A 54,921-nucleotide genomic window follows, 5' to 3' on the forward strand; every position below is an offset into this window, starting at 1 on the left:
GCTGTCGCGCAGCAGCCTGCCGAGGCGCGCGCCGTCGGCCGCCAGCCGTGCGCGTGTCTGCGCCTGCCAGGCGGCATCGGCCAGTGCGACGCGCGCCACATGGCGCGCGGGGCCGCCGAGTGTCCACGGGCCGAGCAGTTCGGCCAGTTGCATGCGCACTGCCGCCGGGGCGAAGACGAAGCCAACCCGCGCCCCTGCCAAGCCGAAGAACTTGCCCAGCGAGCGCAGCACGACCAAGCCGTCTGCGCCGGTTTCCGGCACCAGGCTGGCTTGCGGGGTGGTATCGATGAAAGCCTCGTCCACCACCAGCCAGCCGCCGCGCCGTGCGAGCCGGGTGTGCCAGTCCAGCAGCCGGGCACGCTCGAACAGCAGGCCGGTCGGGTTGTTGGGCTGCACCAGCACGACGACGTCGCTGCCGTCGACCGCGGCTTCGGCCGCATCGACGCAGCCGTCGAACCCGCGCGGTTCCCGCCCGCGCCAGGCGTGGGCGTGTTCGGCGTAGCCCGGTGCCAGCAGGCTGACGCGTTTGCCTTGCAGCACGGCGGGCAGGGCCTGGATCGCCGGCTGCGAGCCGGCTACCGGCAGCAGCCCGGCGCTGCCGTAGTAGCCGGTCGCGGCCGTTTCCAGGCCGTCGTCGTCCTCGGGCAGGCGGTGCCAGGCCGACAGCGGGACGGAGGGCGCGGGGTAGGCCAGAGGGTTGATGCCGGTGGACAGGTCCAGCCAGTCGTCCAGCGCGATGCCGTATTGCAGCGCGGCGCGGCGCAGGCGTCCGCCGTGCTCAAGCATGGGGCAGGCCCGCGAGATGGATGCCGATGGCGAGGGTGGCGGCGGTGGTCAGCCACAGCAGCATGCCGCGCCGTACCAGCGTGATGGCCGCACGGATGGCGCGGGCATCCGGCGGCGGGCCTTCGCCCAGCGGCGGGCGCTGTTCCAACTGGCCGTGGTAGACCGCCGCGCCGCCCAGGGCGACGCCGATCGCGCCCGCGCCGGCGGCTATCACCGGGCCAGCGTTGGGGCTGTCCCAGGCGGGGGCTTGCGTGCGCCAGCAGGTGAGGGCGCGTCGGGTGTCGCCGAGCACGGCGTAGGTCAATGCGGTGAGGCGCGCCGGCACGGCGTTGAGCAGATCGTCGAGGCGCGCCGCCGCCCAGCCGAAGTGCAAGTAGCGCGGCGTGCGGTAGCCCCACATCGCATCCAGCGTGTTCGCCAGCCGGAACAGCAGCACGCCCGCGCCGCCGCCCAGCAGAAACCAGAACAGCGCGCCGAATACCGCGTCGTTGCCGTTTTCGAGCACCGACTCCGTGCCCGCGCGGGCGACGCCAGCGGCGTCCAGCGCGCGCGTGTCGCGGCTGACGATCCAGCCGACGCGCCGGCGCGCTTCGTCGAGGTCGCCGGCATCGAGCGGCGTGGCGATGGCCTCGGCGTGCTCGACCAGACTCTGCCCGCCGAGGGCGAAATACAGCAGCGCAATGTCGACCGGCCAGTGCGCCAGCGGGTGCAGGCCGCGCGCCCACAGCGCCAGCGCCACCCAAGGCAGCACGGCGATCGCCCACGCCACCAGCCCGGCGAGGCGGTGTTCGCCGAGGCGGCGGCGTACCGCGGCTTCGACGGCGCGCGCCCAGTGCCCGAAGCCCACCAGCGGATGAAAGCGGTGCACCTCGCCGAACAGGCGGTCGGCCAGCAGGCCGGCCGCCATTTTCAGTGCGAGAACGATCGGGAGCGAAAGCAGCATCGGTGGCAGCGAATGGGGCACGGGCAGGGCAAAGGCAAGGGGCAGGGACACGGCAAGGCGGGTGGCGGGTGGGCAGCGGGGCGATCCGCCATGCCTGCGCAGGCAGGACGGGCAGGTGCCGGATTGTGGCTCGATCAGCGGTTCCGCGCGGCAGGGAAGGCCCGTGATGCGCACGATCGCCGGCATCGGCGATAATCCCGTCCCCCGACTTCTGCCTCTCGACCCGAGGCCCCGGATTCTACGCCATGTCCCCTCCGATCACGCTGATGGTGCAGGGCACCACTTCCGATGCCGGCAAGAGCACGCTGGTCGCCGGGCTGGCGCGCGTGCTGCGCCGGCGCGGCCTTGCCGTGGCGCCGTTCAAGCCGCAGAACATGGCGCTCAACTCCGCCGTCACCGTCGATGGCGGCGAGATCGGCCGCGCCCAGGCGCTGCAGGCCCTCGCTGCCGGCGTCGCGCCGCATACCGACTTCAACCCCGTGCTGCTGAAGCCCTCCAGCGACATCGGCGCGCAGGTCATCATCCACGGCCGTGCGGTCGCCAACCTGTCGGCGCGCGACTACCACGCCTACAAGCCCACCGCGATGGCGGCGGTGATGCAGAGCTGGGGCCGCCTGTGCGCGCGCTACGAAGCCGTGCTGGTGGAGGGCGCGGGCAGCCCGGCAGAGATCAATCTGCGCGACCGCGACATCGCCAACATGGGCTTTGCCGAGGCGGCGGACGTGCCGGTCGTGCTGGTGGCCGACATCGACCGCGGCGGCGTGTTCGCCCACCTGGTCGGCACCCTCGAGCTGCTGTCGTCGTCCGAGCGGGCGCGGGTGCGGGGTTTCATCATCAACCGCTTCAGGGGCGACATCGGCCTGCTGCAGTCCGGCCTCGACTGGCTGGAGGCGCGCACCGGGCGCAAGGTGTTCGGCGTGCTGCCCTACCTGCACGGGCTGTTCCTCGATGCCGAGGATGCGCTGGCCGACGCGGCTGCCGACGTGCGCGCGGACGAGGCGGGCGGGGGTGTGCTGCGCGTGGTGGCGCCGGTGTATCCGCGCATTTCCAACCATACCGACCTCGACGCGCTGCGCCTGCATCCGCAGGTGGATTTCCGCTGGGTGGGGCCGGGGCAGGCGATTCCGCCGGCCGACCTGATCGTGTTGCCCGGTTCCAAGAGCGTGCAGGCCGACCTGGGCTGGTTGCGCGCGCAGGGCTGGGAGGGGGCGATCCGCCGCCACCTGCGCTATGGCGGCAAGGTGGCCGGCATCTGCGGCGGTTTCCAGATGCTGGGCCGGCAGTTGTCCGATCCGCTCGGGTTGGAGGGCCGGCCGGCGGCGGTGCCGGGGCTGGGCTGGCTGGACATGGAGACGGAACTGGCGGCGCACAAGCAGCTTGCCAATGCCGCCGGGCGGCTCGACGCCGCACTCGGCGGCGGGGCGGAGGTGCCGGTGCGCGGCTACGAGATCCACATGGGTGTGTCATCCGGCCCCGCGCTGCTGCGCCCGGCGTTATGGCTGGCGCCGGGGCGGGGCGATGGCCCGCGTGCCGACGGCGCGGTGTCGGAAGACGGCCAGATACTCGGCACCTATCTGCACGGCCTGTTCGACGCGCCCGAGGCGCTTGCCGCGCTGCTCGCCTGGGCCGGGCTGAGCGGTGCGCAGCAGGCCGACCTGGGGGCCCGCCGCGAAGCCGATCTCGATCGCCTGGCCGATGCGGTCGAGGCCGCCTGCGACATCGACGCCCTGTTCGGCCATGCGCTGCCGAAGCGAACATCCTGACGAGCACAGACCATGAGTTCCACTCCCGCGCGCCCGCATGGCGCCGAATCCTCCCCGCTCGGACGTCCGGTCGCCTATCGCGACACCTACGCGCCCGAGCTGCTGTTTCCCATCGAACGCCAGTTGAAGCGCGACGAACTGGGGCTGAGGCCCGGTGCGCTGCCCTTCGTCGGCGAAGACCTGTGGAACGCCTACGAGCTGTCCTGGCTCGACCCGCGCGGCAAGCCGATGGTGGCGCTGGCCCGTTTCCGCGTGCCGGCGTCCTCGCCGCGGCTGATCGAGTCGAAGTCGCTCAAGCTCTATCTCAATGCCTTCAACCAGCAGCGCTGCGCCGCTGCGGACGAAGTGCAGGCGACCATCGCGCGCGACCTTTCCGCCGCGGCCGGGGCCGGTGTGGAGGTGGACATCGAGCCGCTGGCGCTGCGCCCGCAGCGGATTTCGGCCTATCCGGATGGCGTCTGCCTCGACGGCCTGGAGATCGACATCGACCGCTATCAGCCCGATCCCGCGCTGCTGCGCGCCGGCGGCGGGGAGGTCAGCGAGACCTTGTATTCCCACTTGCTGAAATCTAACTGCCTGGTCACCGGCCAGCCCGACTGGGGAATGCTGGTGGTGCGCTACACCGGGCCGGCGATCGAGCGTGAGGGGCTGTTGCGCTACATCGTTTCCTTCCGCGAGCACAACGAGTTCCACGAGCAGTGCGTCGAGCGCGTGTTCTGCGACCTGACGGCACGCTGCAAGCCGCGCGAACTGGCCGTGTGGGCGCGCTACACGCGCCGCGGCGGGCTCGACATCAACCCGTTCCGCGCCAGCCGCGAGGGCCTGGAGGCGGATGCCGGGATGGAGGTGCGACAGTAGGGCACAGGGGGCTGGCGGAGCTTTCTTGATGTGTGTTAAATCCATGACTTGATTGGGAAATTTCCTTGCGGAAACGGCGTTTTCAGCGGGCTATCCGGGTAGGAAAAGGCCAGGTGCTGGGTTAACATCGAGCCGCTCCTGAAGGGGCCAACACATCAACGAGGTAAGAAATATGAAATTGTTCGTCGCTGCCGCGCTTGCCGCGGGTCTTCTTTCGAGCGCTCCGGCCTTCGCCAGTGCCGACTTGGCCAAAGCCAAGAATTGTATGGCCTGTCATTCGGTGGAGAAGAAGCTGGTCGGGCCGTCCTACAAGGACGTCGCGGCCAAGTACGCAGGCCAGGGCGATGCCGCCGCCAAGCTGGTGACCAAGGTGCAGAAGGGGGGCGTGGGCAACTGGGGCCAGATCCCGATGCCGCCCAACCCGCAGGTCAACGAAGCGGATGCCAAGGCGCTGGTGGAGTGGATCCTGGGGCAGAAGTAAGCCGCCACGGCCAGGCACCGTCCGGCGCGGGCGGTGCGCAGCGCAATGCAGGCCGGCAGTGATGCCGGCCTTCGGCGTTTACGGGGCCTGTGTGCCGTCTCAGTGGACAGGGAACAGCCGTGCGGGCTGGCGCAGCCATTCCAGGGCTTCGTGGGCCGGTGCCGGACGCGCGAAGTAGTAGCCCTGCATGACATCGCAGCCGAGCAGTTGCAGGGCTTCGGCCTGTTCCGGCTGTTCCACGCCCTCGGCCACGATGTCGAGGGCGAAGCCGCGCGCGATGCCGGTGATGGCCGAGATGATCGGATTGGTGGTCGGGCCGTCGAGATCGCGCACGAAGCTGCGGTCGATCTTCAGCGTGCTGACCGGGAATTTCTGCAGGTAGGCGAGTGCCGAGTAGCCGGTGCCGAAGTCGTCGATGGCGACGCTGAGGCCGGCGCTGCGCAACTGCCGCACCTTGGCGGCGACGTCGGCCGTATCGTTCATCATCAGGCTTTCGGTGATTTCCAGTTCCATCTGCCCGGGCGGCAGCGCGTGGCGCGCGAGGCACTCGGTGATCGAGGAGACGATGTCGCGCTTGTCGAAGTCGAGCGGGGACATGTTCACCGACATGCGCAGCCCGACGTGGCCCTCCTGGCGCCAGCTCGCCAGCTGCGTGCAGGCTTCTTCGAGCACCCAGCGGCTGATCTCGCCGATGAGGCCGAGTTCTTCCGCGACCTGTATGAAGGCATTCGGGGACAGGTGGCCGAGCGCCGGATGGCGCCACCGCAACAATGCTTCCATGCCGACGATCTGGCGGCGGGCGATGCTGACCTGGGGCTGGTAGTGCAGTTCGAACTCGCCGCGCAGGAGGGCGTTGCGCAGGTCGTTTTCGAGCGTGATGCGTTCGCGGTGGTGGGTGTTCAGCTCCGGGTCGAAGAAGCGGAAGGCGTTCTTGCCCGAGCGCTTGACCTGGTACATGGCGATGTCGGCATGGCGCGTGAGGTCTTCCGCGGTATCGCCGTCGCGCGGGAAAAGCGCGATGCCGACGCTGACCGTGGCGCGGTATTCGTCCTGGCTGAGCGTGATCGGCGCGGCGAGGGCGTCGAGGATCTTGGTGGCGATGACCTCGGCGTCTTCCGGGACGTTGAGGTCGGGCAGCAGGATCGTGAACTCGTCGCCGCCGAGCCGGGCCAGCGTGTCGCCCCGGCGCAGCGTGGCCGACAGGCGCGCAGCGATGGCGCGCAGCAGGGCGTCGCCCTCGGCGTGGCCATAGGTGTCGTTGACCAGCTTGAAGCGGTCGATGTCGATGAACATCACCGCCAGGGCGCCGGTCCGCCGCTGCGCCTGCGCGATTGCCAGTTCGAGGCGGTCCTTGAACAGCACGCGGTTCGGCAGGTGGGTGAGCTGGTCGTGATAGGCCTGGAAGGTGATGATCTCCTCGGCGCGCTTGCGCTCGGAGATGTCGCGTGCGACGCCGTACAGGCCCGCGTTGCGGGCGCTGCCCGACTGGGTCAGCATCGGCAGGCCGGTGAGCGACACGGTGATGCCATCGTCGTCGAGCCCGCCGCCGCGATTGCGGCGCAGGCGCAGTTCGACATTGAAGCTCTCGCCCGGCAGGTTGCTGGGCTGGGTGAGCAGGCTGCAGACCCGGTCGACGTCCTCGGGCATGATCAAGGTCGTGAACGGGCGCCGCATCAGGGCGCTGCGCTCGAACCCGAGCAGCGGCTTGATGCGCGGGTTGATGTAGCTGAAGCGGCCCTCGGCATCGAGCGTGAAGATCAGGTCGGGGGAGCTTTCGACGAGGTAGCGGTGCAGCCGCTCGGAGGCCTTCAGGCGCTGGCTCATCGCGCGGTTGGCCTTCTCGAGCGCGCTCTTGTGCAGGGCGCCTTCGACCGCCCGCTGCAACTGCGCCACGTGGTAGGGCTTGCGCACGTAGTCGTCCGCGCCGCGGCGCAGGGCGCCGATCGCGGCGTCGATCGCATCCTCGCCGCTGATGATGATCACGGCCTCGTCCCGGCGGCGCTCGACCAGCCAGTCGAGCAGGGCGAGGCCGGAGGCGTCCGGCAAGCGGTAATCGAGCAGCACGAGGTCGTAGTGCTGCTGCTCGAGCTGGACGATGGCCTCGGCGATGCTCCCCGTTTCGTCGAAGCTGCGCCCGGGGTGGGCGAGGACGTGAGGAAAGGTCCGCCGCAATGCGGGATCGTCATCGACGATCAGGATGCGGAAATCGGGCTCCGTAGGGCTGGCGCTTTTCGGGGGCTGGAAAGGTTTATCGCCCGGAATCGACATGAGTCGGCAAAAATATGTCTAAATGTTATTTGTTGCACCATGATGCAACACTCAGGCCGATTCTTCCAGCGGAAGAAAGATCTGGAAGCTCGTACCACTGCCCGGCTGGCTACGGCAGAGGATCGTGGCACCCCATTGCGACAGGATTTCGCGCACGACGGCGAGGCCGACGCCCTGGTGGTCGCCGCCTTTCTTGCTTGCCCGGGGCGAGAACAGATCGACCGCGCGTTCCGGCGGCAGGCCGGGGCCATTGTCGACGAGGCGGATCTCCAGGCTGGCGCGGCCGTCGACGGTGACCTGCGACGACACCGACACCACTAGGCGCTCGCCGGGCAGCAGGGCCTCGGAAGCATTGCGGAACAGGTTCAGCAGCACCTGCTTGAGCGCAGAGGCCGGAATCGCCGCGGGCGGAAGCTTCTTCGCTGCGCGCAGTTCCAACTGGATGCCGCGTTCGCTGAATAGCGTGTCGCCGTAGATCGAGCGCATGTCGAGCAGCAGTTCGGGTACCCGGCAGTGCGGGACCTCGACGGTTTCGCGCGGAAGGTCGCCCGCGGTGCGCAGCAGGTTGTCGATGCGGTCCAGCTCGGCGTTGAGCTGCACCATCTCGTCCTGCAGCGGGGCGTCTTCGGGGCGCTGGATGCCGAGCATCTCCAGCCGGCTCTTGATCACCGTCAGCGGGTTGGCGGCTTCGTGGACGATCTTGCGGACATGGTCACGGAAACGCTGGTGAAGCGCCGCCTCGCGCGTGGCGATCTCTTTGCGCTGGTGCAGCGCCGCACGCAGTGAACGTACGGCGGCGCCGAGCAGCGCGGCGTAGCGCCAGCGCAGCTCGCTGCCGAGTTCGCCGGCGTGATTCACGCCGATCAAGGCCACCACGGCCTGTCCGTTGCTGGTGAGCGGCAGGCAGCAGAAACCCTTGTAGCCCAGCCAGCGGGCGGCCTGCCAGTCGATCAGGCTGCGGCCGATGCGGTTGCCGTGAAGGGCGAAATCGGTCGCGTGTTCGCTGCGGGCGCACAGCGCGATGACGCTGGTGTCGTCGTCGAGGCGCAGATGCAGTTCGTCGATGAGTGCAGGCACCGTTCCTTCCTGCGCCGGCAGCATGGGCCGCAGCCGCCCTTCGCCGTCCTCCGCCAGCAGCGTCGGCACGGCGTGCAGGCCGAACAGCGGGCAGGCGATGGCGAGGCGGTCCTCGACCTGCTCGGGGTCGAGATCGACGAAGGCGGCAGTCAGCAGCCCGAGCATGCCGGCGCTGCGGTAGGGGTCGTCGATCACCGCCGCCGGCAGGCGCGCTTCCGCGCCCGGCGGCAGCGGCGGCGAGGCCGGATAGGCGGCATGCCCGGACACGATGTAGGCGACGTCGGTGCGCATGCTGGTCAGCACGCCTTCGCTCAGCCCGGAGAGGCGGGCCGTTTCGGGCAGGTGCTCCTGCCATTGCGGGGCAGCGAGGCGTTCGGCGGCAACGACGATGGACAGCAGCGGGTGCGCGCCCGTGAGCTGTTCCTCCAGCACCGGACCGAGTTCGAGCGCGTCGCCGAGGCTGGCGGGCAGCCCGCAGTCGCGGACCAGCGCCGACAGGGAGCGCGCATTGCGCACATGTTTCGCGGACGGCGTCGCGTCGCCGGGTTCCCGCGCCTGCTCGAAGCCGCGCCATAGCCCGGCGAGATAGGCTTCGTCGGGGCGTGCGTAGTGCGTCTCGATCGCCAGGTGCAGCGCGCATTCGGCCCGCAGCAGGGCGAGGTCGGGAGATGCGCCGCCGTGTGCGTTCGAATGCCCCAGTCCGAGCAGCCAGGCTCGCAGCAGATCGGTGCCGATGCGTTCCAGGCGCCGCCGCAAGATGCTGTTCAGCCCGTCCGCGAGTTCGCCCCCGGCCAGCGGCTGGGCGAGCAGCAGTGCAAGGCTCAGCGCGGGGTCGCGGGCGACGACGAGGGCAACTTCCGGCCAGTTGGGCGAGCTCGCCGCCAGCAGGCGCAGGATCGTCACGGCGCCGCTGGTCCGGGGCTGGAATTCGAGGTTGCTGAAGGGAGCAGGAAGCATGAGCTGGCACGCTCGCTGTTCGGAGAGGGATGACCGATTCTAGCGGGCTGTTTTCGTTCTGCGCGTGACCGAGTTTGCAGTCGGCGGTGGGGCCGGGCCTATGCCTGCAGGCTGTCGGCGAAGCCGAGGCCGGTCAGCAGGGCATGGTTCACGCGGTCGCAGGGCAAGTGCAGCGCGGCGACCGCGCTGACCAGGCCGGCACCGTCGAAACCCTCGCAGTGCTGCGCCAGCCGCAGGAAAGGGGCGAACTCGCCCTGGCCATGCACCAGGGCATCGGTGATGCTGACCGGCAGGTTCATTTCGTCGAGCACCGACTGTATCGAGGTGCCGAGCAGCAGCGGCAGTAGCGAGAAGGCGCCGGTGATGAAGAGGTTGTCGCGCTCGCCGGCGTCGAAGTAGCTGGCGCCGATCTCTTCCATGAAGCGGCCGCGGGCGATCGCGGTCTGCATCATGGCCGGTGCGCTCGGGTCGCGGCTGGCGGTGACGAGCAGCAGCGACAGCCACTTGTTGAGTGCGGTGTAGCCGAGAATGCTGACCGCGTGGCGGAAGGACTGGATTTCGCACATCAGGCCGAAGCCGGCCGAGTTGATGTAGCGCAGCAGCTTGTAGGACAGCGCCACATCCTGCTTCAGGACGGTCTCGATGTCGCGGATTTCGGCGTTGTTGCGCACCAGGTTCAGCAGGCGGACGATCTGTGCGTGGCTGGGCGACAGCTCTTTGGCGGGCGGGTTGCCGTGCAGGAAGAACCAGCCCGAGGCGCCGTCGAAGCCCGCCCCGATCGCCTGGCGGAAAGCGCCCGCTTCGGACAGGCCCCAGGCCAGCTTGAGCCCGGGCGCGCTGGCCGGCGAGGCGACGCGGCGCGCGTCCATCAGTACGAAGCGCCAGTCGATGCCGGCCGGCAGCGCGGTGCCGGGCGTATACCAGGTCAGGTTCATGGGCCGGCCGGCCTCCTGCAACTGGCCCATCAACGCCTGGGTGTGCGGATGGGCGAGCGTCTGGGCTGGTATCTCGATCGACGCGTTGGGCGGAATCCGCCAGTTCATCAGCTCCGGTGTCGGCACCAGCCGCCCGAGGCTGACGAAGACCGGATGGTGTGCGGGCCAGGCCTCGGCCTGCGCGTTCAGCGCCTCGACGACGGCGCCGATGCTGGGACCGTGGGCGATGATGCGGTTGGCGGTGATCGCGCGGTTCTTGTTGACCACGGGTTCGCGGGTCAGCAGGGTGGTCTGGCTCATTGCGGCTCCGGTGGGCGGATCAGGTCGCCGTGTTGGCGAAGGTGAAGGCGTCGGCGAAGAAGGCGTCCTCGGGCAGCCCGCGTTCGCCGCAGAAGCTGGCGCGTGCCGCGTCGATCATCGCGGGCGCGCCACAGGCGTAGACTTCGTGGCCCGACAGGTCGGCGAAGTCGTCCAGCACCGCCTGGTGCACCAGGCCGCGGCGGCCGTCCCAGGCGTCGCCGGGCGCTTCGTCCGACAGCACCGGGATGTAGCGCAGGCCGGGCAGGGCGCTTTCCCAGCTGCGCGCGAGTTCGTCGAGATACAGGCCGGCGCGGTCGCGCGCGCCCCAGTACAGCGTGATCGGGCGTTGCAGGCCGGTCTCGATCGCATGCTCGACGATGCCCTTGATCGGCGCGAAGCCGGTGCCGCCGGCAAGCATCACGATCGGGCGCTGTGTTTCTTCGCGCAGCCAGAAGCTGCCCAAAGGGCCCTCGAGGCGCAGGATATCCTTTTCCTTCATGCCCTCGAAGACTTGGGTGGTGAAGCGGCCGCCGTCGATGCGGCGCACGTGCAGTTCGATGTGGCCGGCGTCGTGCGGCGCGTTGGCGATCGAGAAGCTGCGGCGCTGGCCGTCGGCGAGCAGGATATCCACATACTGGCCGGCATTGAAGCGGAAGGCCTCGCTGGCGGGCAGCTTGAGGTCCAGCAGCATCACGTCGCCGGCGAGCCGCTGCAGCTTCTGCACGCGGCTGGGCAGCTTCCTGACCGGGATGTCGCCGGCACGGGTGACGTTGCGTGCTTCCAGGACGAGGTCGGACAGCGGTCTGGCACAGCAGAACAGCGCGTAGCCGTCGGCTTGGTCGGCGGCGCTCAGCGCGCCGGCGGAGAACGTGCCGTGATCCACCGTGCCCTGCACGACCCTGCCCTTGCAGGCGCCACAGGCGCCGTCGCGGCAACTGTGCGGCAGCAGCAGGCCGGCGCCGAGTGCCGCTTCGAGTACGGTCTGGTCGTCGGCCGCGTCGAATGCGTGGCCGCCGGGCTGGAGCGAAATCCGGTAGGTCATGGTGCGTGTGATAATGGCGAAATGAAAAGAGTCCTGATCGTCGGCAGCGGCGATGTTGCCGCCCGCTGCCTGCCTTGGCTGACGCGTCGCTTCCGTGTCTTTGCGCTGGTACGCCGCACCGATGCCGCCGCCGCGCTGCGTGCGGCAGGCGCGGTGCCGGTACGGGGCGATCTCGATGACCGCCGCAGCCTGCTGCGGCTGGCCGGGCTGGCCGACACGGTACTGTACTTTGCGCCGCCCCCCGCGCAGGGGGCCGGAGATGCCCGAATGAAGCGCTTCCTGGCTGCGTCCGGAGCCGGCCGAAGTCTACCACAGGGGCTGGTATACATAAGCACGACAGGGGTTTACGGCGACTGTGGCGGTGCCTTCGTCGGCGAGACCAGGCCCTGTCGCGCGCATACCGCGCGTGCGCTGCGGCGGGTCGATGCCGAGCGCCGGGTGCGCGACTTCGGGCGCCGCAGCGGCGTGCGTGTCAGCGTGCTGCGCGCGCCGGGCATCTATGCCGCCGACCGCCTGCCGCTCGATCGCCTGCGGCGTGGCGATCCGGTGCTTGCCGCAGGGGACGACGTCTTCACCAACCACATCCATGCCGAGGATCTGGCACGGCTGGCCTGTATGGCGATGTTCCGTGCGCCCGCCGGGCGCGTGTATAACGCCAGCGACGATTCCGGCCTGAAGATGGGCGATTATTTCGACGTCGTCGCCGACGCGCTGGCGCTGCCGCGTCCCCCGCGGTTGTCGCGCGAGGAAATCGTCCGGCACCTGTCGCCGCTGACGCTGTCCTTCATGAGCGAATCCCGCCGGCTCGACAATCGCCGCTTCAAGCGGGAACTGCGTACCGCGCTGCGCTATCCGACGGTCGCGGACGGGCTGCGCGCTCTGGCCGGCGGCGGCAACTGAGATCGCACGCCGCGCGGCGGCTGCGCCCCAGGTTCGTTTCCACCTTTCCCTTTTACCGAGACTTCACCGACATGCTGACCATCAAGGCCTTGCACATCATTTTCGTCGTGAGCTGGTTCGCCGGCCTGTTCTATCTTCCGCGCCTGTTCGTCAATCACGCCATGGCCGAGGATGCCGCCACGCGGGAACGCCTGGCGATGATGGAAATGAAGCTCTACCGCTTCATGACGCCGCTGGGCATCCTCGCCGTGGCGCTGGGCCTGTGGCTGTGGTTCGGCTACGGTTTCGTCGGCGGCTGGCTGCATGCCAAGACCCTGCTCGTCGTCTTCCTGATCGTCTACCACCTCTACTGTGGCCAGCTGCTGCGCGCTTTCGCGGAAGGGCGCAATACCCGCAGCCACGTGTGGTTCCGCGTGTTCAACGAGATCCCGGTCCTCGTCCTGGTTGCGGTGACCTTCCTCGTCGTGCTCAAGCCGTTCTGAGCACGCGCAGGCATGTCCGCCCGGCGCGCGAGATTGCGGCACCCGCGCCGGGCGGCTATGCTCGGCGGCGTGAAATCCTGAAGCACCCCCTGAAGTGCAGCGAGGAAAAACATGAGCCTGCCCCAGCCCGAGATCCCGTTCGGGCCAGACGATTACCTGGCCTGGGAAAGTGCACAGCCCTCCCGCAGCGAGTACGTGGACGGCGAAGTGTTCGCCATGAGCGGCGCTTCCGATGCGCATGGCACTGCGGCAGGCAATCTGTTCGTTGGCTTGCATGCTCACCTGCGCGGCAAGCCCTGCAAGGTCTTCATTTCCGACATGAAGGTCCGCGTCAACGCCGTCAACAGCTTCTACTACCCCGACATCCTCGTCACCTGCGATCCGCACGACCGCCTGCCCGAGGCAAGCCATGTCAAGCACCATCCGCTGCTGGTCGTCGAGGTGCTGTCGCCGACCACAGAAGCCTACGACCGCGGCGACAAGTTTGCCGCCTATCGCACGCTGGAGTCGCTGCAAGAGTACGTGCTGGTTTCGGTCGAACAGCGCCGTGCCGAGGTCTTCCGCCGCGACGATAGCGGACACTGGGTGCTGTACCCGTTCGCAGCGGATGAAGAGCTGGAGTTGGCAAGCGTCGATTTTCGCTGCCCGGTGGCCGAAGTGTTCGAGGGGGTGGAGGGCGCATAGGCCCGCATTGCCGGCTACGTCGTTCAGGCAGGCCGGCGCTCCTCCAGGATCTTGAAGAACACCGTTTCCAGCGACACTGCCGGCTTCACCGTTACCAGCCGGCCCCCGGCGGTTTGCAGCCGGGAAAGGAAGGCGGGCAGGGCAGGTTCGTCCAGCTCCTGCTCGTATTCGCCATCGCGGATCGCCGCATGCTCGCCATCGAGCGGTGCATTGGCCTGGTAACGGATGATGAAGCGGTCGGCGCGTTCGCTGACCAGGTCGCGCGGCGAGCGCGTGGTCAGCAGTTCGCCCTGGTGGATGAAACCGAAGCGGTCGGCGATGCGCTCGACGTCGTGCAGCACGTGCGAGGTGAAAAAGATCGCGCCGCCGTCGCGCTTGTAGTCGGCCAGGATGTCCACCACGTCCTTGCGCCCCACCGGGTCCAGGCCCGACAGCGGCTCGTCCAGCACCAGCAGGCGCGGTTCGACGACCAGCGCATGGGCCAGCGCCACCCGTTGCACGTTGCCCTTCGACAACTCGCGGATGCGGCGTTTCGCGTTCTGCGCCACCGAGAAGCGCTCCAGCCACTGCATGCACCACGCTTCGGCGTCCGCGCGGCGGATGTCGTACATGTCCAGCGCCATGCGCAGGATTTCCAGCGGCGTGAACTGCTCGTACAGCGCGGGCGATTCCGGCACGTAGGCGACGCCCCTGCGCGACGCCGCCTCGCGCGCCGATACGCCGTACAGCCTCACCTCGCCTTCGTAGTCGTTGATGACGTCGAGCATCACCTTGATCGTGGTCGACTTGCCGGCGCCGTTGGGGCCGACGAAGCCGAAGACTTCGCCTTCGGTGACGTCGAAGCTGACGCCGCGCAGCGCCTGCACGGTCTTGCCGCGCGAGTGGAAAGTCTTGCTGACGGAGTGGAATTCGAGGGCGGAAGTCATGGGCGGTCCTTGTGCTGCGGGGGCGCTTACTTGGTACTGGTGTGGTCTGGAATGTGTTTTCGGGCGTAGTGCTGGATCGCCTCATAGCACTGCTTCAATTCGGGAACCAAGTCCCGGGCTTTGGTGAGCGCGGCAGCAAGCTCGGCAGGATCCTCCACGTATTCATGCACGAGACGGTTGCGCAGCATCCGCATTGCCAGCCACGCGTCTGCGTCGCTCACGAATCCCAGCTTCTCGGCCCGATTCAGATTGTCCAGCACGGTGCCGTTGCGTTCGCCGATGGCAGTCAGGAAGGCCGGCAGCAGTTTGTCCATCGTCGTATCCTGCATGCGGGAAAACTTGCCGACGAAGGATTCCAGCCGGTCGATGCCTTCCGGCGTGGTGGTGATGCCTTCCGCCCAATCCGCATCGATCGCATCGCTGACGAACAGACGGTCCACGACCCCCTGCAAATGAAAAGCTTCACGCCCAACAAGTTCCAGAAGCTGCCACAGGCGCCGATGTTCGCCGATCAAATCCGTTCTCCATGCTCGATTGCTTCACGGTCGATGGGGCGTAGCGGCATGCTTCGGCGATGGACCACGATGTCGATACGCTGTTCGCCGAGCGCGCGCTGCAGCGCGGCATAGAATTTCAGCTCCTGCTCCAGCACTTCGCTTGCATCCCCGTCCAGTTCGACGAAAAGATCGATGTCGCCGCCCTTGGCGTCGGCTTGCGTGCGGGAACCGAACAGGCGGACATCGGCAGTCGGCCCCAGCGTGCTTGCCGCAGCATCCCGGATCAGAAGGCGTTGTTCGGTGCTGAGTCTCATCCTGGCGGGCCTTGGAGATCGAATGACTGCCGTATTGTAGGGACTTATCCGTCACGCGCCATCCGCTTTGGGGCGGCATCGATGCCGATCGATTCGACCCTTGCCCTGTCCTTGGCGGATCGCGCGCTCGCAGGCAGGGTCCGCTACGGCCGCTCCAGCCCGGCGATCTTCAACTCCCGCAGCCGGAAGCGCCCATCGGCGAACTCATAGCCGATGCGCAGCGGATCGTCCGGGAAAGCGTCCAGTTCGCCGCTGTCGATCAGCGCCTGCGGATTGGTCAGCGCGTGGCCGAAGCGCGCCTCGTAGCGCTGCTGGGCCATGCGCAGCGCGATCAGGCCCTGCAGGCGGGCGATGCGCTTGTCGAGCATGCCCTGCAGCTTGGGATCGTTCGTCTGGGCGCGCTCGCGCTGCAGGAATTCCAGCGCTGCGCTGTCGTCCTTCAACTCGCCCGCGGCCAGCATGATGGCGAACTTGCGAAAGCCGGCCGCGTTGTCGGTGGCGCGCTCGGCGGCGGTCTCCAGCGCGGTGCGCGCGCCGTCGGCATCGTGCAGGAAGAAATACTGGTTGAAGCCGTAGAAGAAAGGCGGCACTTCGTCCCAGAAGCGGCAATCGGTCGCGCGCCTGAGCAAGTCGTTGCCTTCGGCCACCGCGCCGCCCCAGGTCAGCAGCGCATTGCCCTGGTAGTAGTTGTCCTCGTGGCAGGGATTCAACTGCGCCACCACGCGCCGCGCACGGATGGCGAAAGAAGCATTGGCTTCCGCCGCCTCCGGCGCGTCACTGGCGGTGGCGACGGCGCGGATCGACTCGAAGTTCGCCGCCAGGAAGCGGTCGCCGCCGGTCAGCAGCACCTGCACTGGCGCCGACAGCACCACGCGGTCGAACACCTCGGCCGGCGGCGCGGAGCTGACCGGCGGGCGAGCCGCCCAGATCGCGGCAAACAGGCCGAAGCCGGCCACCGCGACTGCCAGCGGAGTCAGGTTCCGCCGGTCCATCATGCGAACTTCTTGCGGTTCAACGCCCACACCGACAGGCCCAGCAGCGCCGCTGCATAGGCCAGCGCCGAGACCACGCGCAGCGCCCAATCCTCTGGCAGGAACTGCCACTGGCCGTAGAGCGAGATCATCCGCACGTCCAGCGCGGCCAGATCGGGCAGCAGATAGCCGAGCAGGCTCAGCGACGACTGGTAGCCGTCGGCATTGCCGACCAGCGTGCTGTCGCGCGTCAGCAGCGCGACGATGGCCGAATACGAGCGTGCCACCAGCATGAAGCCGAGGGTGCCGATGAGCACGAAGCTGGGTGTGGTGGTAGTGACGGCGATCAGGGTGCCGATGGCGAGTACGACGAGCAGATCGAGGGCGATGAAGCCGAGGGTGACGAGATAGGGCAGGCCGAGGTCGGGTGGGGTGGATTGGGTATAGCTACTACCGATAAATGTGGTTAAACCGCTGAGTAGTGCTGCTAAGGCCACCAGTAGGATCAACAGCAGTCCAAAGATGGCGGTGAAGCGGGCGAGTAGGAAACGGCAACGCGGGCGAGGATAGGTCAGTGAAATTAGGAACAGTTTCCGGTCGAATTCGCGTGATAGCAGTTCCTGCAGCAGCAGCACCGCGACTACCGGTAGTGCTAGGCGGAGCACTGTCAGGCCAAGGTCCAGTGTCACGGTAGCGGGCTGGCGGGCGCTGAATTGAGCTGTTATCAGCACAATGGTGACCAAGGCGATGCAAAGCCAGAGGGAAAGGGGGAGAAAGCGGGCGCTAAGGGTGAGGCGGCAGGCTGCGCGGAAGTCCGAAGGGAAGCTCATTGAAAACTCAAAATGATGATTTTCGGATCGTGTACTCTTAAGCCGAATAAATTAAATGGATTTTCCGGGGTAATAAAAATATTCTAAAAACGGAAGCCGCTGTGACAGAAGTCTACAGCGGCTTTAAGAGAATCAAGATTAAGCGGATTTGAAAAAATTAAACTTATTTACGCTGTGATCTTGCTGCCCTACTAAATTTGTTCACTTGCTGTTGTTGCGGCTTGGTTGGCACTGCATGCTTGACCAGGATATACCGGTACGACAGTGCCTGCCAATGTGGTCGCGGTCGCCATAGCTGCTCCGCTGGCAGTCACCCGTTCAGTTCCGGTGCACTCGGTTACATCTCCTGTATCGGGGTCGGGAACACCGCACCCTTCTGGGGTCGGCCGATCCACCTGCCGTGCAACTGTTCGCCCACCAAGGTGGCACGCACTGATGGCAACACGTGTTGCGGAGCAGTCCACGCCAGCATTTACTCCTGTTGATAGATTAATGGTTACATTTTCATTGAGCAGGCCACATTGGTCGATTGTAACGGGGCCGGATCCTGAGAGTGGTACAGTTCCCGTAGCAACTTGTGCGAAAGTCAGACCTGATGTCATCAAGCCAATCAGCAGAATAGAAAGCTTTTTCATTTGGTATCTCCAGATTCCAGATCAGCGTAGCGATGAGATGATTGCAGTGATACCGTTCTTGGCATCAGCCACTGCGGAAGTGTCGTTGGCCTTTGCTCGATACTCGTTAAACTGCGGAATCGCAATCGCAGCCAAAATACCAATGATCGCCACCACGATCATCAATTCGATCAGCGTGAAGCCCTTCTGTATCTTTTTCATTTGCGTTGCTCCTTGGAGGTACGGCGGCGTATCCGCTTGCCTGGTACTAAGCGAAAGGCATGCCAGGGGAGAAGCGCAGGTTTTCGTGAATTAATGCCGCAGGATTGACAGCAAAGCGTGTGCGGAAGTGACAATCCCGCAGAGGAATTGTCGACTTTGGACAATCCGGGCTCGGGCGTCATGTCGGCTGCGGCGTCTGAGTGGCTGTGCAGGGCCGAGGCCGAATGCGCAGGAAGCTGCGAAGCGCCAGGGAGCGCTGTTGACTGATCCGCAGCCGGTATTTCCCGCTCCTGCGGAGGCAGACCGGCCGTCAGGGTGCAGCGCAAGGCATGGATGAAGGATGGGGGCTGTGCAGGAAGCCGTCGTTTTCTTCCGGCGGCGGGCAGCGGCGGTGGCTCAGGCCGAGGTGCGGGTTGTCTGGGGCTGCTTGGGATGCAACCCGGTGCGGGAGGAAAGGCGCCAGGGGGTGGTGCCGGTTTCGGGGAGATGCGATGGGTGAAGCGGAGGGTGAGTTGGCGCGAGATTCCGCGCCGCAGAGGCGGTGCAGGCCGGTCAGACCCAATCCTCATGGATCAGCCGGGGAACCCTGCAGAATTCGCAAGTGTTGTTCGTGACCAGTATGCAGCCGCTTGAAATGGCATGGCCTGCTATGGCTGCATCGTTGGGGCCGATGGGTGTCCCTGCCTGTGATAGCGTTCTTTTCACTTCCGTGGCGGCGTCCACCGCGTGTCTGTCCCAGGGCAGGATCTCATCCAGCCGAAGCACGAACGCGTCGACCAGCGTCTTGTGGCGCGGGGAGGCTTTTCTGCCGATTTGGCCATAGCGCATTTCTGCATAGGTGATCGCCGAGATCACCACGCGGTGATTTTGCGCGCTGATGGCCGCCAGGCGCTGCAGAACGGATGCGGGCATCTCGCGCATGATGAACGAACAGATGCTCGTGTCGAGCATGTAGGTCTTCACAGCTCGAACCGGCCTTCATCATCCACTATCTCCGTTCGCTCTTGGAGGAAATCTGCGTCGGCCTTGGAGAGCAAGGCAAGGGATTCCCATCCTGGGCGAGCGGGGCGCAAGGTGATCACATCGCCCTCGCGGCGAATTTCCAGTTCGCGTACGCCGTCGTAAGCCATGTCCACTGGCAGACGTATGGCCTGATTCTTGCCGTTCTTGAAAAGGGATACGGTTCGCATCGTCATCTCCATGCATATGCAAAGCATATGTCTATGATTATGGGCAGAGCAAACTTCATGCGCAAGGAACCGGCGTGGCTGGGCAGAGCGGCCATCCGTCAGGCGGGCGCCGTCCATTCCCGGCAGATTTTCCCGGTCTGCTCGATGGCCAATGGTTCGTTGGTCAGGCCGCAGTGTGTGGTGCCGTCGTCGGTGCGAAAGTGAGCGCATTGCCGGCAGATGCCGAAGGCGTGCTGGCCGTTGAGGCGCTGCAGGGCGACGAGGATGTCGCGCAGCGTATTGGCGAGTGCGGCGCCGCCGGCTTGCATGTCGAGCGCGCCTTGCACGCGTTCCGCCCAACTGTCCTGCAGCACCGCCATGCCGGCGGGGGTCAGCTTCAGGTGGATGCGTTTGCCGTGATGCGCGTCCGCCTGTTTGACGAGCAGCGCCTTGCGTTCGAGCACGGCCAGGGTTTGCGACACGGTGCCGCGGGTGATGCCGAAATAGTCGGCGATGGCGATCGGCAGGTCGCTGTAGCGGTTGGCCTGCGCCAGGTATTGCAGTACCTGGAGATGGATCGGCAGCAGTCCGTGGCGCGCGGCGTCTTCGCGCAGGGATTGCTGGAGCAGCGCGCCCAGGCGTTCGAGGTACAGGGTGGCGATGGTCATGGCCGTAATGTATCGCCTCGATGCATTTCTTGACCAGTGAGGCGAGGGTGTCTATGCTTTAAATGCATCGAGTCGATGCATGTTTGTGCCCAGAAACCCCAGGAGAGTCATCATGAGCAAGGCTTTGTTCTTCCACGCCGGTTGCCCAGTCTGCGTTTCCGCCGAACAGCAGTTTGCCGCTGCGCTCGATCCCGCGCGCTATGCGGTCGAAGTCGTGCATCTGGGTGAGCAGAAATCCCGCATCGCCGAAGCCGAACGCCTTGGCGTCAAATCAGTGCCGGCCCTGGTCATCGACGGCCAGCCTTTCCACATCAACTTCGGCGCTGCGCTGGCCGATCTGAAGTAGGTGGATGCTCGGGAGGTCCGCTTCCGTATTGCGGCGGGCTGTGCTCAGCGTTTTCGTTTTCCTGTCGCCCCTTGCTTGCGCTGTCGCTGTGCGCCTGTGGAGGCCAGGGGGTGGCCGTATTGCTGGAAGACCGCGCGCGCATCTTCCTGCGCGCGTTCCAGCGTGCAGATGGACGGGTCGTCGTCGTGGCCGCTGAAGAAGCCGTCTTCCTGCGCGGCCATGACCAGCCCGATGGCGGCCTCTTCGCTTTGTTCGTAGCGCTCGTAGAGCAGTGTGGCGACTTCGTCCAGGTGTCGTTCGTAGCTCATCGGCATGGTGTTTCGCTTCCTAGCGCAGGGTGACGAGTTCTTCGGCGCTGGTGGGGTGGATGGCGATGGTGTGGTCGAAGTCGGCCTTGCATGCGCCCATTTTGACCGCGACGGCAAAGCCCTGCAGCATCTCGTCGGCGCCGTCGCCGATCACGTGGAGGCCGACGATGCGTTCTTCGTCGCCAGCGCATACGAGCTTCATGGCCGTCTTGGGGCGGTGCTCGGTGAGCGCGTGGTACATGGCGGTGAAGCGGGTGGTGTAGGTCTTGACCTGGCCGAAGCGCTTGCGGGCTTCGTCTTCGGTGAGGCCGACGGTGCCGATGGGGGGATGGCTGAAGACCACGGTCGGGATGCAGTCGTAGTCGAGCCGGCTGTCGGGCTGGTCGAGGAACAGGCGCGCGGCCAGCTTGCGTCCGGCGGCGATGGCCACGGGCGTGAGTTCGGCCTGGCCGGTGATGTCGCCGATGGCGTAGATGCCGGGCACGGCGGTGTTCTGGAAGGCGTCGGTGTGGATGACGCCCTTGTCGTCGGCGGCGAGGCCGGCGGCGGCAAGGTTCAGGCGGCCGGTGTTGGGGCGCCGGCCGGTGGCCCATACCAGTGCGTCGGCTTCGAAGGCCTTGCCGTCGCCGCAGTCGATGCGCAGCGCACCGTCGGCCTGGCGGCTGACGGCCCGGGGCTGGGCGCCGAAGTTCAGGCGCACGCCGTCGGCCTGCATCTGTTCGGCGAGTTCGTCGCGCAGCATGGCGTCGAAGGGGCGCAGCAGTTGCGGGCCGCGCACCAGCATGTCGACTTCGGTGCCGAGGCCGTTGAACACGCCGGCCAGTTCCACCGCGATGTATCCGGCGCCGACGACGGCGACGCGCCGCGGCTGTCGTTCGAGGGCGAAGAATCCGTCCGAGTCGATGCCCAGCGCGGCGCCTTCGAGGTCCGGCACGGCCGGGCGGCCGCCGGTGGCGATGACGATGTGCGGCGCGCTGTAGCGCTGGCCGTCGACTTCGATGGTATGGGCGTCGACGAAGCGGGCGAAGCCTTCGACGACGTCGACGCCGGCCTTGTCCAGCATGTTGGCGTAGATGCCGTTGAGGCGGGCGATGTAGGCGTCGCGCCGGGCCTTGAGCGTGCTCCAGTCGAAGCCGGCCGCGGGCGTGTCGAAACCATAGCCGGGGGCGTCGCGCATGGCCTGGGCGATGCCGGATGCGTACCACATCACTTTCTTGGGCACGCAGCCCACGTTGACGCAGGTGCCGCCGAGGCGTGCGGCCTCGACCAGCAGCACGCGGGCGCCGTACTCTGCCGCTCGCCGCGCGGTGGCCACGCCGCCGCTGCCGCCGCCGATTGCGATGTAGTCGTATTCCTTCATGTCGGCCTCCTGTCTTCGGGGGTGTCGGTGGTTGTCGGGTCGTATCCGGCCCGGCCTGGCAGGCCAAGGGCGGCTTCCGCAAGTTCGGCGCGGGTGTTGATGTTGCGGAAGGCGGCTGCCTCGTCGTCGAAGGATACTTCTACCACGTTCAGCGTGCCGTACCAGCGTGCGACTCCGCGCCCGCCGCCGGCGAGGAAGCTGCCGAGGTGGCCGGCGAGCTCGCGGCGGCACAGGCAGAACACCGGGTGCGCTTGCTCGAAGGTGCGTGCGACGGCGAGCTGGGCAGCGGTGGCATGCAACGCGTTGGCAAGGCGTTCGACGAGGTCGGCCGGCAGGAAGGGGGAGTCGCAGGGCACGGTGGCGACCAGCGGATGGCGGGCGCGCAGCAGCGCGGCATGAAGCCCGGCGAGCGGTCCGGCGAAGCCGCCGATGTCGTCGCTGAACACGGGATGGCCGAAAGCCCGCCAGGTGTCGAGGTTCTGGTTGGCGTTGACGATCAGTTCGTCGACCTGCGGCGCCAGGCGTTCGAGCGCATGGGCCGCCATCGGCCGGCCGGCCAGTTCGGCCAAGCCCTTGTCGATGCCGCCCATGCGGCTGCCCTGTCCGCCGGCGAGCAGGACGCCGGTGATGCGTCGACTGGCGGGGCGCGGGGTGCGGAGCGCGGGAGGGGCGTCGTTCATGGGCGGGGGTTCTTGCGGGCGGGCCGCGCCCGCTGGCGGGACGGCGAGGGAAACCGAGGCTGCCGATTGTAGCGGGTTGCAGGCCGTGCCCGGGCGTCTTGCCGCCGGGCTTCGCCGTTCGTGCGGCTCAGGCCGAATGCAGCAGGCCGCCGGCAAGCCTGCGGATGGCGTGCAGGGCGTGGGGCGGCGGGCCGCTCAGCCAGTTGCGCGCTTCGTCTGCCGGCAGGGGTTGGGCGAACAGGTAGCCCTGCGCGGCATCGCAGCCGTGTTCGGAGAGGAAGCGCAGTTGCGATTGGGTCTCGACGCCTTCCGCCACGACGCGCATGTCCAGGCCGTGGGCGAGCGCGATCGCGCCGCGCACGATGGCGGCATCGTTGCCGTTGTCGTCGATGCCATTGACGAAGCGCTGGTCGATCTTGAGTTCCGAGATGGAGAGGCGCTGCAGCAGCGCGAGCGACGAGTGGCCTGTGCCGAAATCGTCCAGGGCGATGCTGAAGCCCAGGCCGTGGATGTCCTGCAGCAGGTCGGCGGCGAGTCCGGCGTCGCGCATTGCGGTCGATTCGGTCAGTTCCACCTTCAGCAGCGAGGGGGCGAGTCCGCTGTCGGCGAGGCCCTTGCGCAAGGTGTCGACGATGCTCGTGTCCGCGCACTGCCGTGCCGAAAGGTTGATCGCCACCGGCACCGTCGCCAGCCCTTCGCGGCTCCAGCGGGCGAGCTGCTCCATCGCTTCGATGATGGCCCAGTCGCCCAGACCGTGGATGATGCCGGAGGCTTCGGCGGCCGGAATGAAGGCTTCCGGCTGCACCAGGCCGCTGCCCGGGCGGTGCCAGCGGATGAGGGATTCGAGGCCGGTGAGGTTGCCGCTGGCGAGGTTGATCTGGGGCTGGTAGAAGACTTCGAATTCGCCTTTGACGAGCCCGTGGCGGAGTGCGCTTTCGAGGCTCAGGCGGTCGTGCGACCAGGTGTCCAGCTCGGGGGAGTGGAAGGTATAGCGCCTGCCGCCTGCGATCTTGCCGCGATACATGGCCTTGTCGGCCATCGCCAGCAGCGTTTCGGCGTCGGCGCTGTCGTCCGGGCCCACGCTGATGCCGATGCTGCACGATAAATGCAAGCCGCTGCCTTCGCCGTCGAAGCCGCGGTCGAGCAGGTTCAGCAGCTTGCGCGCTACGGCGACGACGGCGGTGCGATCGGTCAGGTTGTCCATCAGGACGATGAATTCGCCATGCCCCGAACGCGCAACGGTGTCGCCCGCGCGGACCGAGGCCCGCAGGCGCTCGGCCGCGTCCCTGAATACGGCGTCGTCGGGGCCTTGGCGGCCGCCGGCCTGTCCGGGCTGGCGGTCGAGGTCGACGAGCAGCAGTGCCAGCAGGCTGCCCCGGCGCTGCGCGTTGGCCAGCGCCTGGCACAGGCGGTCGAGCAGCAGGGCGCGGTTGGGCAGGCCGGTGATCGGGTCGTGGGCGGCGCCGTGCTGCAGATGGGCGGCGGGAGCAAGGGTGCCGGCGATGTCGCTGAAGACCAGCGACGCGCCTTCGCCAACCTCGCCAGCCGGGGTTGCCGTCAGTTGCAGGACATGGTGGCGGCCGTCGGGCGCGTGCCATTCAACGGGATCGGGCAGGCGAACGGCCTGCCCGCTCTTGATGCAGGCAAGGGCGGCTTCCACGATCTGCGGCGCCTGGTCGGTAAAGCCGCGCATCAGCGGTCCGGCCAGATTGTCCCGTATCGTGTGGCGCGCCAGTCCGGTCAGGCGTTCAGCCATCGGATTGGCGAGCGTGATGCGCGTGCCGCCGTCGATGGTGAATACGGCATCGGCGGCCGGGCGCTGCGAGGTGCCGGCCGCGCGCCGGATGCCGCCGGGCTTGAGTCGATGAATCCCCGACCAGAGCGCGCCGCCGAGCAGCAGGCCGGCCAGCCCCGTGGCCGGAAGCTCCCACCATTGCAGTGCATGCGCTGCCACATCGCTGGCGAGCGCCGGCAGTGTCGACAGGCCGGATGCCGCTGCCGTGGCCCGGGCGCCGTGGCGTTCGATGAACTTGGGCTGTCGGCGACGGCTCATGGAGGGACGTTGGGAATGGAGGGAGGGTATGGATCAGCTTTCGATGATAGCTTGAGGAACCCTTTCGGAAGTAGGGTGAATGCCTCGCCGCAGCGGCTTTTCGGCGTTCTTCCGTGTCGTATCGCACGCTGGCGGGGCGGCCGGGTGCGATCCGTCCGGGGAACTGGCGGGGAGCGGTACAATGCGGGCCGTTTCCCGCATGGAGCCTGCAATGGCCGAAGCTTTCTTTTCTCCCTGCCCGCGTGGCCTCGAGGCCTTGCTGGCCGACGAACTGCAATCGTTCGGCGCGAAAGGCGCGCAGGCCGTGCACGGGGGTGTGGCCTGGCAGGGCGACTGGGCGGCGTGCCATCGCGCCAACCTCGAAAGCAGGCTCGCCACGCGGGTGCTGTGGCGCGTGGCGCAAGGGCGCTACCGGGCCGAGGTCGACATCTACAAGCTCGCCTACAGCGTGACCTGGGCGAAGTGGTTCACCGCCGACGATACGATCCGCATCTATGTCACCGCACGCAAGTCGCCGCTGAAGAGCCTGGAGTTCATCACGTTGCGCGTGAAGGACGCGGTGTGCGACCACTTCCGTACCGTCAGCGGCCGGCGCCCGAACGTGGATACGGCCGATCCCGCGGTGCGCATCCATCTCTTCCTGACCGAGGATACGGCGACGCTGTACGTCGATACCTCGGGCGAGCCGCTGTACAAGCGCGGCTTCAAGCCTGCGGCGGTCGAGGCGCCGCTGAAGGAGAATCTGGCCGCCGGCATCCTGCGCCTGTCCGGCTGGCAGCCCGGCGAGGTGCTGCTCGATCCGATGTGCGGCAGCGGCACCTTTCTGATCGAAGCCGCGATGATGGCGCTCGACATCGCGCCCGGGCTGGGGCGTGGTTTCGGCTTCGAGAAGTTCCGCCACCACGACCGTGCCGGCTGGGCCGCGGTGCGGCGTGCCGCCGAGGCGCGCAGGCAGGCGCCGCGCGCGCTGCCGATCCATGGCTCGGACATCGTCGGCGAGTGGGTGCGCCGCACGCGCGTCAATCTTGAAGCGGGTGGGTTGGCGAAATGCGTGGCGCTCGACCGTGCCGACCTGCTCGAACGCACACCGCCCGCGTCCGAAGGCGTGATGGTGGCGAACCCGCCTTACGGTGTCCGCCTCGGCGAGGCCGAGGAACTGGCCGCTTTCTACCCGCGCCTGGGCGATGCACTCAAGCGGCACTGGGGCGGCTGGCGCTGCCATTTCTTCAGCGCCGACGTGGCGCTGCCGAAGCTGATCGGCCTGAAGGCCAGCAGGCGCACGCCGTTGTTCAACGGCGCGCTCGAATGCCGCCTGTACGAGTACCGCATGGTCGCCGGCAGCAACCGGCGCAAGGATCGGGTGCCGGACGCGGCGGAGTGAGCGCGGGCAGCTAGTTTTTCGTAGGAGCAACTGAAGCCGCTCCTGCGGGGATGCGCCGTGTGCGGACGGGGCGGACCGTGCAGGCGAAAGCTCTCGTCTGCGACGGCCGTTCCGCCACTCAAACCAGTCCCAGGTCCTGCAAGCCGCTACTGCCGCCGCTGCTCGCCTGTTCGCCGAGCTTGCTGTGGAGCTTGATCTGCAGGCGCAGGTCGTTGATCGAATCCGCGTTGCGCAAGGCGTCCTCGTAGGTGATCCGCTCCGCCTCGTAGAGGTCGAACAGTGCCTGGTCGAAGGTCTGCATGCCGATTTCGCGCGAGCGTTTCATGATCTCCTTGATCTCGGGCACGTTGCCCTTGAAGATCAGGTCGGCGATCAGCGGCGAGTTCAGCATCACCTCCACTGCCGGCACGCGGCCCTTGCGCTCCTTCAGCGGCAGCAGCCGCTGCGAGATCATCGCGCGCAGGTTCAGCGACAAGTCCATCAGCAACTGCTGGCGGCGCTCCTCGGGGAAGAAGTTGATGATGCGGTCGATCGCCTGGTTGGCGCTGTTGGCGTGCAGCGTCGCCAGACACAGGTGGCCGGTCTCGGCGAAGGCGATGGCGTAGTCCATGGTCTCGCGGTCGCGGATCTCGCCCATCAGGATCACGTCGGGCGCCTGGCGCAGCGTGTTCTTCAGCGCGACTTCCCAGGAGTCGGAGTCGATGCCGATCTCGCGTTGCGTGACGATGCTGTTCTTGTGCGGATGCACGAACTCGATCGGGTCCTCGATCGTGATGATGTGGCCGTAGCTGTTCTGGTTGCGGTGGTCGACCATCGCGGCGAGCGAGGTCGTCTTGCCGGTGCCGGTGCCGCCGACGAAGACCACCAGGCCGCGTTTGCTCATCGCGACCTCGTTGAGCACCGGCGGCATGCCCAGCTCTTCGAGGCTGGGAATGCGCTGCGGGATGGTGCGCAGCACCAGGCCGACCTTGCCCTGCTGCACGAAGGCGTTGGCGCGGAAGCGGCCGATGCCCGCCGGCGAGATGCCGAAGTTGCATTCCTTGGTGGCTTCGAACTCCGCTGCCTGGCGGTCGTTCATGATCGCGCGCGCGAGTTCGGCGGTGTGCTGGGCCTGCAGCGCCTGGTTCGATTGCGGCAGGATGCGGCCGTCGATCTTGATCGCCGGCGGAAAGCCCACGGTGATGAACAGGTCTGAGCCGTTCTTCTGCAGCATCAGCCGCAGCAGGTCGTGCATGAACTTGAGTGCCTGGTCGCGTTCCATCGGTGTTCTTGCTCCTGCCGTCCCGGGCGAGCGTCGGCCGGGCGGGGTCTGGTCGGAAGGGGGCGGAGGGCCATCGCCCCTGCTGGGGGGCGCGGTGCTTCGTTCAGCCGGCGATGCTGTCCTTGTTCTGGGCGCGCAGGCGCGCCTCGACGGGCGAGACCACGTTGCGCCGCACCAGGTCCGCCAGGCACTGATCCAGGGTTTGCATGCCCGTGTTCTGGCCGGTCTGGATCGCGGAATACATCTGCGCGATCTTGTTCTCGCGGATCAGGTTGCGGATCGCCGGGGTGCCGACCATGATCTCGTGCGCGGCGACGCGGCCCTGGCCGTCCTTGGTCTTGAGCAGCGTCTGCGAGATCACCGCGCGCAGCGACTCGGACAGCATCGAGCGCACCATGTCCTTCTCGGCCGCAGGAAACACGTCGACGATACGGTCGATGGTCTTGGCCGCCGACGAGGTGTGCAGGGTGCCGAACACCAAGTGGCCGGTCTCGGCCGCGGTCAGCGCCAGGCGGATGGTTTCGAGGTCGCGCATTTCGCCCACCAGGATCACGTCCGGGTCCTCGCGCAGCGAGGCGCGCAGGGCGTTGTTGAAGGACATCGTGTCGCGGTGCACCTCGCGCTGGTTGATGAGGCAGCGCTTGGATTCGTGCACGAATTCGATCGGGTCCTCGACGGTGAGGATGTGGCCGTACTCGTTTTCGTTGATGTAGTCGATCATCGCCGCCAGCGTGGTCGACTTGCCCGAGCCGGTCGGGCCGGTCACCAGCACGATGCCGCGCGGCGTGTCGGCGATCTCCTTGAAGATCTTCGGGCAGTTCAGTTCTTCGAGCGTCAGCACCTTGGACGGAATGGTGCGGAACACCGCGCCCGCGCCGCGGTTCTGGTTGAAGGCGTTGACGCGGAAGCGGGCGAGGTTGGGCACCGCGAAGGAGAAGTCGCACTCCCAGGTTTCTTCGTACTGCTTGCGCTGGCCGTCGTTCATGATGTCGTACACCATGGCGTGCACTTCCTTGTGCTCCATCGGCGGCAGGTTGATGCGGCGCACGTCGCCGTGCACCCGGATCATCGGCGGCAGGCCGGCCGAAAGATGAAGATCGGAGGCCTTGTTCTTGACCGCGAAGGCGAGCAGTTCGGTGATGTCCATCGTATTCCTTGGCCGGGTGGGGCCGAAAAGATCGGCTGTTGCGGAATGTTATACTTTTCGCGGCTTCCGCCAGAGGAAATAGACCACGGACATGACGACGATCGACGACCGCCTGCGCGCCGTGCGCGCACGCATCGAGGCGGCTGCGCGGGCGGCGGGGCGCGATCCCGCTTCGGTCGGGCTGCTTGCCGTCAGCAAGACCTGGCCGGCCGAGGCCGTGCGCGAGGCCGCCGCCGCCGGGCAGCGCACCTTCGGCGAAAACTACGTGCAGGAAGGCGTCGACAAGATCGAGGCGCTGCGCGGGCTGGGTCTGGAATGGCACTTCATCGGCCCGCTGCAAAGCAACAAGACGCGGCCGGTGGCGAATGCCTTCGACTGGGTGCACGGCATCGACCGGCTGAAGATCGCCGAACGCCTGTCGGCGCAGCGCGACGAATCGCTGCCGCCGCTGAACGTCTGCATCCAGGTCAATGTCAGCGGAGAGGACAGTAAGAGTGGCGTTGCGCCGGACGAGGCTGCCGCGCTGGCGCGGGCCGTGGCCGGCCTGCCGCGCCTGCGGCTGCGCGGCTTGATGTGCATTCCCGAGCCGACCGGGGACGATGCCCTGCTGCGCTCGCGTTTCGCCCTGCTGCGGGCCTTGAAGGCACAATTGGCCGCCGATGGCGTGGCCGGTGCGCCGCAACTCGATACGCTGTCGATGGGCATGTCGCACGATATCGAGCCAGCCGTGGCCGAAGGGGCGACGATCGTGCGCGTGGGCACGGCGATTTTCGGCGAGCGCGGGCGGCCGGCAGGGTAGGCAGCGGGGGGCGGGGATGGAAGCAGCGGGCACGGAACGGGGCGCGAAGCCCGGCATTCACATGAAAAGGACAGCATGAAGATCACTTTCCTGGGCGGCGGCAACATGGCGGCCGCACTTATCGGCGGCATGGTCGAGCGGGGTTTCGCTGCGGGCGGCATCCAGGTCGTCGAACTCGGCGCCGAGGCGCGTGCGCGGCTGGTCGAGCGCTTCGGCGTGCGCGCGGTGGCGTCCGCCGACGCCGCAGCGCTGGGCTGTGAGGTGCTGGTGCTGGCGGTGAAGCCGCAGCAGATGAAGGCCGCGCTGGCGCCGCTGGCGGGCAGGCTGGGCGGGCAGTTGGTCATCAGCATCGCCGCGGGCCTGCGGCTTGCCGATCTCGGCCGCTGGCTCGGTGCGCCGGGCCGGCCCTATTCCCGCCTGGTGCGCTGCATGCCCAATACACCGGCCCTGATCGGGGCCGGCGTCACCGGCCTGTATGCCGATCCGAGCGTGGATGCGGGCGGCCGCGAGGCGGCGGAGCGTGTCCTTGCCGCGGTCGGCAGCACCGTGTGGGCCGCGACCGAAGAGCAGATGGATGCGGTGACGGCGATTTCCGGCAGCGGCCCCGCGTATGTGTTCCATTTCATCGAGGCGCTGGAAGCGGCCGGGCGCGCGCTGGGCTTCGACGAGGCCGGTGCGCGCAAGCTGGCGATCGAAACCGTGCTAGGGGCGGCGAGGCTCGCAGCCGGCTCGGAGGATTCCCCCGCGGTATTGCGCGAAAAGGTCACCTCCAAGGGCGGCACGACCGCCGCCGCGCTCGCCAGTCTTGCCGCATCCGGTTGGCATGATGCGCTGATCGCGGCGGTCCGGGCGGCGCAGGCGCGCGGCCGCGAGCTGGGCGCCGAGCTGGGCAAGGACTGACCGCCATGCTTGCCAACATCCTGTTGCTGGTCCTCGATACCGCAGGCGCTTTCCTGACCTTGATGCTGCTGGCGCGCTTCTACATGCAGTGGCAGCGTATTTCCTTCCGCAACCAGATCGGCCAGTTCGTCGTGTCCACCACCGACTGGCTCGTGCGGCCGCTGCGCCGCTTCGTCCCCGGCCTGTTCGGGCTGGACATGGCCAGCTTGCTGCCGGCCTGGGTGGTGCAGGTGCTGCTGGTGGCGATCGAGCTGAGCCTGCGCGGTGCGGTGTTCAGCGGCAACGCCGGCGCGGTGCTGCTCGGGCTGTGGGGCGTGGGCCTGATCGAGCTGATCCGCATGATGGTGTATCTGGTGTTCGCGGTGGTGCTCGGCTCGGCGGTGCTGTCCTGGGTCAGCCCGCATGCGCCGCTGGCGCCCTTGCTGCATTCGCTCGCCGCGCCCTTCCTGCGCCCCTTCCGCCGCATCGTGCCGACCATCGCCAACGTCGACCTGTCGCCGCTGGTGCTGCTGCTGGTGCTGCAGATCGTGCTGATGGTGCTGGGGGGCATGCGCGGCAACTTCGCGCCGCTGCTGTTCGGGGCCTGAGCCGCGCTCAGCCGACGTTCTGCAGGGCGCGTTCCCAGTCGATGACGACTTCGGGCAGGATGCCGACGGCGAGCGTGTCCTTCAGTTCGTAGATGTCGGGGGCGCCGAAGGCGCCGTCCTGCAGGCGGTACACCGTGACCACGCGGTCGACCGGATGCACCAGCCAGTATTCGCGCACGCCGGCGCGCTCGTACAGCCGGCGCTTGATGATGAGATCGTGGCCGGCGGTCGAGGGCGACAGGACTTCGACCACCCAGTCCGGCACGCCGCGGCAGCCGCGCTCGTCGAGCTTGGCGCGGTCGCAGACCACGACGAGGTCGGGCTGCACCACGGTGTCGATGTCGGCGTCGACTTCGTTGCCGCGCGGCAGGCGAACGTCGAACGGAGCGATGAAGGGGCGGCAGGGCTTGCCGTCCAGTGCGTTACTTGTCTGGCGCGCAACTTCAAGCAGGATTTCCTGGTGCACGCGCAGCGGCGCCGGCGCCATTGCGTAGGCGACGCCGTCGATCAGTTCGTAGCGCGCATCGTCCGGCCAGTCGAGGTAGTCGGCGTAGGTATAGGTTCGGGTATCGCGAAGAGCCAGGCCCATGGCGTCGTCCTCATGTATGGCAGGCGGGGCTGGCAACGAGTATAGCGCCCACCGGCGGAGCATGTGCCCGCCGGCGGGCGCCGTGTCGTCTCGCCGGCCGCTCAGCCCTCGTACATCACCTGGCCTTCGACCAGCGTGTAGCGCACCTTGCCCGGCAGCTCCATGCCGAGGAAGGGCGTGTTCTTGCCCTGGCTCTTGAGCGTGTCGCGGGTGACGGCGACATGGGCGGTGGGATCGAACACGCAGACGTCGGCGCGTGCGCCCGGCGACAGATGGCCGGCCTTGGTGATGCCGACGATCTTCGCCGCGTCCGAGGTGATGCGGGCGAGGCCGTCGAGCAGCGGCAGGCCGGCGCGCCCGGCCCATTTCAGGGTCAGCGGCAGCAGCAGTTCGAGGCCGGTGGCGCCGGGTTCGGATTCGGAGAAAGGTGTCTGCTTGCCATCATCGTCCACCGGGGTGTGGTCCGAGCACAGGGCGTCGATGCGGCCGTCGGCCAGTCCCTTGCACAGGGCTTCGCGATCGCGCTGGCTGCGCAGCGGCGGAATCAGGTGGCAGTTGGAGTTGAAGTAGCCGATGTCCATGTCGCACAGATGGACGTGGTTGATCGATACGTCGCAGCTCACGTCCATGCCCTCGGCGCGCGCGCGCTCGATGAGCGCCAGGCCCGCGGCGGACGACAGGCGGGTGATGTGCAGCCGTGCGCCGGTGATCTTGGCCAGTTCGAGGTAGGTGTACAGCGCCACCGTCTCGGCCGCCACCGGCATGCCGGCGAGGCCCAGGCGGGTGGCGACCTCGCCGTCGTGGGCATTGCCGCGGGCGAGGAAGGGGGAAAGCGGCTGCAGCCAGACGCGGAAGCCGAAGGTGGCGGCGTACTGCAGCGCGCGCATCAGCACGCCGTTGTCGACGATCGGCACGTTGGCCTGCGAGAAGGCGACGCAGCCGGCCTCGACCAGTTCGGCCATCTCGGACAGGCGCTCGCCCTTGAGGCCGATGGTGAGCGCGCCGACCGGGTAGATGTGGGCGCGGTTCAGTTTCTTGGCGCGGTAGGTCAGCATCTCGACCAGGCCGGGCTCGTCCAGCGCGGGATCGGTGTCGGGGGGGATCGCCAGGCTGGTGACGCCGCCGGCCATTGCCGCTTCCATCTCGGATTCGAGCGTGGCGCGGTACTCGAAGCCGGGCTCGCGCAGGCGCGCGGCGAGGTCGATGAAGCCGGGCGCGACGACGAGGCCGCCGGCGTCGATCGTGCGTTCGGCGGCGAAGCCGTCGGGGGCGGTGCCGAGGGCGACGATCTTGCCGCCGGCGACATAGACGTTCTGCACCACGTCGCTACGGTTGGCCGGGTCGACGACGCGGCCGTTGGAAATCAGGATGTTCATTCGCGGATCCTTGTGCCTGTGCTGTCCGGGGCTCAGTGGCTGCCGAGCATGCTCATCACCGCCATGCGCACGGCGATGCCGAAAGTGACCTGGGGCAGGATCACGGCCTGCGTGCCGTCGGCCACGGCCGAATCGATCTCGACGCCGCGGTTCATCGGGCCGGGGTGCAGCACGATGGCGTCGGGCTTGGCCAGCGCGAGCTTTTCGGCGGTGAGGCCCCAGACCTTGAAGTATTCCTGCGGCGTGGGCAGCAGGGCGCCGTTCATGCGTTCGTTCTGCAGGCGCAGCATCATGACCACGTCCACGTCTTTCAGGCCTTCGCGCATGTCGTGGAACACGCGCACGCCGAGCCGCTCGACTTCGGTCGGAAGCAGGGTGCGGGGGCCGATCACGCGGATCTCGGGCACGCCGAGCGTGGTCAGCGCGGCGATCTGGCTGCGCGCCACGCGCGAGTGCAGCACGTCGCCGACGATGGCCACCGTCAGCCCGGTGAAGTCCTGCTTGAAGTGGCGGATGGTGTACATGTCCAGCAGGCCCTGCGTCGGGTGCGCATGGCGGCCGTCGCCGGCATTGACGACGTGGATGTGGTCGCGGCCGGTGTTCTGCAGGTGCTGGGCGATCAGCATCGGCGCGCCGCTGGCGGCGTGGCGCACGACGAACATGTCGGCCTGCATCGCGCACAGGTTGTCGACGGTGTCGAGCAGGCTCTCGCCCTTCGAGGCCGAACTGGTGTTGATGTTGAGGTTCACCACGTCGGCCGACAGGCGCTTGGCGGCGATCTCGAAGGTGGTGCGGGTGCGCGTCGAGTTCTCGAAGAACAGGTTGAACACGCTCTTGCCGCGCAGCAGCGGCAGCTTCTTGACTTCGCGCTCGGCCACTTCGGTGAAGGGCGCCGCGGTGTCGAGGATGGCGGTGAGGATGTTGCGCGGGAGACCGTCGAGCGTCAGCAGGTGCTGCAGTTCGCCGTGCTTGTTGAGCTGGGGGTTGCGCATCGGGCTTGCCTCGGAATCAGCTGTTGGCCATGGATGGAGGGAGAGAGGGCTGGGGGCCGTGCCCCGGGCTACGCGCGCTGCGTCAATTGCAGCGTGAGAGCGCCGGCGTCGTCGCGCTGCAGCTCCAGGTTCTGCTCGTGCGGCAGGGCCTGGGCCAGGGTGTGGGCACAGTAGCGGGCGGCGATCGGCAGTTCGCGGCTGCCGCGGTCGACCAGCACGGCCAGTTCGACCGCGGCCGGGCGGCCGAAGTCGAACAGGCCGTTCAGCGCGGCGCGGGTTGTGCGGCCCGTGTAGAGCACGTCGTCGACCAGGATCACGTGCGCGCCATCGACGCCGAAGGGGATGTCGGTGCGCTGCGGCTTGGCATGCAGGCCCTTGCTGCCGTAGTCGTCGCGGTAGAAGGAAACGTCGATCGCGCCCAGCGGCTGGGTGATGCCGAGTTCCTTGTGCAGGCGCTCGGCCAGCCACAGGCCGCCGGTGTAGATGCCGACCAGCGCGGTGGCCGGCGTGACGTGGGGACGGATCTGTTCGGCAAGCTGCCGGCACAGGGCTTCAGCATCGAGAATGTTCATGACGATGGGCGTCCAGGAAGGTTTGCAGGATGATCCGGGCGGCGGCGGCGTCGAGCACCGCCTTGCGTTGGTGCCAGCCCTTGAGGCCGGCGCGGGACAGTTCCGCTTCGGCGGCGCGCGAGGACAGGCGCTCGTCGGTGGCGAACACCGGCAAGCCGAAGCGGCCGTGCAGCTGGTTGGCGAAGCGGCGGCAGCGGGCCGTGAGTTCGTGTTCGGCGCCGTCGAGATGGGTGGGGATGCCGACCACCAGCGCCACCGGGCGCCATTCGGCGATCAGCCCGGCGATGGCCTTGAAGCGGGCGTCGTTCGATTCTTCGTGCAGTGTGGCCAGCGCGCTGGCCTGGCTGGTCTCGAGTTCGCCGCTCGCCACGCCGATGCGCGCCAGGCCGAAGTCGAAACCGAGCAGGGTGCCGCGCGCGGGCAGGGAAGGCGGGGCGGCGGATGCCGCGTCAGGCATGCCCCGCGACCTCGCTGAGGTTGGCGAAATCCACGCCCAGCTTCTGCATCGCGGCAACCAGGCGTTCTTCGGGCGGCAGGTCGAACACGATCGACATGTCCGCCGGCACTGTCAGCCAGGCGTTGTCCATCAGTTCCTGTTCGAGCTGGCCGGCCGTCCACCCGGCGTAGCCGAGGGTGACCAGCACGTCCTGCGGTTCGCCCTGGGCGCCGATCGCCTGCAGGATGTCGCGGCTGCTGGTGAGGCCGACGTCGCCGCTGACCTTGAGCGTCGAATGCCAGTCGCCGAGGGGGCGATGCAGTACGAAGCCGCGATCGGTCTGCACCGGCCCGCCGAAGTACACCGGGTGGGCGTCGAAGCCCCGGGCTTCGAGCGGGACGTCGATGCGTTCGAACAGCGTGGCCAGCGTCATGTCGATCGGGCGGTTCACGATGACGCCGAGCGCGCCCTGCTCGTTGTGTTCGGCGATGTAGGTCAGCGTGCGCACGAAATGGGGATCGGCCATGTTGGGCATGGCGATCAGGAAGTGGTGCGTGAAGTTGGCCGTGGGTGTTTCCATGGGCGCCATTTTACGCACTTCGCCCGGGTTCTTGTGTGACGAGGAAGGGATGTCGGCCGCGATTCCGGCCCCGCCGCGGGCCGGGTCGCAGAAAGGGGCGGGTGAGCCGATAATCGCCTCCCGTCCATCCGGATCGCAATGATGACTTCAGCCCTCGTCTGGTTTCGCCGCGACCTGCGCAGCTTCGATCACGCCGCGTTGCATCGGGCGCTGCATTTCGCCGGCCGCGTGCATTGTGCCTTTGTGTTCGACACCGCCATCCTCGACGCCCTGTCGTCGCGCCGCGACCGCCGCGTCGAATTCATCCATGCCAGCCTCGCCGAGCTCGATGCCGCGCTCGACGCCATGTCGCGCGCGGCTGGCGGGCAGGGGGCGGGCATCATCGTGCGCCATGGGCGGGCCGAGGACGAAATCCCGCGTCTGGCGCTGGAACTGGGCGTGGACAAGGTGTTCGTCAACCGCGACTACGAGCCGGACGCGATCGTGCGCGACAGCCGGGTGGCGCAGCGGCTGGCCGAGGCCGGCATCGGCTGCGAAGATTTCAAGGACCAGGTGATCTTCGAGCGCGACGAGGTGCTGACCCAGGCGGGCAAACCCTTCAGCGTGTTCACCCCGTACCGGAGCGCGTGGCTGAAGGCAGCCGACGATTTCCAGATGAAGCCCTACCCGGTGGAGCGCCATGCGCAGCGCCTGGCGCCCAAACCCGCGGGCGAAGCGCTACCTAGCCTTGCCGGCATCGGTTTCGAGCCGGCCGGCCTTGCCGAACTGCGGATGCCGACGGGCATGAGCGGCGGGCGCAGGCTGTTCGAGGACTTCGCCGCGCGCATCGGGCGCTACGCGCAGGCGCGGGACTTTCCGGCGCTCAAGGGCGTCAGCTACCTGTCGGTCCACCTGCGCTTCGGCACCGTATCGATCCGCCAGCTCGCCGCGCATGCCTGGCGCGATGGTGGCGATGGGGCGCAAGCCTGGCTGGGCGAACTGATCTGGCGTGACTTCTACCATCAGATCCTGTGGCATCACCCGCATGTGGTGGCGCGGGCCTTCCGGCCCGAGTACGACGGCGTGGTGTGGGACGACGCGCCCGGACTGTTCGCCGCCTGGGCCGAGGCGCGCACCGGCTACCCGATCGTCGATGCCGCGATGCGGCAACTGGCGCAGACCGGCTACATGCACAACCGCCTGCGCATGATCGTCGCCTCTTTCCTGAGCAAGGACCTCGGCATCGACTGGCGCCTGGGCGAACGCCATTTCGCCGCGCATCTGAACGACTACGACCTCGCCGCCAACAATGGCGGCTGGCAGTGGGCCGCGTCGACCGGCTGCGACGCGCAGCCCTACTTCCGCATCTTCAACCCGGTGACGCAGTCGCAGAAGTTCGACCCGGGAGGGCGCTTCATCCGCCGCTACCTGCCGGAACTGGCGCGGGTGCCCGACACGTTCATCCATGCGCCGTGGACCATGGGCGGCATCGACCAGAGCGCGTGCCGCACCCGGATCGGCGTCGACTATCCCGCACCGATCGTCGACCATGCGGCGGCGCGCGAGCGCACGCTGAAACGGTTCGGCGTGCTGAAAGCCTGATCGAAACACTGGATACATCGCGCGGTTGCGGGACAATGCAGGCCATGTTCCCGACCGCCTGCCGACCATGAACGCCCCCGACCATTCCGCCGCTCCGTTCGACTTCGACCGCATCATCGACCGCCGCCGCCTGCCGGGCGAAAAATGGGGCCGCTACGCCGGCCGCGACGTGCTGCCGCTGTGGGTGGCGGACATGGATTTCGCCGCGCCGCCCGCCGTCATCGAAGCCCTGCACCAGCGCATCGATCACGGCGTGTTCGGCTACACTGACGCCTGGCCCGCGCTCGAAGAAGCGGTGACCGAAGGCCTGCTGCGCGATCATGGCTGGACGGTCGAGCCCGACTGGCTGGTATGGCTGCCCGGCGTGGTGACGGGCTTCAACCTCGCCTGCATGCTGGCCGGCGAACCGGGCGACGGCGTACTGACCGCCGCGCCGGTCTATCCCCCCTTCCTGTCCGCACCGGCCAACACCGGGCGTGTGCTGCAGCGCTGCGAACTGGTGCTGCGCGACGGCCGCTGGCAATGGGACTGGGATGCGCTGGAGCGCGCGGCCGATGCGCGCAGCCGCATGCTGCTGCTGTGCTCGCCGCACAACCCGGTCGGGCGCGTGTTCGACGCCGACGAACTGCGCCGGCTGGCCGATTTCGCCGCACGCCGCGATCTGCTGATCTGCTCGGACGAGATCCATTGCGGCCTGGTGCTCGACGACGGCCGGCCGCATCGCCCCATCGCCGCGCTGAACGTGGATATGGCACGGCGCACGATCACGCTGATGGCGCCGTCCAAGACCTGGAACATCCCGGCGCTGTACTGCGCCTTCGCCGTGATCCCGGACGCGGCGCTGCGCCGCCGCTACCGGCACGCCATGCGAGGCGTGGTGCCGCACGCCAACGTGCTGGGCATGGCGGCGGCCGAAGCCGCCTACCGCGACGGCGGGCCGTGGCGCGCCGCGCTGCTCGACTACCTGCGCGGCAACCGCGCCCGCGTGCTGGAAGCGGTGGCGGCGATGCCGGGTCTGGAAACGACCTCGCCCGAAGCCACCTACCTGGCTTGGATAGACTGCCGCGGCCTGATGGCCGCGCGCGGCATCGACGATCCCGCCGCCTTCTTCGAGGCCGCCGGCGTCGGCCTGTCGGACGGCCGTCCCTTCGGTGCGCCGGGCTGGCTGCGGCTGAACTTCGGCTGCCCGCGCGCGACGCTGGACGAGGCGCTGCGACGTATGGCGGCTGCGCTGGCGGGGGCGCAGGAAAAGTGATGCAGCAATGGAATTGCGCGCGCGTTGCGCCTCACCAGCGCGGGAGGAACAGCTTCAAGGGTTGCTCGGTGGCGGGCCTGAAACCGTATCGCTGATAGAAGCGCGCCGCGGCCTCGTTCTTGGCATCCACGAACAATCCGGCGCTGCCTACGGCTTGTGCCGCCATGCGCGTACGGCTTACCTGGCGGCGGTATCCATCGGCGCCGAGACGAGCAGCCTGCCCTGTCCGGTGGTGCCAGCCTTGCCTTGCTTCTCTGCCGACTTCCTGGGTGCGGGGGGCACCATGGAAGCGTCAGGCAGGCTCGGCCCGCGCCTGCGTGTAGCCCGCCAGTAGCGCCAGCAGTTCCTCTTCCTGGTAGGGCTTGCCCAGGTAGTGGTTGGCGCCGATCTCCTCGGCGTAGCGGCGGTGCTTGTCGGCCAGGCGGGAGGTGATCATGATCACCGGCACTGCGCGTGTGCGGGCGTCGGCGCGGAGGTTGCGGACCAGGTCGAAGCCGTCCATGCGCGGCATCTCGATGTCCGACAGCACCACGTCGGGCAGGATGTCGACCAGTTGCTCCAGCGCGTCGACGCCGTCCTTGGCAGTGATGACGCGATAGCCTTCGCGTTCCAGCAGGCGGCCGGTGACGCGGCGCACCGTCAGCGAGTCGTCCACCACCATCACCGTGGGCTGGCGTAGCGCCTCGGCCGGTGCCTCGGCCGGCGTGCCGGGTTCGTCCTCGCCAGTGGCGCTGTCCAGGCTGCGGCTGGCGAGCGCCACCGGGTTCAGGATCAGGGCGATCTCGCCGTCGGCGAGCACGGTGGCGCCGGCCATGCCGATGATGCGGGCAAGCTGGGGGCCGGCGTTCTTGACGACGATTTCCTGGTTGCCGCGCAAGCCGTCGACATGCAGCGCCAGCGTCTGTGCGCCGGCGCGCAATAGCAGCAGCCAGTTGTAGCGCTGCGCTTCGGGCTGGGTGTCGCGGTCGCCGAGCAGGCGCGGCAGGTAGCGGTAGGCATAGTGTTCGCCCTGCCAGTCGGTGCCGCGCTCGGCTTGTACCTGCCGCAGGGCGTCGAGCTTCAGTTCGGTCGCCTGCGCCACCAGGTTGGACGGGATCGCCCAGGTGCGGCCGCAGGCGCGCACCAGCAGGGCCTGGGTCACCGCCAGCGTCAGCGGCAGGTAGATGAGAACGCGGGTGCCCTGGCCGGTCTGGCTGCTGACGTCGATCCGGCCGCCGACGGCGGCGGTCTGGGATTTGACCACATCCATGCCCACGCCGCGGCCGGATACCGCCGACAGCTGGCCGGCGGTGCTGAAGCCGGAGACGAAGATCAGGTTGGTCAGGCGCTTGGTGTCGGGATGTTCGTCGGCCGCGATCAGGCCGCTGGTGCGGGCGCGCTCGGCGATGCGTTCGAAGTCGAGGCCGCGGCCGTCGTCGCTCAGCTCGATGGCGATTTCGTTGCCTTCCTGCGTCGCGGTCAGCACGATCTGGCCGGTTTCGGGCTTGCCTGCCGCGCTGCGGTCCTGCGGCAGTTCGATGCCGTGCGCAACCGCGTTGCGCAGCAGGTGTTCGAGCGGCGCGGCCATCTGTTCCAGCACGCTGCGGTCGATTTCGATGCGACCGCCGCGCAGGTCGAGCGTGGCGCGCTTGCCGAGTTCCTTCGCACTCTGGCGCACGACGCGGTACAGGCGGTCGGCGAGGCTGTCGAAGGGCAGCATGCGCACGCGCATCAGGCCTTGCTGCAGTTCGCGGGTGGTGCGCGCCTGGCCGTTGAGCGCGATGTCGGCGCCGTCGAGGTTGTGCAGCAAGGTCTGCTGCACGGTGGTCACGTCGTTGACGCTCTCGGCCATCATCCGCGTCAGTTCCTGCAGGCGGGTGTAGCGGTCCATTTCGAGTGGGTCGAATTCGCCGTGGTGCGATTCGGCCTGGGCGATGCGCGACTGCATCTGCACGTCGGCCTGGATTTCGACTTCGCGCAACTGGTTGCGCAGGCGGATGACGTTTTCGGTGAGGTCGAGCAGCGAACGGCGCAGCGTGCGCAGTTCGCCTTCGATGCGCGTGCGCGAGATGCCGATTTCGCCGGCCTGGTTGACGAAGCGGTCGACTTGCTCGGCGCGGACGCGCAGCGTGGCCGAGGCGCTGGGTTCGGCTTCGCCCGCTTCGGCGGCGATCGCCGTTGCGGCGGCGGCTGTGCCCGTGGCCGGCGCCAGGTCTGCCTGCGGGGCGGCGGGCAGATCGGGCGGCAGGCCGGCGAGGCCGTCGATCATCTGTTCGGCGAGGTCGAGACCGAGGATCAGGTCGTCGGTCAGCGCCTGTGTGTCGATCTTGTCGGCCAGGCCGTCTTCGAGGCGGGATTCGAGTTCGTGGAGATGGCTGCCGAGCGTCATCGCCCCGGCCATGCGCGCGCTGCCCTTCAGCGAGTGCAGCAGGCGGGCGAGCGTGGCGGGGTGTTGTTGCGCGTCGGGCGCGGCCTGCCAGGCGCGCAGCGTGGCGTGCAGGGTGCCGAACAGTTCGCCGGCTTCCTCGAGGAAGATCGGCAGCAGTTGCTGGTCGAGCTCGTCCTGCGGCGGCGGGACGAGGCTTGTCGCCGGTGCCTCGGCGCTGGCTCGTGGCGGGGGGGGCGGCGTGATCAGCGCGTCGGGCGGGACGGTGGCTTCGGTGGATGGCGAGGCAGGCGCTTCGGCGGTGGTTTCGATGGCCGGCTGTGCCGGCATGGAATACGCGTGGCCGCATGCTTCCAGCGCGGCGACCTGGGCTTGCGCGCGGGCAGGCAGGGTGTGGGCCGCAATTTCGGCCAGCATGCGCTGCAGCGTGTGGCTCGTGTCGCGCAGCAGCGCGACTTCGTCGCCCGTCGCGCCCTTGCCCTGGTCGCGCAGGCGGCCCAGCGCATGTTCGAGGGCGCGTGCGAGTTCGTGTGGCGGCTGCAGGTGTGCGGTGCCCGAGATGCCGGCCAGGGTGTGGGCGGCGCGCAGGGCGACCTCGGTCGGCGGCGTGTCCGGATGCTGGGCGAGGCGTTCGATCTCCTGTCCCAGGGTGCCGAGATGCTGCCGTGCTTCGGCCTGGTAGAGCGCGAACAGGGCGGGCGAGATCTCGCTGTCGCCGATTCGCACGACGTCGGCGGCGGGGGCTTCGTCCGGCACGGTTTCGTCTTCGTCCCCGGCGGCGGGTGCCTGCGGCACTTCGCCGGTGGGCGTCGCATCCAGGGCTTCAGGCGGTGCGGCTGCCGGTTCCGGCAAGGCCGTTTCGAGCGCTTCCAGGGGGTCGGTTTCGGGGAAGGGCTCTTCGAGGTCGAAATCGATTCCGTCGAGCGCGGGCTCTGCTCCCGCGGCAATGCCGCTTTCCAGCGGCAGGGGCAGGATCTCGCCGTTCTCCGACAGGTCGAGGTCGGGGAATTCGGGCCAGCTCCCGTCCTCTGGTGCGGGTTCGGGCGGCATTGCGCCGAGCGCGGGCGGAAGCAGGGCCGCGGCAGGCGGCTCGATGCCTGCGGGTTCGACGATGGCCGTCTCGCTGTTGCGCAGGCGTTCGGCCTCGGCGAGCAGGGTGCTTGCGTCGGGGGCCGCGCCGTCGCTGGATTGAAGCGCGTCGACCCAGGCCGCGAACAACTGGTGGGCGGCATCGATGAGGTGCAGCAGGGCGGGCGTCGGCGGCCAGTCGAGCTGCAGCCAGCGGTTCAGCGTCTGTTCGAGGCCCCAGGCGGCCTCGCCCAGGGCGGTCAGCCCGACCATGCGGCCGCTGCCCTTGAGCGTGTGGAAGCCGCGCCGGATCGTGGTGAGGTGTTCGAGCTGCCGAGGTTCGCTGCGGACGAGTTCGAGCTGTTCGCCGACCGTCGCCAGGACTTCGGTCGCTTCCTCGATGAAGATGCACAGCAGCTCCGCGTCGATGTCGGCGTCGCTGCCCGGCAGGGCGGGCGGTGGCACGGCCGGGGCCGGCGTGGGCAGGAGCGGAGGCAGGTCCTCCAGCATGCCCAGGTCTTCGAGCTCGTCGCCGGCCAGGTCATCGGCGGCGGATTCGGGAGCGGTCGGCGCCGGGGGCGGGGCTTCGGATGCGGGCTCTTCGTGTCCGCTCCGTGCGTCGAGGTCGGCAGCGGACGGCGCCGGCAGGTCGATGCCGTTCTGCTGCGCGATGGCCGCGGATGCGGCTTCGGGCGCGCTCGGCGGGGTGGCGGCAGGCGTGCTGGAAGCGATGGCTTCGTCCGCGTCCGCGGCTTTCGCCACGTCCCGCTCGCGGCGGCGTTCCGGGTGCAGGAGGTCGTCGAGGTCGGCCGTGCCGAGCGGCAGCGCTTCGAGATAGAAGCCGAGCGCCGACAGTTGATGGGCCAGCGTTTCGAAGGCACTGCCGTCGGCTTCGGAGGGGGCGCTGGCCAGGCTGGCGATGCGGCTGCCGGCGTCGCGCACCAGTTCGAGGGCGCGGGTTTCGCCGAGCAGGCTCAGCGCGCCGACGATCTGCTGCAGCGGCTGGTGGAGATGGGCGAGCGGCTCATGCTTGGCCTGGTTGCGGAAGTAGTCGTCCAGGGTCTGTTCGATCTGCGACAGGCTGGTGCGCATTTCGCGGCAAAGCTGTGCAAGCGCCTGCTTTTCCTGGTTCTCGCGTGCGCCGTCCAGGCCTGCCGCGGAGATTTCGGCGGCGGGGGTTTCGCCCCGCTGCAGCGCTTGCAGCCGAGACAGGCGCTGGTCCATCTGGGCGGCCAGGCCGGCGTCGGGCACGTGCTGGCCGAAGTCGGCTTCGAGCAGCAGCAAGGCGGTGGCGACTTCGAGTGCGAGCGCGTCCGTGTGCTGCAGGGGATCGCGCCGAAGCCACTGCGCCACGGCCTGCAGACCGTCGAGCAGGCGGCGCGTGGCCGGGCGCCCGAGCGGCCGGGCGGCGGGGACGAGGAGCGCGAGCCGTTCGTCGAAGCCGGCCAGGGCGATTGCGATACCGCTGCTGAATTCATCCCATTGCGCCCGCACGCCTTCGAGCGATTGCTGCAGGGTCCGGAGGAGGGGGCCGAGCGGGATATCGCTGACGCCGGCATCGTCCGGGGGCAGCAACGCGTCGAGTTGCCAGCATGCGCGCACCGCCTGCTGTTGCGCGCTGCGCGCCGGCATGGTGGCGACGCGGTAGAGGATGTCGCGCAGCAGGCGGTCGGGCGTCGAAGGCGTGCCGCCGAGCAGGCGCCGGAATTGCGCGTCGATCTGGGCGCACAGGCGCTTGAGCGCGGTGTCGACGGGCAGGCTGCCGTCGATCAGGCCGTCGTAGAAGGCCAGTGCGGCCCACCACAGGCTGCGCTGGGTGGGGGCGGCCTGCAGGGCTTCGACCGTGGAAATGGCGTCGCGCATCGCCTGCGCGCCCGTGCCGGCATTGCCGCGCAGCCAGTCGAGCAGGCCGCGTTCGAAGCGCGCCCGCGCTTGGCGCAGCGTGGATTGGGTCGTGGCCGCGTCCAGCGCCGCGGGCGGCGTGTCGCGCCGCGGCGGACGGCGCGACAGGTCGGGGTGAAAGAGGTCGGCGGCGCAAGGCAGCGGCAGGCCGCGCGCGGCGGCGATCTCTTCGTACAGCGGTGCCAGCCTGAGCGGCTGGTCGGGCGCGCCGTGCGCGATTTCCTCGAGGTAGTTGCCGATGCTGGCGACGGCGCGCGAGGCCAGCGCGAGGCTGTCCGCGCCGGTCGGAAGCTCGCCGCGTGACATCTGGCCGAGGAACTGCTCGGCGGTGTCGGCGAACTGGGTCAGGCCGTTGAGGCCGATGATGGACAGGGCGCCGCGCACCTGGTGCAGGTGCGTCTGTGCGAACTGCACGCGGCCGGCCGCATCTCCGGCGCTGCGGGCTTCGGCCAGGGCGTCCGCGGAACGCTGCAGGGCGGCGTCGATCTCGCCCTTCACCCAGGTCAGCGGCCCCAGGTCCGTCTCGGTGGCTTGTGTCATGGCGTGCTTCCCGCGGTGGCTCAGACCTTGAAGCCCGAGACCGAGCCCTTCAGCTCGACGGCGAGGTCGGCGAGCTGGCCGATCGACACGGCGGTCTGCTGGGTGCCGAAGGTGGTCTGCTCGGTGACGGTGAGGATGTCCTTCATCGTCGCCGCCACGCGGCTGGCGGTGGCGGCCTGTTCCTGGGTGTCGGTCGAGATGCGTTCGATGAGGCGCGCGGCTTCGAGCGAGACCTTGTCGATCTCGGACAGGGCCTGGCCGGCGGCGTCGGACAGCTGGGCGCCTTCGACCACGTCGCGGGTGGCGTTTTCCATCGCGCCCACCGCGTCCTGGGTGTCGGTCTGGATGGTCTTGACGATGGCCGCGATCTGCTTGGTTGCTTCCGCCGAGCGTTCGGCGAGGCGCTGCACTTCTTCCGCGACGACGGTGAAACCCCGGCCGGCCTCGCCCGCCGAGGCGGCCTGGATGGCGGCGTTGAGCGCGAGCACGTTGGTCTGTTCGGTGATGTCCGAGATCAGTTCGACGATCTCGCCGATCTCCTGGGAGGATTCGCCCAGGCGCTTGATGCGCTTGGAGGTTTCCTGGATCTGGCCGCGGATGCCGTTCATGCCGCGGATGGTGTTCTCCACCGCGTCCGCGCCCTTGCGTGCGGCTTCCAACGAACGCCGCGCCACCTGCGCGGACTGCAGCGCGCGTTCGGACGAGTCGGTCATCGACTGCGCCATGCGCTGGACGGTGGCGCCGGCTTCTTCGATTTCGCGCGACTGGCGCTCGGTGGCGTCGAGCAGTTCGCGCGAGGTGCGCTGGGCGGATTCGGTGGCCGAGGTCACGCGGGTGGCGGCGTCGTTGATGCGGCTGACCAGCACCGAGAGTTCTTCGACGGTGTAGTTGACCGAGTCGGCGATGGCGCCGGTGATGTCCTCGGTGACGGTGGCGCGCACGGTGAGGTCGCCGTCGGCGAGATCGCCCATTTCGTTCATCAGGCGCAGGATGGCCTGTTGCGTGAGGTTGCGCTCGCTCTCGGCCTGCTGGCGCTGCTGCTCGGACTCCGCCCGGCGCTGCGCCACGTCGCTGCGGTAGGCGCGCGCCATGGCTAGCAGCGCCAGCACGCTGGCGAGCGCGCCGGCGGCGATCAGGGCATGGAGCAGGTTGAGGCCGCTGTGGGCCTGCTTGAGGCCGTCGGTCAGTTCGGCGCTGCGCGCCAGCAGCGGCGCGGAGTCGCCGAGGATGCGGCTGCCGGCCTGCTTGGCCTGTACCGTCTTGTCGATGCCGCCGAGAATTTCGCCCGCGGCGTCGAAGGTGGGGGCGGCGGCCGTGGCGAGCGCGGCGGCGCCGTCGCGCAGTGCGCCGTCTCCCGCCGTGCGCGCAAGCGTATCGATTTCGTGGCGCAGGGCCTCGATGTCGCGGCCGAGGATGGAGGCGAGCTCAGTGTCGATCGCATCGGCCGCCAGCAGGGCGCTGGCGTTCCTGGCGATGCGCTGGGTCAGCATCATGCCGCGGCCCGTCGCGGCGCTGCCGGCGCCCGAGGCCGTCGCCTGGCTGGCGAGCCGTTCGCTGAGATCCAGCAGTACCGCGTCGTCCTTGGTGATCGTCGCCACCGCGCGGCCGAGCGCGACAAGGTTCTGGCGCTGTGCCAGCAACTGGGCGGCATTGCGTTCGGTGGCCTGCCAGGCGGCGGCCAGGGCTTCGATCTGGGGGCGGATCGAGGCCTGCACTGGCGGGATGCCGGTGCCGTCGATGTCGCCGCCCTGGCCGAGAGCCTGCAGCAGGGTGGCGAAGCGGCTGCGGCTGGTGCCGAGCTCGGCGAAGGCGGCGTTGTTGCCACGCAGGGCGGTCTGCGCCGATTTTGCGATCTGCTGCGACAGCATCTGCATTTCGCTCGATGCACTCACCTGCAGCGTGGCGCTGGCCGACTCGCGCTGCTGGTAGGCGACCAGACCGGCCGTGGCGGCGGCGAAGATACCGAACAGGATGCCGTAGGTGCGTATGCCGCTGCCGGTGGCCGGCCGGGCGCTGCCCGCTTGGGCGAGTGCCGCGTTGTGGATCGGCGTGGTCTCGATGATCGTCGCGCTGTCGTTGTCTGCGGCCTTCTTGCCGAAAAGTCTCAATGCCATGTTGCGTGCTCCACCGTGGGCGTGGGGTAAGCGGGAGTCGGGCGGCTGGCCCGATGATTCATTCGAGGCCGGCGTCCAGGATGTGCGGGCTGGCCAGCAGCCTTGCGGCGTCGAGCTGCCGCCATGGGTGGCCCTGCGCGTCGCGCAGCCGTCTTGCGACCCAGGGGCGCGCTTCATCGCCGGGGTCGGCTTCGAAGTCGTCCGCGCTGCGCAGCCCGACCGAGCCGGTGACCAGCAGCGCGCAATGGATGCCGAGCCGGGTGCCGGCCAGCAGCAGGCGGGCGCGCCCGCTTGCGGGCGTCGGCGGCTCGCCGTGGAACTGGGCCAGGTCCACGACGCTGTAGAGCGTGCCGCGCACGTTGGCCACGCCGCGATACCAGGGGCGCGTGAGCGGCACTGTGGCCAGCGGCGGCGGCGGCAGGATCTCGCCCGCTTCGGCGAGGTCGATCAGCCAGTTCTCACTGCCGGCCTGGAAGCCCAGCAGGCCGCGGCGGTCGGCGGTGCGGGCCTCGGCCAGGCGGCGGGCGAGGCGTTCCTGGAATTCGCGCAGGCTGCTGCGTCTGGCCATGGCCGCCTCAGCCGATGGCCCGGATGCGGGCGAGGAGTTCGTCGTGGTCGACCGGCTTGACTAGGTAGGCGTAGGCACCCTGGCGCATGCCCCAGATCTTGTCGGTCTCCTGGCCCTTGCTGGTGCACAGGATGATCGGGATGTTGCGCGTGCTGTCGTCGCGCGAGATGGTGCGGGTGGCCTGGTAGCCGTTCATGCCGGGCATGACGACATCCATCAGGATCAGGTCGGGCTTGTCTGCCTTGCTGCGCGCGACGGCCTGTTCACCGGATTCGGCGGTCAAGACCTGGTAGCCCTGGCGGGACAGCAGTTCCTGCAGGGCGAGGCGTTCGGTGGGAGAGTCGTCCACCACGAGAATCGTGCTGATCGGCATCGTCGGAGTCCTGTGAAAAATGGATTCAGCGCGGCGGTGCGCGGCGGGCATGGGCCGAGACGGCCTTGAGCAAGCTGTCTTTGGTGAAGGGCTTGGTGAGGTATTCGTCCGAGCCCACCATGCGGCCGCGGGCGCGGTCGAACAGGCCGTCGCGCGACGACAGCATGATCACCGGCGTCGAGGCCAGGCGCGTGTTCTTCTTGATCAACGCACAGGTCTGGTAGCCGTCGAGGCGCGGCATCATGATGTCGACGAAGATGACGTCGGGGTTGTGATCGGTGATCTTCGCCAGGGCGTCGAAGCCGTCTTCTGCGAGCAAGACTTGGCAGCCCGCCTGGCCGAGGAAGATCTCGGCGCTGCGGCGGATGGTGTTGCTGTCGTCGATGACCATGACCTTCAGGCCGGCAATGTCCATTCAAGCTGTCCTCGGTTGTTCATCGTGCTGGCCGGGTCAGATTTCGATCAGTTCGAAGTCTTCCTTGCGTGCCTGGCATTCCGGACAGGTCCAGTTGGGAGGGACGTCCTCCCAACGCGTGCCGGGCGGGATGCCTTCGTCGGGCAAGCCCGCGGCTTCGTCGTAGATGAAGCCGCAGATCAGGCACATGTAGGTCTTGTAGGGGATGTCGGCCATGGTTCGACTCAACTTTGGGGGGCTGAGGGTAGAATCATGCGCATCTTAACCGATTACGAATGCCGCCTCCGTGGCGGACTTCTCGCCCATGCCGATCGAGATTCCGGATATGCCGCCCGCGGTGTTGTGCTTTGGCGCAGGCGATGCGACGGCCGGCAGCGGACTCGCGGCCGACGTGCTGACCTTGTCGAGCATGGGCTGCCACCCCCTGCCGGTACAGACCGCCGCCATCCTGCGCGACACGCGCAGCGCCGACGAGGTGTGGCCGCAGGACGTCGAAATCGTCGTCGCGCAGGCACGCGCGGTGCTCGAGGACGTGCCGGTCGAGGGGTTCAAGCTCGGATTCTGCGGCAGTGTGGACAACGTCGTTGCCATCGCCGAGATCCTGTCGGACTATCCCGGCCTGCCACTGGTCGTCGAGCCGGCGCTGTATGCCGCCGGCGATCTGGGAGAAGCCGGGGAGGAGATGGGCGCGGCGCTTGCCGACTTGGTCCTGCCGCAGACTACGCTGCTCGTCGTCGGCCGGCACGAACTGTGCCGGCTGGCCGGCGTCGCCGAGGGCGGCAGCGATGAGGATGGCGACGCGGACGAACCGCCCGCGCTGGACGACGCCCTCGAACGCATGCTCGGCCGTGGTATCGAATACATCCTGCTGACCGGCGGCGGCGAGCACGGGCCGCAGGTCCTGAACCGCCTGATCGGGCAGGAAGGGGTCGTGCGCACCGATGCCTGGCCCCGCCTTGGCGAGCGCTTTCTGGGTGCGGGCACGACGCTCGCGTCCGCTGCGGCCGCCGCGCTGGCACATGGCATGGCCTTGCCCGAGGCGGTGCGCGAGGCGCAGGAGTTCACCCAGCAGGCGCTGCGCCATGCCTATCGAGCGGGCATGGGGCGGGCCCTGCCCGACCGTTTCTTCTGGGCGCGCGGCAAGGGCGAAGGCGATGGGGGCGGCGATGAGTGAAGGAGAGGCCTCCTCCGGCCGTGTGGCGAATGCCGGCAGTGCGTTGCGCGGCCTCTATGCGGTCACGCCCGACGAGCGCGACGATGCGCGCCTCGCGGCCCTGGCGGAACAGGTGCTGAGCGCCCGGCCGGCGCTGCTGCAGTACCGCAACAAGCTGGCTGGGCCGCAGCAGCGGCGCGCGCAGGCGGGGGCGCTGCTGCGGCTGTGCCGCGCGGCGCGCGTGCCGCTGATCATCAACGACGACCTCGCGCTGGCCCTCGAGATCGGCGCCGATGGCCTTCATCTCGGGCGCGGCGATGGCGATCCCGCGGCCGCGCGGCGTGCGCTCGGCGCCGGCCGCATCCTGGGCGTGACCTGCTATGCCGACTGGGAGCGCGCCCGCGCGGGCGCCGAGGCCGGCGCGGACTACGTCGCCTTCGGCGCGATGTTTCCGTCTTCCACCAAGCCCGGCGCCCCGCCCGCGCCGTTCGCGCTGCTCGGCCGGGCGAAGGCGGAACTGCGCCTGCCGGTGGCGGCGATCGGCGGCATCACGCTCGACAATGCCGCCGAGGTGATCGCCGCCGGCGCTGACCTGATTGCCGTGGTCAGCGACGTGTTCGCCGCCCCCGACCCGGCGATGCGCGCCACGGCATACCGGGCCTTGTTCCAGCGTCCGCCGCGCCGTGCTCTCGTGCCGCAGATGCCGGACGCCGCGCCTTGATCCCGGTGCTGGACCAGGGTGGCGGCGGGCACGATAATGCCGCCTTTGGTAATCCAGCCGAGGACGACATCCCCATGGCCAGCCGTAACGAAACCCTTTTCCAGCGTGCCCAGCAGACCATTCCCGGCGGCGTCAATTCGCCGGTCCGTGCCTTCCGTTCGGTGGGCGGCACGCCGCGCTTCATCGAGCGGGCGGAGGGCGCGCGCGTGTGGGACGCCGACGGCAAGGCCTACATCGACTACGTCGGCTCCTGGGGGCCGGCCATCGCCGGCCATGCCCATCCGGCGATCGTCGAGGCGGTGCGCGAGGCGGCGCTGAAAGGCCTGTCCTTCGGCGCGCCGACCGAAGGCGAGATCGAGATGGCCGAACTGATCTGCGAACTGCTGCCTTCGGTCGACATGGTGCGCCTGGTGAGTTCCGGCACCGAGGCGACGATGAGCGCGATCCGCCTCGCGCGCGGCTTCACCGGCCGCGACGCCATCGTCAAGTTCGAAGGCTGCTACCACGGCCACGCCGACAGCCTGCTGGTGAAGGCCGGCTCGGGCCTGCTGACTTTCGGCAACCCGTCCTCGGGCGGTGTGCCGGCCGATTTCGCCAAGCACACCATCGTGCTCGACTTCAACGACCTGCAGCAGGTCGAGGACGTATTCAAGGCCCGCGGCGGCGAGATCGCCGCCGTCATCGTCGAGCCGGTGGCCGGCAACATGAACCTGATCAAGCCCCGCCCCGGCTTCCTCGAAGGCCTGCGCCGGGTGTGCACGCAGTATGGCGCGGTGCTGATCTTCGACGAGGTCATGACCGGCTTCCGCGTCGGCCCGCAGGGCGTGCAGGGCCTGTACGGCATCACGCCCGACTTGACCACGCTGGGCAAGGTGATCGGCGGCGGCATGCCGGTGGGCGCGTTCGGCGGCCGCCGCGACATCATGGAAAAGATCGCGCCGCTCGGCGCGGTGTACCAGGCCGGCACGCTGTCGGGCAGCCCGGTGGCGGTGGCGGCGGGCATCGTGTCGCTGAAGCTGACGCGCGGGCAAGGCTTCTACGAGGGTTTGACGGCCAGCGCGCAGCGTCTCGCGGGTGGCCTTGCCGCCGCGGCGAAGGACGCGGGTGTGGCTTTCAGCGCCGACTCGGTGGGCGGCATGTTCGGCCTGTATTTCGCCGACAAGGTGCCGACTTCCTTCGCCGAGGTGATGGTGGCGGACAAGGAGCGCTTCAGCCGCTTCTTCCACGCCATGCTGGATGCCGGCCACTACTTCGCGCCATCGGCCTTCGAGGCGGGCTTCGTGTCGGCCGCACACGGCGAGGCGGAAATCGACGCGACCGTGGCGGTCGCGCGCGAGGTGTTCGCTACGCTGGGTTGATCCCTATTTTCAGGATGGGCTGAGTGCTTTGTACCAACGGCAACTCAGGCGTTTCCCGAAGAAAAAACAGGTTGGCGACAGTCTGTGGCATGGACGGGCACGGGGTATTTCTTCCGGGGCTGTGGAACTCGCTTCGCTCGGACAGTCCTCGCCCCTCCAGAAACACTCTGCACGGGTCCTGGAATCATGGTTCGGGCTTGATGGAAAAACAGGCCATCGGGGCATGATGGTTCTTCGGCGCTCGGACGAGCACTGCCGTAGTCGGGGCTGCGTGGGGTATTCCCTCCGAGGCTGCGGAACTCGCCCTTCGGGCTCGGACAGTCCTCGCCTCTTCACGAATACCCCACGCAGCCCCAGCGGGCCACGGAGCACCAAGCCCCGCAGCCGGCTCCGCCTTCAAAGCAGGAACAACGTCGCCAGCCCCAGGAAGATGAAGAAGCCGCCCGAGTCGGTGAGCGCGGTGATCATCACCGAGCCGCCGATCGCCGGGTCGGCGCCGAGGCGCTGGCGCAGCATCGGGACGATCACGCCGGCACTGGCGGCCAGCAGCAGGTTCAGCGTCATCGCGCCGGTCATCACCGCGCCCAGCGAGGCGCTGCCGTACAGCCACCACGCCAGCAGGCCCAGCAGCCCGCCCCACACCACGCCGTTGATCAGCGCCACGCCCAGCTCCTTCTTCAGCAGGCGCTGCATGGCCGACTGCTCCACCTGGCCCATGGCGATCGCGCGCACGATCATCGTCGTCGTCTGGTTGCCCGAATTGCCGCCGATGCCGGCCACGATCGGCATCAGCGCCGCCAGCGCGACCAGCTTCTCGATCGAATCCTCGAACAGGCCGATCACGCGCGACGCGACGAAGGCGGTGACCAGGTTGACGGCGAGCCAGGCCCAGCGGTTCTTCACCGAATCCCACACCGAGGCGAAGATGTCTTCTTCTTCGCGCAGGCCGGCATTGTTCAGGATCTCCGCCTCGGATTCCTCGCGGATGTAATCGACCACGTCGGCCACGGTCAGGCGACCGATGACGCGCTTGTCGCCATCGACGACGGGCACCGAGATCAGGTCGTAGCGCTCGAAAGCCTGTGCGGCGTCGTCGGCCTCGTCCTCGGGGGTGAAGCTGATCACCGTTTCCGAGCGCATCACTTCGGCGACCTCCCGTTCGGGGTCGCTGATCAGCAGGGTTTCGAGCGTCAGGATGCCCTTCAGGTGGTCTTCGCGGTCGACGACGAAGAGCTTGTCGGTGTGGTCAGGCAGTTCGTCGAAGCGGCGCAGGTAGCGCAGCACGACTTCGAGGCTGACGTCCTCGCGCACCGTCACCATGTCGAAATCCATCAGCGCGCCGACCGAATCCTCTGGATAGGACATCGCTGTGCGCAACTGCTCGCGGCCTTCGCTGTCCAGCGACTGGAACACGTCCTGGATGACCTCGGGCGGCAGGTCGGGCGCGAGGTCGGCGAGTTCGTCGGCGTCGAGCGATTCGGCGGCGGCCTTCAGCTCTTCCGGCGCCATCGTCTCGATCAGGGATTCGCGCACCGCGTCCGAGACTTCGAGCAGGATCTCGCCGTCGCGTTCGGCCTTGACCAGGTCCCAGACGTAGAGGCGCGCTTCCAGCGGCAGCGCCTCCAGGATGTAGGCGATGTCGGCGGAATGAAGCTCTTCGAGCTTGGCGCGCAGCGCAGTTTCGTGCTGCTTGTGCACCAGGGTTTCGACCAGCGCGTGGCGCGGCATGTCCTGGCGGTGGACGAGGCCTTCGATGACCTTCTGGCGCGCGAGCAGCTCCTGCACTTCACGCAGGTGCTGCTGGACGTCGTCGGGGTGGAGTTCCTCTTCCTGCGTCATGGGGGCTGCCGGCTGGGGGGCGGAACCCGGATTCTACGGGCTTGGTGTGTTGCGTGCGACCCTTGCGCGCGGCCGCGTGGCGAATATGCTGCATCGCAGCGAGCGGAGACGCGGAAACGCCGCTCAGGGAACCTGCGAGGCGTGCATGCGGCGTTGGACGCGGTCGGCGTGGGCGGCCAGGCGAGGGCCGTAGTTGCGCTCATAGCGGAGCGGGTTGGGCAGCATCACGGCCAGCCGGGCGGCCTGCGACGGCCCCAGGTTCGCCGCCGATGTGCCGTAGTAGCGCCGCGCCGCGGCTTCGGCGCCGAACAGGCCGTTGCCCCATTCGGCCACGTTCAGGTACACCTCGAGGATGCGGCGCTTGTCCCAGGTAGCCTCGATCATCACCGTGAGCACGGCCTCCTGGCCCTTGCGCAGCCAGCTCCTGGACGGCGACAGAAAAAGGTTCTTGGCGAGCTGCTGGGTGATGGTCGAGCCGCCGGCGGCGAGGCGGCCGCGGCGTTCGTTCTTTTCCAGCGCGCGCTGGATGCCTTCCCAGTCGAAACCCTCGTGGTCCAGGAAGCGGTCGTCCTCGGCGGCGACGACCGCGCGCTTCAGGTGGATGGAGATGCGGTCGTAGCCGACCCACTGGTGGCGCAGCGTGGCCGCGGGATCGGATTGGCGCAGTTCCGCCAGCCGCATGCGCATGAAGCTGGTGCTGCCCGGGTCGAAGCGGCTCCACCAGATGACCTGGGTGAACAGCACCGCCTGCCAGAACAGGAGCAGCAGAAGCAGGGCGAGCAGGCCCCGCCCGAGCACGCCGAGCCAGCCCAGTCTGGCAAGCAGGGCGGGCATGCCGGTATCAGCCGGCGCCGAGCTGCCGGCGCAGCGCGGCGAGCACGGCGGTGCTGTCCGGGCGCAGGCCGCGCCACAGCGCGAAGCTCTCTGCGGCCTGTTCCACCAGCATGCCCAGGCCGTCGGCCAGGCGCGCGGCGCCGTCGGCGCGGGCCGCGGCGATGAAGGGCGTGTCGCCGCGGCCGTACATCATGTCGTAGGCGAAGGCCTCTTCGGCGTACAGGCCGGGGGGTAGTGGCGGCGCCTGGTCCGCGAGGCTGGCGGCGGTGGCGTTGATGACGAGATCGAAATGCTGGCCGGCGAGCCCGTCGAAACCGCAGGCGGACAGCTGCGTTTCTGCCGTGCTGGGCAGGAAGGTGGCCGCGAGCGACTCGGCCTTGGCGACCGTGCGGTTGGCGATCGTCAGCACCGCCGGGCCTTCGGCCAGCAGCGGCAGCAGCGCGCCGCGCGCTGCGCCGCCCGCACCCAGCAGCAGCACGCGCCGCCCCCTGAGCGCGCAGCCATGGTTGGCGGTGAGGTCGCGCACCAGCCCGGCGCCGTCGGTGTTGTCGCCGAGGAGGCCGCCGGCGTCAAATGCCAGGGTATTCACCGCGCCGGCGGCCTGCGCGCGCGGCGTGCGGCGCTCGGCCAGGGCGAAGGCTTCGAGCTTGAAGGGCACGGTGACGTTCATGCCGCGCCCGCCGGCGGCGCGAAAGGCCCGCACCGCAGCGGCGAAGCCGTCGAGCGGGGCGAGGATGGCTTCGTAGCACATGTCCTGCGCCGTCTGGCGGGCGAAGGCGGCGTGGATCTGCGGCGACTTGCTGTGGGCGATCGGGTGGCCGATGACGGCGTAGCGGTCCATGGCGGGCGTCTGTCTCAGTTGGCGCGAACCTGGTTGGTGTTGGTGAACGTCCAGGTGCGGGTGATCTCGATGATGTCCGTGTCCCGGCGGATGTCCGGCGGGAAGGGGGCGTAGGGGGCCGCCATCTGCACGATGCGCACGGCTGCTTCATCCAGCAGCTTGTGCCCGGAGCTGCGGCCCACATCGACCTGGGCCACCGTGCCGTCGGCGCGGATCGAGACCGACAGCCGCAGGCTACCGTACAGGCGGCCGCGTGCGGCCTCTGGGTAGTTCAGCGTGCCGACGCGTTCGACCTTCAGGCGCCAGTCCTCGACGTATTGGGCGAAACGGTATTCCCTGGCCTTGGCGCCGATGAACACCTTGCGCGGGCGCTTGGCGATTTCGTCCAGCTTGCGGTCGATCTCGGCTTCGAGGCGGGCGACGGCCGCAGCGCTGTCGAGCAGGTCCAGGCCGCTGATCTCGGGCGCGGGGGCGGGCTGTTCGACCGTGGCTGGCGCGGCGGCGACCTTGGCGGGGGATTTTTCGCGGGTGATGACCTGTTTCTGCTCGCGTACCGGCTCCTGCGTGCGCTGCTTGGCTTCGGCAAGGGCGTCGCCGTCGCGCTGCTTTGCCTGCGGGGGTAGGGGCGAAGTCGGGCGGGCCGCCTGTTCGGAGGTGCCGCCGCCGTCGACGTTCGCCTGGGCCAGCACGTCGGCTTTTTCCGGGGCATTGGCGTGGCGGGCGTTGACCAGCACGACTTCGAGGCCCCTGTCCTTGGCCGGCGTGGCTTCGGGCATGCGGAACTGCAGGCTCAGCAGCGCGGCGTGAACCGCGAACGAGATGGCGAAAGCCCCTGCCAGCAGCGGACTTATCCGGCGGGACGCGGTGGCTTCGACCATGGCGGCCGGTGGAGAGAAGGCGGAAGGCCGGGCCGTTGCCATCGTCGGGAGTCAGAGCGGGC

Annotated in this window: 55 protein-coding genes and 1 pseudogene (1 of these 56 only partly in view); 16 read left to right on the forward strand and 40 right to left on the reverse strand. The window is 68.4% G+C overall.

The window, feature by feature from the left end; translation table 11 throughout:
- Both cobD and cbiB read right to left on the reverse strand, forming a co-directional pair.
- The coding region (gene cobD / locus C666_RS06265) for a threonine-phosphate decarboxylase CobD (RefSeq protein ID WP_004335641.1) at positions 1-786 on the reverse strand (786 nt) is incomplete at its 3' end.
- The gene (gene cbiB / locus C666_RS06270) at positions 779-1,729 is read right to left on the reverse strand and encodes an adenosylcobinamide-phosphate synthase CbiB (RefSeq protein ID WP_028791934.1); all 951 of its coding nucleotides are present in this window, start codon (positions 1,727-1,729) and stop codon (positions 779-781) included. The genes cobD and cbiB, both read right to left, overlap by 8 nt.
- Before the next feature lie 245 nt (positions 1,730-1,974).
- Here cbiB and C666_RS06275 point away from each other — a divergent pair, with 245 nt between their 5' ends.
- The 3 genes from C666_RS06275 to C666_RS06285 all read left to right on the forward strand — a co-directional run bounded on the left by C666_RS06275 (position 1,975) and on the right by C666_RS06285 (position 4,831).
- Positions 1,975-3,492 (forward strand): cobyric acid synthase, encoded by a 1,518-nt coding sequence (locus C666_RS06275; RefSeq protein ID WP_004335645.1) that lies wholly within the window; start codon positions 1,975-1,977, stop codon positions 3,490-3,492.
- 12 nt (positions 3,493-3,504) lie between these two features.
- Positions 3,505-4,350, forward strand: coding sequence for an NADPH-dependent 7-cyano-7-deazaguanine reductase QueF (gene queF / locus C666_RS06280; protein ID WP_004335646.1), 846 nt, complete (start codon positions 3,505-3,507; stop codon positions 4,348-4,350).
- Between the two features lie 172 nt (positions 4,351-4,522).
- Positions 4,523-4,831 (forward strand): c-type cytochrome, encoded by a 309-nt coding sequence (locus C666_RS06285; RefSeq protein WP_004335647.1) that lies wholly within the window; start codon positions 4,523-4,525, stop codon positions 4,829-4,831.
- A gap of 99 nt (positions 4,832-4,930) precedes the next feature.
- On the opposite strand, the gene C666_RS06290 is transcribed toward C666_RS06285, so the two are convergent.
- The 4 genes from C666_RS06290 to C666_RS06305 form a co-directional block, all read right to left on the reverse strand.
- Positions 4,931-7,099 (reverse strand): EAL domain-containing response regulator, encoded by a 2,169-nt coding sequence (locus C666_RS06290; RefSeq protein ID WP_004335648.1) that lies wholly within the window; start codon positions 7,097-7,099, stop codon positions 4,931-4,933.
- Between the two features lie 51 nt (positions 7,100-7,150).
- A complete protein-coding gene (locus C666_RS06295; RefSeq protein ID WP_004335650.1) occupies positions 7,151-9,133 on the reverse strand; it encodes a sensor histidine kinase in 1,983 nt (660 codons plus the stop codon).
- Between the two features lie 98 nt (positions 9,134-9,231).
- Positions 9,232-10,368 (reverse strand): EAL and HDOD domain-containing protein, encoded by a 1,137-nt coding sequence (locus C666_RS06300; protein WP_004335651.1) that lies wholly within the window; start codon positions 10,366-10,368, stop codon positions 9,232-9,234.
- Positions 10,369-10,387: 19 nt separating this feature from the next.
- Positions 10,388-11,410 (reverse strand): CDP-6-deoxy-delta-3,4-glucoseen reductase, encoded by a 1,023-nt coding sequence (locus C666_RS06305; protein WP_004335653.1) that lies wholly within the window; start codon positions 11,408-11,410, stop codon positions 10,388-10,390.
- A gap of 21 nt (positions 11,411-11,431) precedes the next feature.
- Between C666_RS06305 and C666_RS06310 the strand changes: the two genes are divergently transcribed.
- The 3 genes from C666_RS06310 to C666_RS06320 all read left to right on the forward strand — a co-directional run bounded on the left by C666_RS06310 (position 11,432) and on the right by C666_RS06320 (position 13,476).
- Positions 11,432-12,310 (forward strand): NAD(P)H-binding protein, encoded by an 879-nt coding sequence (locus C666_RS06310; protein ID WP_004335655.1) that lies wholly within the window; start codon positions 11,432-11,434, stop codon positions 12,308-12,310.
- A gap of 71 nt (positions 12,311-12,381) precedes the next feature.
- A complete protein-coding gene (locus tag C666_RS06315) occupies positions 12,382-12,792 on the forward strand; it encodes a CopD family protein (RefSeq protein WP_004335657.1) in 411 nt (136 codons plus the stop codon).
- Between the two features lie 111 nt (positions 12,793-12,903).
- Entirely contained in the window at positions 12,904-13,476 is a 573-nt protein-coding gene (locus tag C666_RS06320) for a Uma2 family endonuclease (protein ID WP_004335659.1), read from the forward strand.
- Between the two features lie 23 nt (positions 13,477-13,499).
- Here C666_RS06320 and C666_RS06325 read toward each other — a convergent pair whose 3' ends face one another.
- The 10 genes from C666_RS06325 to C666_RS06370 form a co-directional block, all read right to left on the reverse strand.
- A complete protein-coding gene (locus C666_RS06325) occupies positions 13,500-14,402 on the reverse strand; it encodes an ABC transporter ATP-binding protein (protein ID WP_004335661.1) in 903 nt (300 codons plus the stop codon).
- 26 nt (positions 14,403-14,428) lie between these two features.
- The gene (locus C666_RS06330; RefSeq protein WP_004335663.1) at positions 14,429-14,917 is read right to left on the reverse strand and encodes a hypothetical protein; all 489 of its coding nucleotides are present in this window, start codon (positions 14,915-14,917) and stop codon (positions 14,429-14,431) included.
- A complete protein-coding gene (locus C666_RS06335; protein ID WP_004335664.1) occupies positions 14,914-15,213 on the reverse strand; it encodes a nucleotidyltransferase domain-containing protein in 300 nt (99 codons plus the stop codon). The genes C666_RS06330 and C666_RS06335 overlap by 4 nt, the downstream gene beginning before the upstream one ends.
- A 143-nt stretch (positions 15,214-15,356) precedes the next feature.
- The gene (locus C666_RS06340) at positions 15,357-16,208 is read right to left on the reverse strand and encodes a hypothetical protein (protein ID WP_245603876.1); all 852 of its coding nucleotides are present in this window, start codon (positions 16,206-16,208) and stop codon (positions 15,357-15,359) included.
- Positions 16,205-16,681: a hypothetical protein gene (locus C666_RS06345; RefSeq protein WP_245603877.1), complete on the reverse strand. Its 477-nt coding sequence runs from the start codon at positions 16,679-16,681 to the stop codon at positions 16,205-16,207. The genes C666_RS06340 and C666_RS06345 overlap by 4 nt, the downstream gene beginning before the upstream one ends.
- A 524-nt stretch (positions 16,682-17,205) precedes the next feature.
- Positions 17,206-17,649 carry a hypothetical protein gene (locus C666_RS20380; RefSeq protein WP_154666108.1) on the reverse strand — a complete coding sequence of 148 codons (444 nt, stop codon included), beginning with the start codon at positions 17,647-17,649 and terminating at the stop codon, positions 17,206-17,208.
- Between the two features lie 21 nt (positions 17,650-17,670).
- A complete protein-coding gene (locus C666_RS21055) occupies positions 17,671-17,850 on the reverse strand; it encodes a prepilin-type N-terminal cleavage/methylation domain-containing protein (protein ID WP_004335670.1) in 180 nt (59 codons plus the stop codon).
- 552 nt (positions 17,851-18,402) lie between these two features.
- Positions 18,403-18,801 (reverse strand): type II toxin-antitoxin system VapC family toxin, encoded by a 399-nt coding sequence (locus tag C666_RS06360; RefSeq protein WP_211206719.1) that lies wholly within the window; start codon positions 18,799-18,801, stop codon positions 18,403-18,405.
- 8 nt (positions 18,802-18,809) lie between these two features.
- A complete protein-coding gene (gene vapB / locus C666_RS06365; protein WP_004335672.1) occupies positions 18,810-19,040 on the reverse strand; it encodes a type II toxin-antitoxin system VapB family antitoxin in 231 nt (76 codons plus the stop codon).
- 98 nt (positions 19,041-19,138) lie between these two features.
- The gene (locus tag C666_RS06370; protein ID WP_004335673.1) at positions 19,139-19,687 is read right to left on the reverse strand and encodes a MarR family winged helix-turn-helix transcriptional regulator; all 549 of its coding nucleotides are present in this window, start codon (positions 19,685-19,687) and stop codon (positions 19,139-19,141) included.
- 112 nt (positions 19,688-19,799) lie between these two features.
- On the opposite strand from C666_RS06370, the gene C666_RS06375 reads away from it, so the two are divergent.
- Positions 19,800-20,033 carry a thioredoxin family protein gene (locus C666_RS06375; RefSeq protein ID WP_004335674.1) on the forward strand — a complete coding sequence of 78 codons (234 nt, stop codon included), beginning with the start codon at positions 19,800-19,802 and terminating at the stop codon, positions 20,031-20,033.
- A 113-nt stretch (positions 20,034-20,146) separates the two neighbouring features.
- On the opposite strand, the pseudogene C666_RS06380 reads toward C666_RS06375, so the two are convergent.
- The 4 genes and pseudogenes from C666_RS06380 to C666_RS06395 form a co-directional block, all read right to left on the reverse strand.
- Positions 20,147-20,347: pseudogene (locus tag C666_RS06380) on the reverse strand (hypothetical protein); the annotation flags it as partial.
- Positions 20,348-20,360: 13 nt separating this feature from the next.
- Positions 20,361-21,701: a glutathione-disulfide reductase gene (gorA, locus tag C666_RS06385; RefSeq protein ID WP_004335676.1), complete on the reverse strand. Its 1,341-nt coding sequence runs from the start codon at positions 21,699-21,701 to the stop codon at positions 20,361-20,363.
- Complete coding sequence (mobA, locus tag C666_RS06390; protein WP_004335678.1) at positions 21,698-22,381, reverse strand: molybdenum cofactor guanylyltransferase MobA; 684 nt, start codon at positions 22,379-22,381, stop codon at positions 21,698-21,700. Before mobA ends, gorA begins: the two co-directional genes overlap by 4 nt.
- 127 nt (positions 22,382-22,508) lie before the next feature.
- Positions 22,509-24,434 (reverse strand): putative bifunctional diguanylate cyclase/phosphodiesterase, encoded by a 1,926-nt coding sequence (locus tag C666_RS06395; protein WP_004335680.1) that lies wholly within the window; start codon positions 24,432-24,434, stop codon positions 22,509-22,511.
- 211 nt (positions 24,435-24,645) lie between these two features.
- Here C666_RS06395 and C666_RS06400 point away from each other — a divergent pair, with 211 nt between their 5' ends.
- Entirely contained in the window at positions 24,646-25,815 is a 1,170-nt protein-coding gene (locus C666_RS06400) for a THUMP domain-containing class I SAM-dependent RNA methyltransferase (RefSeq protein ID WP_004335682.1), read from the forward strand.
- Between the two features lie 118 nt (positions 25,816-25,933).
- Here the strand turns inward: C666_RS06400 and C666_RS06405 are convergent, their stop codons facing one another.
- Positions 25,934-27,076: a PilT/PilU family type 4a pilus ATPase gene (locus tag C666_RS06405; protein WP_004335684.1), complete on the reverse strand. Its 1,143-nt coding sequence runs from the start codon at positions 27,074-27,076 to the stop codon at positions 25,934-25,936.
- Between the two features lie 103 nt (positions 27,077-27,179).
- Positions 27,180-28,223 (reverse strand): type IV pilus twitching motility protein PilT, encoded by a 1,044-nt coding sequence (locus C666_RS06410; protein ID WP_004335686.1) that lies wholly within the window; start codon positions 28,221-28,223, stop codon positions 27,180-27,182.
- 91 nt (positions 28,224-28,314) lie between these two features.
- Between C666_RS06410 and C666_RS06415 the strand changes: the two genes are divergently transcribed.
- From C666_RS06415 to C666_RS06425, 3 genes are all read left to right on the forward strand, one after another.
- Positions 28,315-29,022: a YggS family pyridoxal phosphate-dependent enzyme gene (locus C666_RS06415; protein ID WP_004335688.1), complete on the forward strand. Its 708-nt coding sequence runs from the start codon at positions 28,315-28,317 to the stop codon at positions 29,020-29,022.
- Between the two features lie 75 nt (positions 29,023-29,097).
- Positions 29,098-29,922, forward strand: a complete 825-nt coding sequence (gene proC / locus C666_RS06420) for a pyrroline-5-carboxylate reductase (RefSeq protein ID WP_004335690.1) — start codon at positions 29,098-29,100, stop codon at positions 29,920-29,922.
- A gap of 5 nt (positions 29,923-29,927) precedes the next feature.
- On the forward strand, positions 29,928-30,509 hold the full coding sequence (locus C666_RS06425; RefSeq protein WP_004335691.1) for a YggT family protein: 582 nt from the start codon (positions 29,928-29,930) through the stop codon (positions 30,507-30,509).
- A 7-nt stretch (positions 30,510-30,516) separates the two neighbouring features.
- Here C666_RS06425 and C666_RS06430 read toward each other — a convergent pair whose 3' ends face one another.
- The 6 genes from C666_RS06430 to C666_RS06455 form a co-directional block, all read right to left on the reverse strand.
- On the reverse strand, positions 30,517-31,098 hold the full coding sequence (locus C666_RS06430; RefSeq protein ID WP_004335693.1) for a Uma2 family endonuclease: 582 nt from the start codon (positions 31,096-31,098) through the stop codon (positions 30,517-30,519).
- Between the two features lie 101 nt (positions 31,099-31,199).
- A complete protein-coding gene (locus tag C666_RS06435) occupies positions 31,200-32,474 on the reverse strand; it encodes a dihydroorotase (protein WP_004335696.1) in 1,275 nt (424 codons plus the stop codon).
- 32 nt (positions 32,475-32,506) lie between these two features.
- Positions 32,507-33,466, reverse strand: coding sequence for an aspartate carbamoyltransferase catalytic subunit (locus tag C666_RS06440; RefSeq protein ID WP_004335698.1), 960 nt, complete (start codon positions 33,464-33,466; stop codon positions 32,507-32,509).
- Positions 33,467-33,534: 68 nt separating this feature from the next.
- Entirely contained in the window at positions 33,535-34,038 is a 504-nt protein-coding gene (gene pyrR, locus C666_RS06445; RefSeq protein ID WP_004335700.1) for a bifunctional pyr operon transcriptional regulator/uracil phosphoribosyltransferase PyrR, read from the reverse strand.
- Positions 34,019-34,495 carry a Holliday junction resolvase RuvX gene (gene ruvX, locus C666_RS06450; protein WP_004335702.1) on the reverse strand — a complete coding sequence of 159 codons (477 nt, stop codon included), beginning with the start codon at positions 34,493-34,495 and terminating at the stop codon, positions 34,019-34,021. The genes pyrR and ruvX overlap by 20 nt, the downstream gene beginning before the upstream one ends.
- Positions 34,488-35,063: a YqgE/AlgH family protein gene (locus C666_RS06455; protein ID WP_004335704.1), complete on the reverse strand. Its 576-nt coding sequence runs from the start codon at positions 35,061-35,063 to the stop codon at positions 34,488-34,490. Before C666_RS06455 ends, ruvX begins: the two co-directional genes overlap by 8 nt.
- A 132-nt stretch (positions 35,064-35,195) precedes the next feature.
- Between C666_RS06455 and C666_RS06460 the strand changes: the two genes are divergently transcribed.
- Positions 35,196-36,635 carry a cryptochrome/photolyase family protein gene (locus C666_RS06460; RefSeq protein WP_028791937.1) on the forward strand — a complete coding sequence of 480 codons (1,440 nt, stop codon included), beginning with the start codon at positions 35,196-35,198 and terminating at the stop codon, positions 36,633-36,635.
- Between the two features lie 67 nt (positions 36,636-36,702).
- Positions 36,703-37,890, forward strand: coding sequence for a MalY/PatB family protein (locus tag C666_RS06465; protein ID WP_028791938.1), 1,188 nt, complete (start codon positions 36,703-36,705; stop codon positions 37,888-37,890).
- A 31-nt stretch (positions 37,891-37,921) separates the two neighbouring features.
- Here the strand turns inward: C666_RS06465 and C666_RS19680 are convergent, their stop codons facing one another.
- The 7 genes from C666_RS19680 to C666_RS06495 all read right to left on the reverse strand — a co-directional run bounded on the left by C666_RS19680 (position 37,922) and on the right by C666_RS06495 (position 47,424).
- Positions 37,922-38,056, reverse strand: coding sequence for an N-acetyltransferase (locus C666_RS19680; protein WP_004335708.1), 135 nt, complete (start codon positions 38,054-38,056; stop codon positions 37,922-37,924).
- A 126-nt stretch (positions 38,057-38,182) separates the two neighbouring features.
- Entirely contained in the window at positions 38,183-43,765 is a 5,583-nt protein-coding gene (locus C666_RS06470; protein WP_004335711.1) for a FimL-related protein, read from the reverse strand.
- A 20-nt stretch (positions 43,766-43,785) separates the two neighbouring features.
- Complete coding sequence (locus tag C666_RS06475; protein WP_004335713.1) at positions 43,786-45,879, reverse strand: methyl-accepting chemotaxis protein; 2,094 nt, start codon at positions 45,877-45,879, stop codon at positions 43,786-43,788.
- 58 nt (positions 45,880-45,937) lie between these two features.
- Entirely contained in the window at positions 45,938-46,447 is a 510-nt protein-coding gene (locus C666_RS06480) for a chemotaxis protein CheW (RefSeq protein WP_004335716.1), read from the reverse strand.
- A 7-nt stretch (positions 46,448-46,454) separates the two neighbouring features.
- Positions 46,455-46,820 (reverse strand): response regulator, encoded by a 366-nt coding sequence (locus tag C666_RS06485; protein ID WP_004335719.1) that lies wholly within the window; start codon positions 46,818-46,820, stop codon positions 46,455-46,457.
- A 25-nt stretch (positions 46,821-46,845) separates the two neighbouring features.
- Positions 46,846-47,235, reverse strand: coding sequence for a response regulator (locus C666_RS06490; RefSeq protein WP_004335721.1), 390 nt, complete (start codon positions 47,233-47,235; stop codon positions 46,846-46,848).
- A gap of 36 nt (positions 47,236-47,271) precedes the next feature.
- Positions 47,272-47,424, reverse strand: a complete 153-nt coding sequence (locus C666_RS06495; RefSeq protein WP_004335723.1) for a rubredoxin — start codon at positions 47,422-47,424, stop codon at positions 47,272-47,274.
- Between the two features lie 115 nt (positions 47,425-47,539).
- Between C666_RS06495 and thiD the strand changes: the two genes are divergently transcribed.
- The 3 genes from thiD (at position 47,540) to hemL (ending at position 50,467) form a co-directional block, all read left to right on the forward strand.
- Entirely contained in the window at positions 47,540-48,409 is an 870-nt protein-coding gene (gene thiD, locus C666_RS06500; RefSeq protein ID WP_004335725.1) for a bifunctional hydroxymethylpyrimidine kinase/phosphomethylpyrimidine kinase, read from the forward strand.
- On the forward strand, positions 48,402-49,109 hold the full coding sequence (gene thiE / locus C666_RS06505) for a thiamine phosphate synthase (RefSeq protein WP_051019879.1): 708 nt from the start codon (positions 48,402-48,404) through the stop codon (positions 49,107-49,109). The genes thiD and thiE overlap by 8 nt, the downstream gene beginning before the upstream one ends.
- 74 nt (positions 49,110-49,183) lie before the next feature.
- Positions 49,184-50,467, forward strand: a complete 1,284-nt coding sequence (hemL, locus tag C666_RS06510) for a glutamate-1-semialdehyde 2,1-aminomutase (RefSeq protein ID WP_004335731.1) — start codon at positions 49,184-49,186, stop codon at positions 50,465-50,467.
- A gap of 396 nt (positions 50,468-50,863) precedes the next feature.
- Here the strand turns inward: hemL and mgtE are convergent, their stop codons facing one another.
- The 5 genes from mgtE to C666_RS06535 form a co-directional block, all read right to left on the reverse strand.
- Positions 50,864-52,306 carry a magnesium transporter gene (mgtE, locus tag C666_RS06515; protein ID WP_004335735.1) on the reverse strand — a complete coding sequence of 481 codons (1,443 nt, stop codon included), beginning with the start codon at positions 52,304-52,306 and terminating at the stop codon, positions 50,864-50,866.
- 123 nt (positions 52,307-52,429) lie between these two features.
- Positions 52,430-53,140, reverse strand: a complete 711-nt coding sequence (mtgA, locus tag C666_RS06520) for a monofunctional biosynthetic peptidoglycan transglycosylase (RefSeq protein ID WP_004335738.1) — start codon at positions 53,138-53,140, stop codon at positions 52,430-52,432.
- 7 nt (positions 53,141-53,147) lie between these two features.
- The gene (gene aroE / locus C666_RS06525) at positions 53,148-53,981 is read right to left on the reverse strand and encodes a shikimate dehydrogenase (protein WP_004335741.1); all 834 of its coding nucleotides are present in this window, start codon (positions 53,979-53,981) and stop codon (positions 53,148-53,150) included.
- Between the two features lie 14 nt (positions 53,982-53,995).
- Complete coding sequence (locus C666_RS06530; protein ID WP_004335743.1) at positions 53,996-54,859, reverse strand: energy transducer TonB; 864 nt, start codon at positions 54,857-54,859, stop codon at positions 53,996-53,998.
- Between the two features lie 51 nt (positions 54,860-54,910).
- Positions 54,911-54,921 carry the 3' end of a ribonuclease catalytic domain-containing protein gene (locus C666_RS06535; protein WP_004335744.1) on the reverse strand. 1,903 nt of this gene lie beyond the right edge of the window, so only the last 11 of its 1,914 coding nucleotides appear in the window; the start codon falls outside the window, past its right edge — the gene reads right to left on this strand; the stop codon is at positions 54,911-54,913.

This window comes from Thauera linaloolentis 47Lol = DSM 12138 (genome assembly GCF_000310205.1).
Classification (GTDB): Bacteria; Pseudomonadota; Gammaproteobacteria; order Burkholderiales; family Rhodocyclaceae; genus Thauera; species Thauera linaloolentis.

Bases quoted from the DNA above. Each gene is read 5' to 3' on its own strand.
- C666_RS06440 (WP_004335698.1), bottom strand. From the start codon at position 33,466: ATGCGCAACCCCCAGCTCAACAAGCACGGCGAACTGCAGCACCTGCTG.
- C666_RS06405 (WP_004335684.1), bottom strand. From the start codon at position 27,076: ATGGAACGCGACCAGGCACTCAAGTTCATGCACGACCTGCTGCGGCTG.
- C666_RS06470 (WP_004335711.1), bottom strand. From the start codon at position 43,765: ATGACACAAGCCACCGAGACGGACCTGGGGCCGCTGACCTGGGTGAAG.
- vapB (WP_004335672.1), bottom strand. From the start codon at position 19,040: ATGCGAACCGTATCCCTTTTCAAGAACGGCAAGAATCAGGCCATACGT.
- C666_RS06310 (WP_004335655.1), top strand. From the start codon at position 11,432: ATGAAAAGAGTCCTGATCGTCGGCAGCGGCGATGTTGCCGCCCGCTGC.
- C666_RS06275 (WP_004335645.1), top strand. From the start codon at position 1,975: ATGTCCCCTCCGATCACGCTGATGGTGCAGGGCACCACTTCCGATGCC.
- C666_RS06315 (WP_004335657.1), top strand. From the start codon at position 12,382: ATGCTGACCATCAAGGCCTTGCACATCATTTTCGTCGTGAGCTGGTTC.
- C666_RS06290 (WP_004335648.1), bottom strand. From the start codon at position 7,099: ATGTCGATTCCGGGCGATAAACCTTTCCAGCCCCCGAAAAGCGCCAGC.
- C666_RS06335 (WP_004335664.1), bottom strand. From the start codon at position 15,213: ATGAGACTCAGCACCGAACAACGCCTTCTGATCCGGGATGCTGCGGCA.
- pyrR (WP_004335700.1), bottom strand. From the start codon at position 34,038: ATGAACATTCTCGATGCTGAAGCCCTGTGCCGGCAGCTTGCCGAACAG.
- C666_RS19680 (WP_004335708.1), bottom strand. From the start codon at position 38,056: ATGGCGGCACAAGCCGTAGGCAGCGCCGGATTGTTCGTGGATGCCAAG.
- C666_RS06475 (WP_004335713.1), bottom strand. From the start codon at position 45,879: ATGGCATTGAGACTTTTCGGCAAGAAGGCCGCAGACAACGACAGCGCG.
- C666_RS06430 (WP_004335693.1), bottom strand. From the start codon at position 31,098: ATGGGCCTGGCTCTTCGCGATACCCGAACCTATACCTACGCCGACTAC.
- C666_RS06375 (WP_004335674.1), top strand. From the start codon at position 19,800: ATGAGCAAGGCTTTGTTCTTCCACGCCGGTTGCCCAGTCTGCGTTTCC.
- proC (WP_004335690.1), top strand. From the start codon at position 29,098: ATGAAGATCACTTTCCTGGGCGGCGGCAACATGGCGGCCGCACTTATC.
- C666_RS06300 (WP_004335651.1), bottom strand. From the start codon at position 10,368: ATGAGCCAGACCACCCTGCTGACCCGCGAACCCGTGGTCAACAAGAAC.
- cbiB (WP_028791934.1), bottom strand. From the start codon at position 1,729: ATGCTGCTTTCGCTCCCGATCGTTCTCGCACTGAAAATGGCGGCCGGC.
- C666_RS06425 (WP_004335691.1), top strand. From the start codon at position 29,928: ATGCTTGCCAACATCCTGTTGCTGGTCCTCGATACCGCAGGCGCTTTC.
- C666_RS06465 (WP_028791938.1), top strand. From the start codon at position 36,703: ATGAACGCCCCCGACCATTCCGCCGCTCCGTTCGACTTCGACCGCATC.
- C666_RS06340 (WP_245603876.1), bottom strand. From the start codon at position 16,208: ATGATGGACCGGCGGAACCTGACTCCGCTGGCAGTCGCGGTGGCCGGC.
- C666_RS06485 (WP_004335719.1), bottom strand. From the start codon at position 46,820: ATGCCGATCAGCACGATTCTCGTGGTGGACGACTCTCCCACCGAACGC.
- C666_RS06415 (WP_004335688.1), top strand. From the start codon at position 28,315: ATGACGACGATCGACGACCGCCTGCGCGCCGTGCGCGCACGCATCGAG.
- C666_RS06325 (WP_004335661.1), bottom strand. From the start codon at position 14,402: ATGACTTCCGCCCTCGAATTCCACTCCGTCAGCAAGACTTTCCACTCG.
- C666_RS06490 (WP_004335721.1), bottom strand. From the start codon at position 47,235: ATGGACATTGCCGGCCTGAAGGTCATGGTCATCGACGACAGCAACACC.
- C666_RS20380 (WP_154666108.1), bottom strand. From the start codon at position 17,649: ATGAAAAAGCTTTCTATTCTGCTGATTGGCTTGATGACATCAGGTCTG.
- C666_RS21055 (WP_004335670.1), bottom strand. From the start codon at position 17,850: ATGAAAAAGATACAGAAGGGCTTCACGCTGATCGAATTGATGATCGTG.
- C666_RS06360 (WP_211206719.1), bottom strand. From the start codon at position 18,801: ATGCTCGACACGAGCATCTGTTCGTTCATCATGCGCGAGATGCCCGCA.
- hemL (WP_004335731.1), top strand. From the start codon at position 49,184: ATGGCCAGCCGTAACGAAACCCTTTTCCAGCGTGCCCAGCAGACCATT.
- C666_RS06480 (WP_004335716.1), bottom strand. From the start codon at position 46,447: ATGGCCAGACGCAGCAGCCTGCGCGAATTCCAGGAACGCCTCGCCCGC.
- ruvX (WP_004335702.1), bottom strand. From the start codon at position 34,495: ATGCCTGACGCGGCATCCGCCGCCCCGCCTTCCCTGCCCGCGCGCGGC.
- mobA (WP_004335678.1), bottom strand. From the start codon at position 22,381: ATGAACGACGCCCCTCCCGCGCTCCGCACCCCGCGCCCCGCCAGTCGA.
- C666_RS06295 (WP_004335650.1), bottom strand. From the start codon at position 9,133: ATGCTTCCTGCTCCCTTCAGCAACCTCGAATTCCAGCCCCGGACCAGC.
- mtgA (WP_004335738.1), bottom strand. From the start codon at position 53,140: ATGCCCGCCCTGCTTGCCAGACTGGGCTGGCTCGGCGTGCTCGGGCGG.
- C666_RS06410 (WP_004335686.1), bottom strand. From the start codon at position 28,223: ATGGACATCACCGAACTGCTCGCCTTCGCGGTCAAGAACAAGGCCTCC.
- C666_RS06305 (WP_004335653.1), bottom strand. From the start codon at position 11,410: ATGACCTACCGGATTTCGCTCCAGCCCGGCGGCCACGCATTCGACGCG.
- thiE (WP_051019879.1), top strand. From the start codon at position 48,402: ATGAGTGAAGGAGAGGCCTCCTCCGGCCGTGTGGCGAATGCCGGCAGT.
- C666_RS06320 (WP_004335659.1), top strand. From the start codon at position 12,904: ATGAGCCTGCCCCAGCCCGAGATCCCGTTCGGGCCAGACGATTACCTG.
- C666_RS06370 (WP_004335673.1), bottom strand. From the start codon at position 19,687: ATGACCATCGCCACCCTGTACCTCGAACGCCTGGGCGCGCTGCTCCAG.
- C666_RS06495 (WP_004335723.1), bottom strand. From the start codon at position 47,424: ATGTGCCTGATCTGCGGCTTCATCTACGACGAAGCCGCGGGCTTGCCC.
- thiD (WP_004335725.1), top strand. From the start codon at position 47,540: ATGCCGATCGAGATTCCGGATATGCCGCCCGCGGTGTTGTGCTTTGGC.
- C666_RS06285 (WP_004335647.1), top strand. From the start codon at position 4,523: ATGAAATTGTTCGTCGCTGCCGCGCTTGCCGCGGGTCTTCTTTCGAGC.
- C666_RS06400 (WP_004335682.1), top strand. From the start codon at position 24,646: ATGGCCGAAGCTTTCTTTTCTCCCTGCCCGCGTGGCCTCGAGGCCTTG.
- aroE (WP_004335741.1), bottom strand. From the start codon at position 53,981: ATGGACCGCTACGCCGTCATCGGCCACCCGATCGCCCACAGCAAGTCG.
- C666_RS06435 (WP_004335696.1), bottom strand. From the start codon at position 32,474: ATGAACATCCTGATTTCCAACGGCCGCGTCGTCGACCCGGCCAACCGT.
- C666_RS06395 (WP_004335680.1), bottom strand. From the start codon at position 24,434: ATGAGCCGTCGCCGACAGCCCAAGTTCATCGAACGCCACGGCGCCCGG.
- queF (WP_004335646.1), top strand. From the start codon at position 3,505: ATGAGTTCCACTCCCGCGCGCCCGCATGGCGCCGAATCCTCCCCGCTC.
- C666_RS06455 (WP_004335704.1), bottom strand. From the start codon at position 35,063: ATGGCGCCCATGGAAACACCCACGGCCAACTTCACGCACCACTTCCTG.
- C666_RS06460 (WP_028791937.1), top strand. From the start codon at position 35,196: ATGACTTCAGCCCTCGTCTGGTTTCGCCGCGACCTGCGCAGCTTCGAT.
- C666_RS06530 (WP_004335743.1), bottom strand. From the start codon at position 54,859: ATGGTCGAAGCCACCGCGTCCCGCCGGATAAGTCCGCTGCTGGCAGGG.
- gorA (WP_004335676.1), bottom strand. From the start codon at position 21,701: ATGAAGGAATACGACTACATCGCAATCGGCGGCGGCAGCGGCGGCGTG.
- mgtE (WP_004335735.1), bottom strand. From the start codon at position 52,306: ATGACGCAGGAAGAGGAACTCCACCCCGACGACGTCCAGCAGCACCTG.